General features: G+C 41.4%; 34 protein-coding genes, 1 tRNA gene and 2 pseudogenes. 10 read left to right on the top strand and 27 right to left on the bottom strand.

Annotation, left to right across the window (positions count from 1 at the left end):
- Nucleotides 1-47: 47 nt before the first annotated feature.
- The 3 genes from aroF (at nucleotide 48) to aroA (ending at nucleotide 3621) form a co-directional block, all read left to right on the top strand.
- Nucleotides 48-1073 carry a 3-deoxy-7-phosphoheptulonate synthase gene (aroF, locus tag N3I35_18190; protein MCX8132013.1) on the top strand — a complete coding sequence of 342 codons (1026 nt, stop codon included), beginning with the start codon at nucleotides 48-50 and terminating at the stop codon, nucleotides 1071-1073.
- Nucleotides 1063-2196: a prephenate dehydrogenase gene (locus N3I35_18185; protein MCX8132012.1), complete on the top strand. Its 1134-nt coding sequence runs from the start codon at nucleotides 1063-1065 to the stop codon at nucleotides 2194-2196. Before aroF ends, N3I35_18185 begins: the two co-directional genes overlap by 11 nt.
- 150 nt (nucleotides 2197-2346) lie before the next feature.
- On the top strand, nucleotides 2347-3621 hold the full coding sequence (gene aroA, locus N3I35_18180) for a 3-phosphoshikimate 1-carboxyvinyltransferase (GenBank protein ID MCX8132011.1): 1275 nt from the start codon (nucleotides 2347-2349) through the stop codon (nucleotides 3619-3621).
- A gap of 45 nt (nucleotides 3622-3666) precedes the next feature.
- On the opposite strand, the gene N3I35_18175 is transcribed toward aroA, so the two are convergent.
- Nucleotides 3667-4317, bottom strand: a complete 651-nt coding sequence (locus tag N3I35_18175) for a redox-sensing transcriptional repressor Rex (GenBank protein ID MCX8132010.1) — start codon at nucleotides 4315-4317, stop codon at nucleotides 3667-3669.
- A 354-nt stretch (nucleotides 4318-4671) separates the two neighbouring features.
- Between N3I35_18175 and abc-f the strand changes: the two genes are divergently transcribed.
- On the top strand, nucleotides 4672-6615 hold the full coding sequence (abc-f, locus tag N3I35_18170) for an ABC-F type ribosomal protection protein (protein MCX8132009.1): 1944 nt from the start codon (nucleotides 4672-4674) through the stop codon (nucleotides 6613-6615).
- 71 nt (nucleotides 6616-6686) lie between these two features.
- On the opposite strand, the gene N3I35_18165 is transcribed toward abc-f, so the two are convergent.
- The 6 genes from N3I35_18165 to N3I35_18140 all read right to left on the bottom strand — a co-directional run bounded on the left by N3I35_18165 (nucleotide 6687) and on the right by N3I35_18140 (nucleotide 11859).
- Entirely contained in the window at nucleotides 6687-8204 is a 1518-nt protein-coding gene (locus tag N3I35_18165) for a LysM peptidoglycan-binding domain-containing protein (protein ID MCX8132008.1), read from the bottom strand.
- A 146-nt stretch (nucleotides 8205-8350) separates the two neighbouring features.
- Complete coding sequence (locus tag N3I35_18160; protein ID MCX8132007.1) at nucleotides 8351-9076, bottom strand: N-acetylmuramoyl-L-alanine amidase; 726 nt, start codon at nucleotides 9074-9076, stop codon at nucleotides 8351-8353.
- Nucleotides 9077-9183: 107 nt separating this feature from the next.
- Nucleotides 9184-10029 (bottom strand): hypothetical protein, encoded by an 846-nt coding sequence (locus N3I35_18155; protein MCX8132006.1) that lies wholly within the window; start codon nucleotides 10027-10029, stop codon nucleotides 9184-9186.
- Between the two features lie 145 nt (nucleotides 10030-10174).
- Nucleotides 10175-10693: a hypothetical protein gene (locus N3I35_18150; GenBank protein MCX8132005.1), complete on the bottom strand. Its 519-nt coding sequence runs from the start codon at nucleotides 10691-10693 to the stop codon at nucleotides 10175-10177.
- A 15-nt stretch (nucleotides 10694-10708) separates the two neighbouring features.
- Nucleotides 10709-11641 (bottom strand): response regulator, encoded by a 933-nt coding sequence (locus N3I35_18145; protein ID MCX8132004.1) that lies wholly within the window; start codon nucleotides 11639-11641, stop codon nucleotides 10709-10711.
- Between the two features lie 129 nt (nucleotides 11642-11770).
- Nucleotides 11771-11859, bottom strand: a tRNA-Leu gene (locus tag N3I35_18140).
- Between the two features lie 355 nt (nucleotides 11860-12214).
- Here N3I35_18140 and N3I35_18135 point away from each other — a divergent pair.
- A complete protein-coding gene (locus tag N3I35_18135) occupies nucleotides 12215-12442 on the top strand; it encodes a hypothetical protein (protein ID MCX8132003.1) in 228 nt (75 codons plus the stop codon).
- A gap of 134 nt (nucleotides 12443-12576) precedes the next feature.
- Here N3I35_18135 and N3I35_18130 read toward each other — a convergent pair whose 3' ends face one another.
- The 3 genes from N3I35_18130 to N3I35_18120 all read right to left on the bottom strand — a co-directional run bounded on the left by N3I35_18130 (nucleotide 12577) and on the right by N3I35_18120 (nucleotide 14411).
- Nucleotides 12577-12984 (bottom strand): hypothetical protein, encoded by a 408-nt coding sequence (locus tag N3I35_18130; GenBank protein MCX8132002.1) that lies wholly within the window; start codon nucleotides 12982-12984, stop codon nucleotides 12577-12579.
- 198 nt (nucleotides 12985-13182) lie between these two features.
- The gene (locus tag N3I35_18125) at nucleotides 13183-13596 is read right to left on the bottom strand and encodes a hypothetical protein (GenBank protein MCX8132001.1); all 414 of its coding nucleotides are present in this window, start codon (nucleotides 13594-13596) and stop codon (nucleotides 13183-13185) included.
- A 299-nt stretch (nucleotides 13597-13895) separates the two neighbouring features.
- A complete protein-coding gene (locus tag N3I35_18120) occupies nucleotides 13896-14411 on the bottom strand; it encodes a DUF1295 domain-containing protein (protein ID MCX8132000.1) in 516 nt (171 codons plus the stop codon).
- Between the two features lie 272 nt (nucleotides 14412-14683).
- Between N3I35_18120 and N3I35_18115 the strand changes: the two genes are divergently transcribed.
- Complete coding sequence (locus N3I35_18115; protein ID MCX8131999.1) at nucleotides 14684-18286, top strand: AMP-binding protein; 3603 nt, start codon at nucleotides 14684-14686, stop codon at nucleotides 18284-18286.
- Between the two features lie 561 nt (nucleotides 18287-18847).
- Entirely contained in the window at nucleotides 18848-19450 is a 603-nt protein-coding gene (locus N3I35_18110) for a cupin domain-containing protein (protein MCX8131998.1), read from the top strand.
- 680 nt (nucleotides 19451-20130) lie between these two features.
- Here N3I35_18110 and N3I35_18105 read toward each other — a convergent pair.
- Nucleotides 20131-20694, bottom strand: a complete 564-nt coding sequence (locus N3I35_18105) for a TetR/AcrR family transcriptional regulator (GenBank protein MCX8131997.1) — start codon at nucleotides 20692-20694, stop codon at nucleotides 20131-20133.
- A 232-nt stretch (nucleotides 20695-20926) separates the two neighbouring features.
- Here N3I35_18105 and N3I35_18100 point away from each other — a divergent pair, with 232 nt between their 5' ends.
- The gene (locus N3I35_18100) at nucleotides 20927-22174 is read left to right on the top strand and encodes a glycosyltransferase (GenBank protein MCX8131996.1); all 1248 of its coding nucleotides are present in this window, start codon (nucleotides 20927-20929) and stop codon (nucleotides 22172-22174) included.
- Between the two features lie 115 nt (nucleotides 22175-22289).
- Nucleotides 22290-22586, top strand: coding sequence for a hypothetical protein (locus N3I35_18095; protein ID MCX8131995.1), 297 nt, complete (start codon nucleotides 22290-22292; stop codon nucleotides 22584-22586).
- On the opposite strand, the pseudogene N3I35_18090 reads toward N3I35_18095, so the two are convergent.
- From N3I35_18090 to N3I35_18060, 7 genes and pseudogenes are all read right to left on the bottom strand, one after another.
- A pseudogene (locus N3I35_18090) lies at nucleotides 22565-22687 on the bottom strand (cytochrome B5). The gene N3I35_18095 and the pseudogene N3I35_18090 sit on opposite strands and share 22 nt — an antisense overlap.
- A gap of 113 nt (nucleotides 22688-22800) precedes the next feature.
- The gene (locus N3I35_18085; GenBank protein MCX8131994.1) at nucleotides 22801-23211 is read right to left on the bottom strand and encodes a YjdF family protein; all 411 of its coding nucleotides are present in this window, start codon (nucleotides 23209-23211) and stop codon (nucleotides 22801-22803) included.
- A 157-nt stretch (nucleotides 23212-23368) separates the two neighbouring features.
- Nucleotides 23369-23833: an MGMT family protein gene (locus tag N3I35_18080; protein MCX8131993.1), complete on the bottom strand. Its 465-nt coding sequence runs from the start codon at nucleotides 23831-23833 to the stop codon at nucleotides 23369-23371.
- Nucleotides 23834-23904: 71 nt separating this feature from the next.
- Nucleotides 23905-24003 (bottom strand): annotated as a pseudogene (locus tag N3I35_18075) (VOC family protein).
- 17 nt (nucleotides 24004-24020) lie between these two features.
- On the bottom strand, nucleotides 24021-24263 hold the full coding sequence (locus N3I35_18070) for a zinc ribbon domain-containing protein (GenBank protein ID MCX8131992.1): 243 nt from the start codon (nucleotides 24261-24263) through the stop codon (nucleotides 24021-24023).
- A 16-nt stretch (nucleotides 24264-24279) separates the two neighbouring features.
- Entirely contained in the window at nucleotides 24280-24867 is a 588-nt protein-coding gene (locus N3I35_18065) for a TetR/AcrR family transcriptional regulator (GenBank protein MCX8131991.1), read from the bottom strand.
- A gap of 178 nt (nucleotides 24868-25045) precedes the next feature.
- Complete coding sequence (locus N3I35_18060) at nucleotides 25046-25534, bottom strand: pyridoxamine 5'-phosphate oxidase family protein (GenBank protein MCX8131990.1); 489 nt, start codon at nucleotides 25532-25534, stop codon at nucleotides 25046-25048.
- 316 nt (nucleotides 25535-25850) lie between these two features.
- On the opposite strand from N3I35_18060, the gene N3I35_18055 reads away from it, so the two are divergent.
- Entirely contained in the window at nucleotides 25851-27374 is a 1524-nt protein-coding gene (locus N3I35_18055) for an Ig-like domain-containing protein (GenBank protein MCX8131989.1), read from the top strand.
- 386 nt (nucleotides 27375-27760) lie between these two features.
- Here the strand turns inward: N3I35_18055 and N3I35_18050 are convergent, their stop codons facing one another.
- The 9 genes from N3I35_18050 to N3I35_18010 form a co-directional block, all read right to left on the bottom strand.
- Nucleotides 27761-30130 carry a PEP-utilizing enzyme gene (locus N3I35_18050; protein MCX8131988.1) on the bottom strand — a complete coding sequence of 790 codons (2370 nt, stop codon included), beginning with the start codon at nucleotides 30128-30130 and terminating at the stop codon, nucleotides 27761-27763.
- Nucleotides 30131-30181: 51 nt separating this feature from the next.
- Nucleotides 30182-30862, bottom strand: coding sequence for a TetR/AcrR family transcriptional regulator (locus N3I35_18045; protein MCX8131987.1), 681 nt, complete (start codon nucleotides 30860-30862; stop codon nucleotides 30182-30184).
- 623 nt (nucleotides 30863-31485) lie between these two features.
- Entirely contained in the window at nucleotides 31486-32718 is a 1233-nt protein-coding gene (locus tag N3I35_18040) for a polyketide beta-ketoacyl:ACP synthase (GenBank protein ID MCX8131986.1), read from the bottom strand.
- A complete protein-coding gene (locus N3I35_18035) occupies nucleotides 32696-32944 on the bottom strand; it encodes an acyl carrier protein (GenBank protein MCX8131985.1) in 249 nt (82 codons plus the stop codon). Before N3I35_18035 ends, N3I35_18040 begins: the two co-directional genes overlap by 23 nt.
- Nucleotides 32945-32988: 44 nt before the next feature.
- Nucleotides 32989-33753, bottom strand: a complete 765-nt coding sequence (locus tag N3I35_18030; GenBank protein ID MCX8131984.1) for a polyketide synthase — start codon at nucleotides 33751-33753, stop codon at nucleotides 32989-32991.
- Nucleotides 33754-33860: 107 nt separating this feature from the next.
- Nucleotides 33861-34625, bottom strand: coding sequence for an enoyl-CoA hydratase/isomerase (locus N3I35_18025; protein ID MCX8131983.1), 765 nt, complete (start codon nucleotides 34623-34625; stop codon nucleotides 33861-33863).
- A complete protein-coding gene (locus N3I35_18020; GenBank protein MCX8131982.1) occupies nucleotides 34622-35884 on the bottom strand; it encodes a hydroxymethylglutaryl-CoA synthase family protein in 1263 nt (420 codons plus the stop codon). The genes N3I35_18025 and N3I35_18020 overlap by 4 nt, the downstream gene beginning before the upstream one ends.
- A 115-nt stretch (nucleotides 35885-35999) precedes the next feature.
- Nucleotides 36000-40574 (bottom strand): polyketide synthase dehydratase domain-containing protein, encoded by a 4575-nt coding sequence (locus N3I35_18015; GenBank protein MCX8131981.1) that lies wholly within the window; start codon nucleotides 40572-40574, stop codon nucleotides 36000-36002.
- Nucleotides 40575-40624: 50 nt separating this feature from the next.
- Nucleotides 40625-57634: an SDR family NAD(P)-dependent oxidoreductase gene (locus N3I35_18010; protein ID MCX8131980.1), complete on the bottom strand. Its 17010-nt coding sequence runs from the start codon at nucleotides 57632-57634 to the stop codon at nucleotides 40625-40627.
- Between the last annotated feature and the right edge of the window lie 37 nt (nucleotides 57635-57671).

Below are 57671 nucleotides of genomic sequence, written 5' to 3'. Positions count from 1 at the left end.
CATCGTGCAACATAGTTGTACGTAAACGTAGAAAGGAAGGATCTGTTATGATTATTGTAATGAAGCCGGGCTCTCAGGAAAAAGAAATCGGCGAGATTTCCAAAGTACTTGAGTCATTAGGCCTTGGTGTTCATATTTCCCAAGGGACAGAAAGGACAATTATAGGTGTAATCGGAGATAAAAGAGTCTTAAGCGATGTTCCTCTCGAGCTCATGCCCGGAGTGGAAAAGCTTGTACCTATAGTAGAATCATATAAACTTGCCGGGAAGACATTCAAGCCGGAAGCCAGCATAGTAGACGTAAATGGAGTTAAGATAGGCGGAAAAGAGCTGGTCCTTATGGCTGGCCCTTGTGCTGTCGAAAGCCGTGAGCAGATTTTAGAAGCAGCTTTCGCAATCAAAAAGACAGGGGCTCAGTTCCTCAGAGGAGGGGCATTTAAACCGCGAACTTCACCTTATGCTTTTCAGGGTCTTGAAGAAGAAGGCTTAAAATTGCTGAAAGAGGCAAAGGATGCCACAGGTCTTCTGATAATAAGCGAAGTAACCAGTGAAAGGGCAGTTGAAGTTGCTGATAAATATGTAGATATGTTTCAAATAGGAGCAAGGAATGTTCAGAACTTTCATCTACTCAGAGAAGTGGGGCGTTCTAAAAAACCCGTACTATTCAAACGCGGCTCAGCAACAACTATCGATGAATGGCTGAATGCAGCCGAATACATCATGAGTGAAGGAAACTACAATGTAGTTCTGTGTGAAAGAGGTATCAGAACATTTGAAACTGCAACGAGAAATACACTGGATATCAGTGCGGTACCTGTAGTCAAAAATTCAAGCCACCTTCCTATAATAGTTGATCCAAGCCATGCAGCCGGCAAGACGCAATATATTTTACCCCTGTCTAAAGCATCTATCGCAGCCGGCGCTGACGGTCTTATAATAGAAGTACACCCAAATCCAAGATGTGCATTGTCAGATGCTGCTCAACAGCTGACTCCCCAAAACTTCGATGATTTATGCAAAGATATAAGTAAAATTGCCGAAATAGTAGGAAGAGAGTTCCATTATGCAGGATAATACTTTAAAATCTTCTAAAATATCTATCATAGGTTTGGGTCTGATCGGAGGATCCCTTGCAAAAGCCCTCCGCGAGCGCGCAGGCATAAGCCGTATTACTGCTGTAACCCGTCAAATGGATTCGATAAAGCATGCAATTCAAGACGGCACAATATCCTGCGGGTATACGGAAATAACACAGGAAGTTCTTGATTCAGATATCATCTTTATATGTACACCTGTAAGACGTACTATAAAGTATATTGACGAGATAGCGGGAAAAGTAAAACCCGATTGCATAATTACTGATGTAGGAAGCACAAAAGCAGAGATAGTTGAATATGTTAACAATATGGAAAATCCTCCTTGTTTTATAGGCGGTCATCCTATGGCCGGTTCGGAAAAGACCGGATATTCTGCAAGTTTTTCTCACTTGTTTGAAAATGCATACTATATTTTATCTCCAAGCAAATCTACCCATGGTAATCACTTGCAGCTAATGACCGATCTTATTAAAATTATGGGCGGCATACCGGTAATATTGGACTCCAAAGAACATGACAGGATAACAGCAAGCATCAGCCATGTACCTCATGTAATCGCTTCTGCGCTGGTAAATCTGGTGAAAGCGACAGACACATCTGATGGCAAAATGCAGATGCTGGCTGCAGGGGGATTTAAAGACATAACCAGAATAGCCTCCTCCAGTCCCGAGATGTGGGAAAACATAGTGTCAAGTAACAGCCAGCAGGTCTGTACAATACTCGACAGCTTTAAAGCCATGCTTGACGAATTCAAGAAAAATTTAATCAAGGAAGATAATAAAAACATATTTGATTTTTTTAAGTCTGCTAAGGATTTCAGAGATCTGTTTGTTACTTCAGGAAATGTATTAAACCCTGTCAAAGGCCTGATTACACCTATACATGAGATAATAGTTGATGTAATTGACAAACCGGGAATAATTGGAGAGATAGCCACAATACTTGGCAATAATGGTATTAATATAAAGAATATCAATGTATCAAACAGCCGTGAATTTGAACAAGGATGTCTCAGAATAACACTACCCGATTCAGAAAGTACAAATATTGCATTTGATTTATTATGCAGTAAAGGTTATAAAGTATATAAAAGCAACTAGCTTCAATAAAGGATTATAGATTTTGAACATTCGTCCAAACCTAGATACCAAACCACAAACATATAAACATTATCTGCAGCCGGTTTTTACGGAATATAGTCTATAATCCGCAATCTTTAATATAATCTATACAGGATGGGGGAACATCGTATGTTGGTTGAACAAAGAAGCTCCTTGAGAGGTGAGATAGCCGTTCCTGGAGACAAATCCATTTCTCACAGAGCCATTATGTTTGGTTCGCTGGCTAAAGGTACTACTGAGATTGACGGATTACTTATGAACGAGGATTGTTTAAGTACTATTGACTGTTTTAGAAAAATGCAGGTAGGTATTGAAATTCTCTCCGAAAAAAAAGTCAGAATCCAAGGTAAAGGTCTACATGGCCTCAAACCACCTTCTTCGGTACTAAATACCGGAAAATCCGGAACAACAATCAGGCTTCTGCTGGGTGTCCTAGCAGCTCAACCATTCAACTCTGTAGTGAGCAGGGAAGAATCATCTCAAAAGAAAGCTATGGGAAAAGTCGTAAAGCCTTTACGTCAAATGGGCGCACTTATAAACGGAAGGGACGACGGCAATTTCTGTCCCCTCACCATTGCTCCATCCAAGCTTAAGGGTATTACTTATGAATTGTCCGTTCAAGATACTTACATCAAATCTCCCATACTTATTGCAGGTCTGTATGCTAATAGTGAAACCACGGTTATAGAACCAATCAAGTCGCGAGACCATTCCGAATTGATGCTGAATTGTTTTGGTGCGGATATTAAGATAGATGGTCTTACAGTAAAAAGCCATCCTGTAGAAAATCTCTATGGGCAACATATTATTGTACCCGGCGATATTTCTATAGCATCATATTTTATAACAGCCGGACTAATTGTCCCAAACTCTGATATCGTCATAAAAAATGTGGGTATAAACCCTACAAGGACAGGTATTCTGGATGTATACAAGACAATGGGAGCAAAAATTGACATTACCAATGAACATATAGTGAATAATGAAAGGGTTGCAGATATAAGAGTATCAACTTCAAACCTGAATTCAACCACAATTGGCGGAGAGCTGATTCCCAGATTGATGGATGAAATACCCGTAATTGCTATTGCAGCAACAATGGCAAAGGGTACTACCGTAATAAAAGATCTTCAGGGCTACAAAACAAAAGAGTCCGGAAGGCTAAAAAATCTTATTGTTGAACTGTCGAAGATGGGAGCATCAGTCCGCGAGACTGATGACGGGATGGTTATTGAAGGCGGAAAACAGCTAAGAGGAACTGTCATAGATTGCTATAATGACCATGCCATAGCAATGTCCTTGTCAATAGCAGGGTTAATAGCAGAAGGTGAAACAATGATAAGAAAGTCCCAGGTTGTAGATACCGCATTCCCCGAGTTTTTCCCTACACTAAACAGTATATAGCTAGTATAGCAGACAAAGAATAAGCAGGCGGTCTAAACCGTCTGCTTATATATTTTTCTTACCTTTAAATTTTTCGTTCATGTTGTAGCCTAATACCATAAGGCTGTCACTCAGGTGAACATTTTCTATTACCACGTCATACGGAAGTTTTAAATCCATAGGTGAAAAATTCCATAACCCTTTAATTCCCAAGCGTGCTACCCTATCAGCAACAACCGGTGTCTGTTCGTATGGTACGGTAAGTATAGCAATATCAACTTGATTGGTTTTAATAAATTCATCCATACCGTCCAGGTGAAGTATATCTATACCTTTTATTTTTTTTCCTATAAGCTCCGTATCAACATCAAATATTCCAATTATTTTGAATCCTCGCCTCTCAAAGTTCTCATAGTTTGCCAGTGCTTGCCCCATATGGCCTGCACCTATTATTATTGTCTGGAACATGTTGTTTACACCAAGAATGTTACCAATCTCATTATACAAAGATTCAACGTTATAGCCATATCCCTGCTGTCCGAATCCCCCAAAGCAGTTCAAATCCTGACGTATCTGAGAAGCGGTAATTCCCATCCTTGCGCTCAGTTCCTTTGAAGAAATTCTGGTAATATCCATTTTTAGCAGATCAGCAAGATATCTGTAGTATCTGGGCAAACGTCGTACTACTGCAATTGAAACTTTCTTTTTGAGACTCATCAACTTCCTCCTCACATATCAAAAAACTTAATATGGAAAAAACACTATGTCAATTCCATAAATTATGCTGCTTTACTCATAATCAAATTTCTATTAATCAAAACCCTCTGTCGGCGAAGTTGAAACTCCATAAAAATCCCATATGACAAAGTGATTATATCATCTTTGTTATTTTATTGTCAATATTGCCAGCCTTTTGGTATACCTCATACCATTGGTAACCTGTTGCATAACCGGTTTACTATTTGTTATAATGAGCAGGACTGCTGACAGTGTTCAGAAGGATATTCCCTTCTTCAGGGAGTTGTTATTACTAAGAGCGTGTATTCACACACTTTGTTCGGGAGTATAATAATGATAGTTTTAGCTTGCAATAACGTATCATTTTCCTTTGGTACAAATAAAATATTGGAGAATATCTCATTTAATATACAAGACTCAGAAAAAGTCGGCATTGTGGGTGTAAACGGTGCTGGTAAATCAACGCTGTTTAAAATGATATGCGGTTTTCTGCAACCGGACAGTGGGGAAATTTTTATTTCTAAGGACAAAAAAATCGGATACCTGGAACAAAACTCCGGCCTTGATTCTTCAAAAACTATATGGGATGAACTTCTTACGGCTTATTCCACCCTTATTGACATGGAAAAACGTATAAAATTTCTTGAAGAAAAAATCAGCGCTATAAGTAGTAATAGCGCCTCTGTTAATGAAGTCAGCCTGTCCTCTCTTATGAAGGAATACTCTGCTCTGAGCGAAAGATTTGCCAGTCAAGGCGGATATGAGTACAACAGCAGAGTAAAAGGGGTACTGCGGGGCCTTGGTTTTAGCGATGAGCAGTTTTTAATGAAAATACAAAACCTGAGTGGCGGTCAGAAAACAAGACTCTCGCTGGCCAAACTTCTCCTTGAGGAACCTGATATGCTTCTTTTGGATGAGCCTACAAACCACCTTGATATAGCAGCACTTGAATGGCTTGAAGGTTTTTTAAAAAATTACAGGTCAAGTATCGTAATAATTTCGCATGACAGATATTTTCTTGACGCGGTAACTACTAAAACGATAGAAATCGAAAATTGCAACTGTAAAACCTATAGTGGCAATTACTCCTCATATATAAAACAGAAAGCTGTTGACAGGGAGATTCAGCAGAAACACTATGAACTCCAGCAAAAAGAGATAGCCCGGATGGAAACTTTTATAGAACAGCAGAGAAGATGGAACAGAGAAAAGAATATCATTGCTGCCGAAAGCCGTCAAAAAGCCATTGACAGGATGGAAAAAATAGACAGGCCAAAAAATCTGCCTGAAAAAGTAAAAATGAAGTTCAGGACAGGGGTTATAAGTGGAAATGATGTGCTGTTTGTAGAGAACTTAACTAAAGAATACCCAGGCAAACCACTTTTCCATGATATAAGTTTTAAACTCAGAAAAAATGAAAATGTTTTTCTCCTCGGACCAAATGGTTGTGGAAAATCTACATTATTGAAAATCCTTGTGGGAAAGCTGGAAAAAACGGCAGGAGAATTTGAATTCGGACACAATGTACTCATAGGCTATTATGACCAGGAACAGGAAAACCTCGATGAAAGAAATACAATAATCGATGAAGTATGGGATGGCAATGAAAAGCTTACGCAGACACAAATCAGAACCACTCTCGCATCTTTTTTGTTTAAAGGTGAAGATGTAACTAAACCCATCTCAATTTTGAGCGGAGGTGAAAAGAGCCGTGTCAGCCTGGTAAAGCTTATGCTTTCAGGGGCAAACCTCCTAATACTTGACGAACCGACAAACCATCTGGACATAAACTCGAGAGAAGTACTGGAAGAAGCTTTGTCAAACTTCGAAGGTACCATACTCTCAGTCTCTCACGACAGGTATTTTATAAATAAGCTCTCGACCAGAATAATAGAAATCAGCAATACTTCAATTAATGACTTTCAGGGTGAGTATTCACAATACCTTGAGTATAGAAGTAAAAACAAACATACTTCCGAAGACATACGGGAGGAAGTAAAATTATCCTCATCAAAGCTTGAACGGCTTGCAAGTAAGGAAGAAAAGGCCAGGCAGCGTAAGCTGCTGAAGCAGTTAGACGAGACAGAACAGGAAATAACCCGAATCGAGCTCAGACTTTCTCAAATAGATATGGAAATGGTATCTGAAGAGGCTTGCAGCAATCACGTACTATTGACCGGACTGCATGAAGAGCAGGAAAGCCTTAACAACAAATTAGAAAGCTTGTATGAACTGTGGGAAAACCTTTCGCAGCAGAAGGAAGAAATGGGAATCTAAGTATGACAGGTGACAATCACTTACATAATTTATCTATGTAAGTGATTGTCACCTGTTGATATACCACCGGTTTATTGCAATCCTCCTGCTATCAATACCTTTAACTGATGGACAGGGTCTAAATTATTATCCTTATGCCTCAAACCATTAAGGAAGTAGACATCAAAATGTCCATTCATACCATTGCCTGATATCCTGTCATAATTAGGTCCATAACCCCAGTTATCGCTTCTGCCACTCACATTTTGCAGATATGGTACCCCATCTACACCTGCATGAGGCATTCCTGCTACAGATACTGCAAATTTGCGGCCCTCAATTTCTAGAATGAATGATCTTCTATTCCAATTCCAGCTTCCTCCGAATATTTCTTTCATAATATCAGTATCAAGAGCACTGACAGTCTCAGTATCAGAATGGCTTGCTCCCATAGTCCTCCGCGCCATAAAGCTCTTTCCTGTTTCAACATCTATAAATTTACCGGTCTTGCCCACAGAAAATAAATACTGGGCTTCTTTAAACCAATCGAGAATTTCTCCGTATTGAGGTTCCGGAGTGCTTTTTACAGCTATGTTATACACCGGAATCATGAGTTCCTGTCCTAAATAAATAACAGATGATGAGGTCATATTATTAGCAGCTGCCAGCTCATTAACCGGTACTCCGACTTTTTCAGCAATACTCCATAGGTTGTCACCTTTTTGGACGGAATACTGTGAATATGTCACAAAATTCTTAGAAGTATCTGTTTGTATTTCCCTGCTGAAATAAGTACTATTTGCAGTGTTATCAGCTAAATCCTGAATGACAGAAAGGGTAGTATGATACAAATAACCATTTCCCTTAGGCGTTACTACCTTATACCATTCTCCACTTTTCCCAATTACGTTTATTGCCGTTTCTGCCTGCAAATAGCTTAATGCTGTAAACTCAAACCCTGCCCCGCTCCGCAATGTAGCAGTTTTTACAGTCTTAGCCTCCAAAATACTGCTGAAAGGAGTACAATTTTTTATTATAAGCTTCTGACCGATAAAAATGCTGTCACTTGTCAGATTGTTCAGCTGCTTTATTGCATTGATAGATGTTCCAAACAATTGAGATATGACCCACAAGGAATCTCCCGCCATTACCTGGTACACTATCTTCCCATCTACAGGCTGGAATACAAGCAGTATATTTTTTGAAACCTTCATATACGACTCTGCCCCAAGTTTTTCTGAGGCAAACTGTGCAGGAATCATAAACCTGTTTTCCACTATTTTCAATGGTGCAGGTGCCTGTATGTATTTACCGTTAAGCCTGGCAATACTATTGTCCAATCTGAATGCAATCTCATTTTCTCCTTGTCTTAGAATACCCGTCATTGTTGAACTGTCATAGCTGAATGTACCGCCAAGCGAATTCATATACTCTTTTGCCGGTACCAGTAGTGCTCCATTCTGGTATACATTTGCCGTCTTGCTTGACAAAGGCTGGTTGTTTATCATGATATTTGTAATACTTGATGTTTCTGCATAAGATGTACCCATGAGTGATATAGTTACAACCAAAGCTATAATAACTGCCGTAAACCTCTTTCCCGTATGCATTTTTCACCCTCCTTTAGTTTACATAATGTTTATACATTATAAACTAAAGCACCAGGTGAATTCACCAAGTAAATTTTACAAGTAAATAGACATCCTAAGATAGGTATTATATATTCAGAAGATTTTCAGCATTTAGATAGCCTGTGTCATTTCTTTTCAAAATACTTTTTTATCCCGTCAGCAATAGATTCAGCAAGCTTATCCTGATATTCCTTCGTTGCAAGCTTCTTTTCCTCCTCAGGATTAGACAAAAATCCACATTCTACTATTGCTGTGGTTGTTTTTAAATCTCTTAATATTATTATGGGCAGTTCATTAGCTTTTCCTTTTACCAAGGCAACCCGCTTGTTATTTGGATCGGCTATTTCCTTTATCGACGCTTGCAGGTAGTTTGCAAGCTTTTGACTTTCTGGTGAATTATGTGGATAGAAAACCTGAGCTCCCCAGTATTGTGTCTGTGGGAATTTGTTGAGATGTATACTTACAACCAAATTTGCCCCGGCTTCATCCATCAGCTTTTTCCTTCTGTTTAGATCCTGTTTTCTCATCTGAGTCTCGCTTGTAGTACCCTGATATTCCAGTCTATCTTCACTTCTTGTCAAAAGTATTTTATAATTTTCCTTTTCAAGTAGTTCCTTTACCTTAAACGCTATACTCAGGTTAATATCCTTTTCTTTTATTCCGCTGTATTCACTTACAGCCCCAGGGTCTTCTCCCCCATGGCCAGGATCAAGTATAATGAATCTCTGTCCTTCTGGACCATTTGTTGCGGAAATCGTATCACTTTTTAGATTCAGACTGTAAACTGCTATAGAGAGCAGGAAAATGAGTACTATCAAAGCCACATTATTCTTTCTGAGCAAAACTATCATACAGTATCAACCCCTCCTAAATATCCATTATAAGGATATTCAAGTATAGGTTGGACATATGCAGGATTGAAAAATAAAAAAGTACAGCCAGCTGACCGGCTGTACTTTCAAATCAGATCATCAATATTTCCGCCTAACCTCTTTATCGCTGCTGCTATTTCAAGATATGTCTGTCTATCAACTGATGCCCTGTTTTTTTCTAAAAAGCCTCTGAGCGCAGGTATAGCTCTTCCATCGCCATAATCGCTCAGGCACAAGGCTCCCAAAATCCTGTCATCCATCTTTGCAAATGCTTCCTTGAGACACCTGAAAATCTCATCGCTTTTATTGTCTTTACCCACCCTTACAAGAGCATTCAAAACATATTCATCTATATATCCTATTCTTTTCTGATCCATGATCCTGTCTATTATGTGATTTATCACCGGCTTTCCAATAGCAACAAGAGCATCATTTATCTCCTCTACCAGGTTTTCATTTTCCTCATTTAGCTTGTATGCCATATCTAAAAGCGGCTCAATGGCACTTTCTTTCTTTAATCTTCCGAGTGTTCTTATAGAAAGTATTGGTATAAAGTAATTTTCACTGCTGTTTATAAGTACTGTATCAACTGATAACTTTAAAAGCTCTTCAACGACACTTTCTCCAAAGTATTCCAGCCTGTCAAGAAATACTTCAGGGAGATCTTTATCACAAATCTCCGCACCCATTCTAAAAATCTCCATAGTGTGGGCAAGATCATTCAGGCTATAAAAAAACTCTTTAGGGCTTAAACCATCCAGCGACGGTATGGGAGTATGTTCCCACTCCTTTATATCGCCTTTCAAAAGACTGTTGATTTTTTCCTCCCCAAGCTTCAGTATATCGTCGCCTTTAAAACCCGATAATATTTTATCATATCCCTTTTCAATAATATGATTATAGTTCTCAAAAATCAATTTTGCCTTTTCCAAACTTTTCCCTCCACTTCCGAATACAGTTCATTTTGATTTATATGAACTAAACATACATTAATAAAAAGCGGCACTACATACCACTAGCATTAATGGCAGTAATACCGCGTATGCTCTTATTTGAATATCAACATTTGCCTTATCCCTAACTACCCTCTCTACTATCTCTTATACCTCCGCCTAAAAATTTACGGAGCTCAAAACCATAGTAGCCTGCTAAGTATCCAAACAATGAAATAACGGGTACTACCAGGTATGAAAGTAAATAAACATAAGACTTTTCATTACCAAGTTTAATTACCCAGTATAAAGGACTCAATAAAGTATTAACAGCTACATGCTTTAATCTTTGCATATCAAATGCTTCTAACTGTAACGGAATAATGGGGATAACAAGTGTTGCTATGATAACGGGTAAGAAACCCAAGACTCCGTAAATTATACCCTTTATCGGGAAATGGTTTATTTTGTACTGTGGTTTCCTTTCCTTCAATGCCAGCTTCCTCATACCTGAATACAAAAATGAAACCATTAGAAAAAAAATAACCAGTGAATAAACGAATAAATATTTATAAAATATAAGGAAGAATACGGCAAAAAACAGCATTGATATAGAATAATCACTTAATACTTTTAATGCCCCTCTTGTATAGTCCTTTAGCAATATACTCTCCACCTTCTACTGTTTTCTCTTATCCTTAATATACACACTTCCTGATATGGTTTTTGCCTTTTTCTTGACCTCTGCGGCTATTTCCGCTACCTGTATGTGACTTATTATATTTCTATTCACATTTGATACAACAGCTATAGAAATAGACATTATTGGATATTTAATTACCTGCCCTTGTCTGTTTGCAGTTATAATATACCCGTTTTCTCTGTCTTCGGTCGAATATAATCCAATTATTTTATTGTCGAAATCCTTGATTATGCCTTCACATATTGTATCGGCGCTATCCGGAACAGAAATTATTACAAAGTCGTCCCCGCCTATATGTCCGATAAAATCTCTGGGAGTTCCATACAGATGCACATTGTCAGTTATAATATCGGCTGTAAGCTTTATAGCTCTATCACCACTGGCAAACCCGTACACATCGTTATATGCTTTAAAACTGTCCAAATCTGCATATATTACAGAAAAGGGCTCCTTTTTAGCTATTCTTTGATTAAGCTCCGTTTGGATCTCAATATTTCCCTGCAAGCCTGTAAGCGGGTTTGCCCACCTGTTTCTGTCAATCCTTTTCAGTGTATTGTTTACCCTGCTTATCAGCTCCCTAGGATTAAAGGGTTTTATTATATAGTCATCTGCTCCCAGTTCAAGACCTGTTAACTTATCATCCTCTGCATCCTGAGCTGTTAACATGATAATAGGCATAAGATTATTACTTTCATCATCTCTTAGAATCTTACAGGTTTCAAAACCATCCATACCGGGCATGATAACATCAAGAATGACAAGATCGGGTTTCTCTTCTCTAACTTTTTGTATCCCTTCAATTCCGTTAGATGCAGAAACCACCTCATACCCTGCTCCCTCAAGTATATCGGTTATAAGCTTAATCATAAGCTCCGTATCATCTATTATCAAAATCTTTTTTTTAAACATTAACCTTTCCCCTATGTTAAGTAATAAAAGGCATGGTTGCAATTAGATTATATATTATAAAATTCGGCATGTAAAACAAAATTTATTCTAAAAAAAGAGCTGTGCCATACTAAAGTCACAGCTCTCTACTGGTGCCGGAGACCGGAATCGAACCGGTACGATCGGTAAAGATCGCAGGATTTTAAGTCCTGTGCGTCTGCCAGTTCCGCCACTCCGGCATGTATAAACATTTAAAGCGGCAAATATTATTAATTATGATATCATGTGTGTATGGCAAAGTCAATAAGTCCGGGGCACAGTGGCCTATGGAGAAAATTTACAGGACACAGTCATATTCAGTATGACTAAAATATATTTTTTGGGGTATAATATTAAAAATGCCTGTAATGTGATATACTTATATATAGTGCAATATTCTCAAGCAGCTACAGGTGGTAGGATAAGCAAGACTATAAGGTACATTATTGATCTTCAGGCGAATATAAGAAAATGATCGTTCTTAAGGTATTATCCTGCATACTAAAATTCTGTCTGCTTATTATAGCGCACTATACATATTAAGGAGTGATTTTTTTGGCACAATTCTGTACTTGTGGGTCAATAGTAATTAATAACCACTGTACTAACAAAAACTGCACAAACAAGACCGAATCCGGCGGAACCTCCGCCAAAACTGCAAGAGGTACAAAAAAAGATACTAAAGAAGTAAAAGCTGCAAAGACCTCTAAAACCAGAAGAGCTTCAAAATGTATTACATACAATTTGTATGATATTAAGGATGAAAATGAAAACATAAACTGATAAACAAAAAACCGGGTAGTTTGATACCCGGTTCTTTTGTTCTATCAATCAGATTTTTTACGCTATTCTCAAGCCGGAGAGCAGTTTTCCTTCCTTCTGCTACTCTGTGCACCCGTTAAATTAAGGCTGATTGCCTAAACTGCATTATGAACAAAGGAAACAATTGATGCAATAGGTATGTCTGTCACTGAGCCAACTGTATATACAGGATATCCATTCCAGCCACCAGCTGTAACCGCACCATTTATACCTGCAGGAAGTACGGGGCCTGGTCCATAACCTACATTACTGCCGCCAGTGCCTGCTCCTCCATATCCATAGCCATAGCCTACATTAAAACCTGTACACGCATTGCCCAGAGAGCATCCCGGGGGAGGCCCAATCCTGGTTATCAGGCGTACAAAGCATTCATTGACAGACAAAACTACACCTGTAAACCCTGAACCTGACTGTCCACCACTGCTTGTAAAAATTGTAACAGTTTCTCCAATGTGGTTAGACAGGAGAGCTGCAAAGCTTCCGCCACCAAATCCATCTGACATATATTTTCACCCTTTCTTTACCGATATCATATTAGGCTTTGTTACTTTATATTATGTATACTGCAATGGTTGTGTTACACCATATACCAATATCTGTGTCCCCTTCACTTGTTAATAATAAGACCGGTGTCTTATGCCAAAACAGACAGCCAAGCTTCTGCACACGTTAGAAGCAGCCTGACTGTCCGGCTCTATACACTATACGGCATTATGCACAAAGGATACAATCGCAGCAATCGGTATATCTGTTACAGAGCCTACTGTTGCTACAGGATAACCATCCCAACCGCCAGCCGTTATTGCTCCGACCTCGCTTGCCGGCAGTATAGGTCCATTCATCCCTCCGCATGATCCTCCACACGATCCACCCCAATAAGCCTCCGCATCAACGTTAAACCCTGTACAAGCGTTTCCGAGTGAGCATCCCGGTGGTGGTCCTATTCTGGTAATAAGACGTACATATGCTTCATTGACAGCCAGTATTACACCGGTAAAACCCGCACCCGACTGTCCGCCGCTTGATGTAAATACCGTTACGGTTTCTCCTATATAGTTTGCAAGAAGCGCTGCGAAATTTCCACCTGTAAATCCTCCGGCAAATCCATTAGCCATACCTTTCACACCTTTCTTTATTGTTTAAAATAATACATTCTGCTCTATATTATGTTAATATACCGGGTAGTGTTACAAACTGATTTTAGATGTCAAAGCAATACTAATTGGCTGCTGTTTTGCTAAATAAGCAAAACAGCGTTTCAAAAATTATCAATATACACGAACAAATAAACTTTCTCAAACAATAAAAAAGCCTGAATTGCTATAATAAACAATCCAAGCTTTTAAATAATATGAATTCTATAAGCTGAAACTAAGCCGACCCAGCATATAAAGCAAGTCTGGCTTAACAACTGCTAAAATTCTGCAAAATTTTGCTTCATCACCCGTTCTTCTTCGGTTATCCTTAAAACCAAGGTAATTAGATATACAGGAAATACGACAATAAATAGCATGTAAAATTTACTGATGAGGGTTATGGAAATCAACTCAGGGATAATATTCAAAAAGTAATTCGGATGCCTTATATACTTAAAGAAGAAGCTTTTGTTAATTTTATGTTTTTTTGCGATAAGAAGTTTTACAGTCCATACCTCTCTGAGTTGATAGATTACGAGTATCAGCATTATGAATGAGAACAGCCATATAAGCAAACCGACAAAAGATACGGTATCAAACTGCTGTTTATTCAGGGCAGAATATGTAATTGTCCCCAAATAAATTACCGTATGCAATACAGCCATAACTGTACTGTTTTTTTTTCCATATTCTATTGCCCCCTCATTTTTAAGCCTTCTTTCATTTTTTATAGAAAAAATAAGCGTCAAAAGTCTTAAGACAAACGCGATTGATAGTATTGCAACAATAATCATCATACACCTCCCAGGTAACATATGGTAATTTTATAATATATTTCTACAATTATCAATAGAATAGTATTTCTTTTATCCCTTTCTACATTTACATTACTCAACATCAAAAGCCTCTATAGTAAACATATATTTTATATTCTGTAAATTATTGACATGGGATATACAAGATGATACCATTCCAATATGACATTTTTTTCAATCTATCAAGTCATATCTGTACTACCGGCTTAAAGCCAGTAAAATTATCCAAATTTACGGAGGTGTATTAAGTAATGTTTTTTACCCTATCTGAGTATCTTGAAAGTCTTAAGAAAACCAATGAAAAAGGGTTGTATTTTATTGAGGATGCTGAAAAAACTATATATATTCCCTACAGCAAATTGTATGAAAAATCCCTCAAAGTTCTACATTACTTACAGCTAAGCGGAGTAAAACCAAAACAGGAGATGGTTATACGTATAGACGACAATCAAAGTTTTGTCTATATATTTTGGGCATGTATACTGGGTGGTATTATTCCGGTGCCTGTATCCGGTGGAAATATAGAGGATGTGAATTCAAGAACATTTAATATTTGGAAAGTGCTTAAAGATCCGTGTCTAATTTCAACCAGGCAAGCCTCTGAACACATTAGCTATTACATAAAAGAGAAAAATACTCGTGATAACGATATCTGCCCTGACTTTCCGGTTTTAGTACTGGAAGAAGCTTTATCAGCAAATGAGCCTGGAAAAATCGAAAAGGCTCTTCCAGATGATATAGCCCTTATTCAATTCTCGTCCGGCTCTACAGGAGAACCTAAGGGTGTAATTAACTCCCATGAAGTAATACTCACAAATTTGAGAGCATCTACATCAGCATTGGATATAACGGAAAAAGATTCTTTCCTGTACTGGTCTCCCCTTACTCATAACATGGGCTTGATATTTTTTAATATACATGGTGTAATAAACGGAATAAACCAGTACGTAATGCCAACCCAGTTATTCATTCAAAATCCGCTCTTGTGGATGAAAAAAGCTTCTGAATACCGGATAACTATGACAGGATGCCCTAATTTCGGCTTCAGCCATCTATTATCATATTATAGCGAGGATGCATTAAAGGAATGTGACCTGTCCAGTATAAGAATTATAATAAACGGTGCGGAACCAATCTCCTATGAATTATGTAAGAGATTCATGAGCATACTGGCAGTACACAAGATAAAAGACACTGTTATCGTTCCCTCCTACGGTATAGCGGAAGCTTGTGCAGCTGTTTCCTTTTCTCCATACGGCTCTGAAATCATACAATACACTCTGGACAGAAACACGACAACTACAGGAAATAAAATAAGCGATGACATACCGGAAGACAAAAGCAATTGCGTATCCTTTGTTGATGTAGGATATCCGTTGAGTTCCTGTAAAATGCGTATCTGCGATGACAATGACAAGGAGCTTGATGAAGGTTACATCGGACATATACAATTATCAGGAAGGCAGCTTTCTTTAGGGTATTACAATGACGAAGAACGGACACGGAGCGTTTTTACACCGGACGGCTGGCTGAGAACAGGAGATCTGGGTTTTATCAAAAACAACCGCCTTATTATAACCGGCAGACACAAAGATATTATTTTACTGAACGGCAAAAACTACTACCCTCATGATATCGAAGCAGTGGCAACTGAACTGGACACTATCAGCACCGGCGATATCGCAGTAGTGGGAGTATATGACAGCAGCAGGCATACTGATGAAATCATAGTATTTATGGCTGCAGGAGAAGATATTGCCGATACAAATCTGACTGCAAGCATGATTATCAGACATATAAACAAAAGAACTTCACTAGGTGTGCAAAAAATAGTCCCTATCAGCAGCATTCCAAAAACAGTAAGCGGAAAACTGAAACGTTCCAGTCTAGCGTCAAGATATCAAAACGGAGAATTCAAAGATACTGTTATAGATATTCAAAATCTTGAGGAAAAGTCTCCAACCGCATCAGACAGTGATGAGCCAGCTAATATATTTGAGAAAAAAATACTAAACTTATTCAAGAAGGTTCTTAGAATAGGCAAATTAAGCGTAAATGATAACTTTTTTGAATTAGGTGGAAATTCCGTTGCTACTCATATGCTGATTATGGAAATAGAAAAGGAATTTGATTTCAAATTATTCCTGAGTGAAATGTATGCCTACCCGACAGTTTGTGATCTCAGTAAGTATATCGAACAAAATGCAAATATTAAAAGCGGAAATAAAGATAAAATAATTCTTGAGGACATAATACCCTTACATGAAGATACAAGGAATTGCTATGAAGATTTGATCGCCTCCCTTGCTTCATGGCTTGGAAGGGATCACCAGATGCTTTACCTTAAGGATTGGGACTTTGAATTTGATGAAACTAAAGGGGATCTGTTGGGTAAGTGCCTCAGCCCAAAATCTGATTTAAGCACAAGAATAGATTTGTTACATAAATATCATGGAATAAAGCTGACCGAGCAAAATTGCAAAGACGCAAAAGAAGCTCTGAAATTAATCAGAAATGAAATTTGTGAAGGCAGACCAGTTGCCATAAATCTTGATATTTTCTGGTGTCCATGGTTTCAGGTAGCTTATCAGCAGTATCACGGTCAACATTTCTGCACAATAAACGGTATTGACAGTAATGACAATTTGTTTTGCATTGACTCATCTCCTATGAATTATGGGGATTTCTTGCCAAAGGAACATTTTTTGAATGGTTTTAATAAGTACATGCTGACCATGTCAGTGGATGAGGACACATCACACCTGACAGGTAGTTGGCAGGATATATTAAGAGAGAGAATCTCATACATGTATGAAAAAGTAAATGGATTCAACACTTTTGAACAAATGATAAATTTCTCAAAAGCCCTGGAAAACTGTAATGATATAGAACAGGAAATAAGGGAGTTCATGGACACTGATGTATTCTTCTCCCACATCTTCGTCCAGTTGCAGCAGCTATACCGCAACAGGATTCACTTCGGTGAAAGCTTAGCCTATCTTGGTAAGAAAAACAAAATAGGAATACTGGAAAAATACGCATCCGATATTAATAGAATCGGTTTTATATGGAACTCAATATATGGCTTTATTATAAAAGCATGTTTGTCTTCAGATAAAGCTTTCAAGAAAGAAGTCTCCTATGCAGCTGCAAAGAAAATCCTCGAGATTGCGGTACTTGAAGAAGAATTTGCACAAAATCTGCTCCAAGCTACATATGAATACGATAAAGATTATGTTTTTGAAAACATAGTAATTAATGGTGAGGAGTTGACTAAGGACATAAGGGAAAACCATTTGCTTGACTTGAAGGATTATTTGAACAACAGAGCATTTTCTGATTTGGGAAATACTCGTGATGCCAGCTTTGTAGAAGACCATGGAAGACATACCTATCTGGTTGCGGATGAAAAAATAATAAGCAGCGCGGTTCTAAAGTTTAATGATATTAGTTACAAGTTGCCTGAATACAAATCAGAAGCTTTTGACAACATACTCTGCCTCGGACAAAAGATCGTGTTAGACAACCCCGGCAGATATAAAAAGATCTTTATAGTAGGATGTTGTGATTTTACTTCTCATCCTACTACTATGCTATTAGAATATGAAAGCGGGCTTACTGAGAGATCGGCACTGGATTTTACAGATTATTCACTTAACAATGGCTTCTTTAATGAATCCATTGTATGGAGCGGAAGCGTAATGGAAACCGGCCCGGATCGTATAGACACCATACCCATACTAGGCAAACTGTTTGCTCAATGCTACTCTATTCCTGACAATGATAATTTACAGGAAATTACTTTGCCCTATTGCCCAAATATGCATGTATTCGCAATAACCCTGTGTAAGTGATTGGGGCAGGGAACAAAAGTGGCTAAACAGTAACAATTTACAGGTTATCGTTTAGCCACTTTCATCTTGGAGACGCTATTCAGATTTATGTTATGTATCAGTTTATTCGTTCTTCCGGCTACAATATTGATTATCTGTACTTTTCTATATATTTTGTAATTGACGCAACTGTTCCAAATGCTTACATACGGCCCAATCTTACCAACATTTGAGATATATGGCATTCCATTGGCAGATTTTTGCATTGTATGGGCTATTTTTTGAATAATTTTAAAAAAATTTTACTAAGCTTGACGGATATATTGATACAAAGGAGAAACCGAATTCACTGGCAACTACCCTTCTAATCCAGGATATCTGGGAAAATATCGACTCTCTTTTATCTAGCAGCCTGTTAAGTACAGACTTTTTTCTCTACTTTGAGCAGCTTTGCATATTTAGAAAGCAAAAGAATGTTGATGATACTGCACTGCTCTAAAGGTATCATTCCGGCAAATCAAAGCACATCTCCTTTACATAAAACATAATATATACTATACGCTTATGAAAGGAACGAGCACTATGTATAATGCCCCGAATATGTATCAATACCCAAATAATGCTAACACTCCAATGTATAACGCATATAATATGTACCAGTGTCCTTACTTTGCCAATACCCCAATGTGTAACCCGGATTTATGGAGCCAGTTACCTAATCAATATCTTCCTTATATGAATCAAGCCAAGGCAAGTACCCCAATTATATTAAAGGATTATGGGCCTAATCCGTTTGTAGTTGATATCGAGGAAGCCACCAAGCAAAACGACAACTTCCGTCTTGTCTTATGGACAGGAAACCATTTGCAGCTTACCTTGATGAGTATTAATGTTGGTGAAGACATAGGTTTGGAAATCCATCCCAATCTCGATCAATTTGTACGTATTGAAGAAGGTCAAGGACTTGTAAAAATGGGTGATACGAAAGACAGGTTGGATTTTCAGGCATATGTCAGCGATGACTATGCGTTCATTATACCTGCTGGTAAATGGCACAACTTAATCAATACAGGCAATAAGCCCCTGAAATTATATTCTATTTATGCACCACCTCAGCATCCCTTTGGTACAGTTCATAAAACTAAAGCAGATGCGAAAGCTGCTGAAGAAGGGCATGACCACTAATATCAATAAACTATTAAAAAGCTTTAGAAGATGTCAATGATCACTTCTAAAGCTTTTTGATATCATGCACCGGAATGATGTTTCCTATTTGGTCTAGTGAGATATTGGCTAATCTACTATCAAATGATTCAATGCAAACCCCTTTCCATGCACCGCTACTTTTTATATTTTCATAAACAAGGCTCCTTGGGAAAATTGGATGAATAGCAAATGTAAATTTTTGTTTTGTCCATTCACAGAAATATATCAGCAGCTTTTTGGACACCTTTAAAAAATATGGAGTAGATGCTTATATGTATATAATGAAACATGTCAATACAAATCTAAGTACGTTCAAAATTTCAGCTTTGGTTTCTTAATTGCCTTGCTTAACTATGTTTTAGTTCAATAATACTAGAAATGCCGCTATCATAGCATGTCAACAGATGTAAACCTCTTCAATTGGTGTAAAACCCTTACCTTGAAATCTGCCAGTTCCGACTTCATCACAAAGGCTGTTTCACTATATCCAATAATACCAGAAGTTTTTTCATATCTTTTTCTTAAAGCTCATCGGAAGCAAGTACAACTCCTGCCGGATTTCCACCATCAAAAGATTTTGAAAAAGAGTTCAAATCAAAAGCTGTTATCTTCATAAAAAAATGCCCTTTTATCAAAAATTTCTGTGCATTTTTCCGTTCTTACACTGGGAGCTGCTTCATTACCCCCTCCTCCATCAATCGGTATATCAATTCAAACAATTTTTCACTTGTCAGAGTCTCCGTTTGTTTAAACCAATAGCTCATAATACCAATCATAGCTGAAAGCGTATATTCCATTATATAGTCCAGTTCCATCAGATCAACATTTGACTTATCAGCAAACACTTCCATTATAGTTGGCTTGATTGAGTTTTTTAGTTTGCTTGCAAATGCAGGGTCCCCATTGTCTCCAAGCAATACAGAATAATACTTGCTATTTCTTTCATAAAGCTTTAGAAACATATCCAATGGCATTCCCATTGTTCCTGTGGGTGTTGAAAGCGGTGGAAGCTCATCAAGCGTCGGAATCAAGGAATTCTCTATGTTTTCCAGCACATCATACACATCAGTAAAGTATTCATAGAACGTTCCTCTATTGTATCCTGCTTTCTGGGTTATTTCCCTTACTGTAATCTTTTCAATCCTATTCTCACAGTAAAGAGACCAAAATGCATCAACCAGGTTTTGTCTGGTCTGTGCAGTGATTTCTGGTTGTTTCTTCATTTTTACATCTCCCTTAATCCGACATTTACTGCTTGATTGTTGGTTGATAGTTGTCTTGGGCAACAGTATACTATAATCATACAACAAGTTGTCGTATAAAACAAGATCCATAAATAACTTAAAAATAAAGAAGTCAGTCATTCTCAAACCCATTTTGAAAGGAAGGCTAAATACACAGATTGGATAAAAAAATGAATTTACACAAACAAACTCATACTGGAGGTAAAAAAATATGATTACGATTCTTTGTTCTGGTTCACGTGGCGATATTCAACCGTATATTGCTCTTGCACAGCAGCTAAAAAAGTTAGGGAAGGATATTCGCATCACCGGAAGCAAAAGCTTTGAAGGATTTATAAGGAGTTATGGAATAGATGTCTATCCAATAGAGGCAGATATTGAAACTTTGAACGTTGATCCAAAGCTTTTGAAAGCAGCCGGTTCATCTGATAATCCTTTAAAAATGCTTTTGACTTTCAATAAAATGAAGAAATATGGTGTTTACATGGTAAACGATTACTATTCAGCTTGCGAAGGAAGTGAGCTCATTATCTACCACCCAGGCTGTACTATCGGCTATTTCGCAGCACAAAAATTCGGTATTCCTTCTGTCCTGGCTTCTCCCTTCCCAATGCACAAGACTAAGGAATATTTATCTGTAGTGATGTATGGGAAAACTCAATCCAATATTCTTACAAAAAAAGTCAGCTATGCTATGATTCAAGGAATGCTCTGGATGGCCTCAAAAAACTCTGTAAAAGGCTTCTGGAAAAAGCGTTTTGGAGAAGTACCTGACAATTTTGGCTGTCCCTTTGAACGGCATACAGATAAAACACATCCTGCCATTGTCTCCTGTAGTAATTTCGTCTTTAAAAAGCCTGATGATTGGAACGAGAATATTCACCAGAATGGCTACTGGTTTGTCGAAGAGGCTATTGACTACAGTCCATCCGATGAGCTTGCAGCTTTCTTAAGTACGGGTGAAAAACCTGTATACATTGGATTTGGAAGTATGACTTCCATAGAAAAGCATGATGGACTGGCAGAAATGGCAGCGGAGGCCATTATAAAAAGCGGCAAGCGTGGTATAATCTGCGGTATGGGTAAACCGGCAAATCTTCCGAAAAACATCATTGCAATTGACAGCATTCCTCACTCATGGCTATTTGAGAGAGTTTCAGCGGTATGCCATCATGGTGGAGCAGGTACAACCGCGGCTGGATTTAAAGCAGGAATTCCCAGCATTGTTATACCTTTTTCCAATGATCAGTTTGCATGGGCTCATAGAGCTTATGATTTAGGGGTTGCTGCAAAACCCATTCCCAAAAAGGAATTGTCTGCAGATAAGCTTGCCGATGCAATCAGCTTTGCCTTAACTGATAAAATCGTTGCAAATGCTAAAGCCCTCGGCAAAAACATTGCTGCTGAAAACGGAGCTATGGAATGTGCAGAAATCATTGTAAATTGTCTTGAAAGGTAATGATATGAGACAAAATGAGAATTGGAGAAAATCTTTTTTTACAATCTATACAGGTCAGGCATTTTCACTATTAAGTCCGAGTAGCGTACAATTTTCAACCATCTGGTGAATTACCATGGAAACAGGCTCAGCTTTTGCATTGACAATAGCCAGTATTATAGGCTTGCTGCCGCAAGCTGCTATTCCCCAGCTAGTCCCTCCATCAAAACTAACAAAAGCAGATGGATTCGGTCAAATGATCAACTCAGCAACCTCTATGGTGGGGCCTATGCTTGGGGCATTTTTAATGAGTATAACAACACTTCAATACGTAATGCTTGTTGACATTTTAGGGGCTTTTTTGACAGTATCAACATTATCTTTTGTAAAAATCCGGAAACACCTGATAAATCACAGAATCCGTATAGGCTGACCTGCATGACAGGAGGCAAATTCATTGGTCAAATCCTTTCCCGCCGTGAGTCCAAAGTGTGTTTCAGCTGCCCAGGCAGCATTGTTTGTAACATCATAAACAGTTTTAAACATTGTACCTCCTTGCTTGGTCTTACAGTCCGGATTGTAATTCTATTGAAGACCCTCACACACTGTGAGAGTCAACAAAAAAACTGCAACTTTTTTGCTGCAGTTCAGTGACCTTTTTTCTTTTCCTTCTTTTTCTCCTGCCTTTTCTCAAATTTGAGCTGCTCCATTTCCTCACGCTTTTGCTTTGAAGCCTTCTTATTCTCTGATTTCCGGCTTTCCTGCTCAAGCTTTATTGCTTGCTGCGCCTTTGTACCAATTCCTGATATAGAGGTTTCTTTCCTGACTTTTCTCTGAAGTCTCTTTGGATTTATCCTTTTTTCAAACCCAACCTCAACCTTAACAGGCCTGCTGAACTTAAGCATAAAATAATTTTCAAGGATAAAAGCATAGACCTCATAATCCTTTGGCTCTGCACCAAAAACAACTCTTGAAGTTTCAAGCAAGCTTTCATCAAGCCTTTCAAACACTCCGACCCAAAAAGGATCGTCAAAAAAGACCGTCAATTTGGTATTCATTTGTGTTTCCTCCTGTAAGTTACTATCAAGAGAACGGACAACCCCAGGAGGGCAGGTTACTGACAGGATATCCTGCATCCGGACTACCAACCGGATCGTGTTTTTATCTCTCAAATATATTATAGTCAATATAAAAGTATTAATAAAGATTTCTATATTATTCTAAGATTTCATATAATTTCCCTTTATAATCCTTAACAAAATGTCTTTTGCCTTTTTGAATAATAAAGTGACCCTCCATTTCAAGGTGGAACTTTTGGGCATCAATACCGCCGGGATACTTTTCATTCAATTCCCCATCCTTTTTGAGTGTCCTCCAATAAGGTGTCTCGTCCACCCCCCTTTCCGAAGAGGCATTTGCTGCAATATTTATAAAAATTCCCGCAGTCAGCTGGCAAGTGTAATCCGCACCATGTTTTAGGGCCAGATAACTTCTGATGTAGTCCGATGTAATCACTTTACCCTTCGGTACCTTTTTCATGATTTCATCATAGGCAAGAGGAGGTGCTATAAGCATTTTTGTACCGCCAAGTTTTGCAACTGCTTTAGGATCAGTAATTTCAACGACTTCAGGCATATTTTTGCTGTCATTCAGTTTTTCATTATATGATTTCTTAGCCATATTTTCACCCCCAATCTATTAACATTCAACCCGTAATGTACTTGTCTTTGAGTAGTCTGTTATACCAAGGATGAAAAATCAAACTTCAAACCCAGCCCAAGAACACCGTTATAGTAGCTTTTTGCCTCATCAAGGTTGTTGACAGGCAAGAAAAAATTATCGTATTTCATCCTACACATCTCCTGCTCTAACTTTTATCCTTCCATGCCGGCAACTTCGCCATCATCCCCACGGCGGCTTTCCGTGCGGCCTCTTCATCCAACCCTTGGGTTTTCATAATAAACCCTGTCATCCCCTTTAGCTTTTCATCATAGGACTGCATTGTACCGTCAGGCCTTGTACAGTATTTGCAATAAGCCTTGTTTTCATCTCCCAAAGCAAAATCTTCTTTTGTTTTCATTGGCATACCACATGCAATACATGTCTTCATATTGATTAACCCCTTCCTATTTAGTAATCAGATTTATAAAGTGTTCAATTAATTGCTTACCGTATCTTTCTAAAACCGGGCTTTCTGGTGCAAATAAATCACTGTTGATTAAATAGTGATGTACCAAGCCTACCCATGTATTGAAAAGGAGAGCAACAGAAATTGGACGTATTTTACCTGCTTTAACCTCCCGCTCGGCAACCTGGCTAATGTGAAATGAAATGGCAGACTGTATCATAATCAATGAATTTCGTGAGCTTTCATTGATTAACCTAGCTTCAGAAACCAAACGGGTATAAAACCCCTCATACTCACTTAGTCCTTTTACATGAGCTTCAAGTGCTTCCTTGATCCCGCAATTCTCACTTACAAGTTCATGAAGCCGATTTGTAATCCGCATGCCAAACTCTTCAATTACAGTATCCAAAAGAATCTCGCGTGTAGGAAAATGTGCAAATACAGTGCCATGTGATACTTTTGCAGCATTTGCTATATCCGAAGTCCGCGCAGCTGTTAAGCCATCCTTGGCAAATTGTTTCAGAGCCACATCGATAATAAGCTGCCTAGTATTCTCCTTCTGTTGCTGTCTTTGCGTCTTAGACATTCCATTGACTCCTTACTCATTGAGTGCATACTCATTATATTAAATATGAGACTTTGTGTCAATACAAAATATCCATATTTGATAAAATACGTTCATAACTCAAAAACTTGACACAAGTGTGTCAAGTTTCAAATAAATCCAGATTAATTATATTATCTTATTGTTCTTGTAATAAACTTTACTCTGTATGCATGTTCGGATTCGGCTTTCTCTTGCCTACAAAGTTCGAGGATACTACCTTTAAAATACAAACACTGTTTGCTTGCATTTCTGTAAATATGAAGTCTTGATTTGTCTGATGTTTCATTAACTGTGTTAGTGCATTACATTTTTCATCAATATCCTCAATGAATTCAACATGACCGAATCCATGTACACTTTCAAAATAGTACCCCGAATTGCATGGATTTTCTACATGACCCAGTTTACCTTCATATGCCATTTCAAAACAGACTTCGTTGTTTTCTTTCAGAATATCAATTTTTCGCCCTTCCTTTGCACTGTGAAAAAACAACACCAAAGAATTATCCGCTATTTTATAGCCGAAATTAAGGGGTATTACATACGGTAAGCCTTTATCTACCATAGCAAGATGACAAACCCTACATTTTTCGATTATGCTTTTTATTTCTTCTATATTTGATACTTCCCTATCTTTTCTCCTCATCACATCCTCCTGACTCTCGGTTGATCATTTTCGCAAGTCGCCATATAAAATCCCGGATTCTGATTCATAAGCTCATAAATCTCATTTTGGATCATAGATTTTTACCCCTTTTATAGTAGTATGACAAACAGCTGTTGTTTTAAATATCGCTAAAAAGTGAACATCATAGAGTTCTTTATTAGTTGAAGCATCAATGATCTTGTAATATAATATTATTAAAGTTGGTAAAATACTATTATATATCAATAAGCTCTAGCACTACAACTATTCTTAATTAATTTTCCGTATTTATTGAATTAAAAAAGGGGGCCATTCCGTGAAAAAAGCAATATCGATTATCGTATGCGTTTGCCTTATTTTACACATAATAATGATCAGCAGTCCAACTGCAGCTGCTTCTAATCCAGCAGCATTATCCCTACTCAGTGTAAGCATAAAAAACAAACAAGAAAACGTAAGGGTAGACACTTCAGTAATACTTACCTTTAACAAAAATGTCTCTCAGGGGAGCAATTATAAAAATATTACTATCACTTCCAGCAACAAAAAAACAGTCGCGCTTAAAGTAAGCATAAGCAAAACAAAAGTAACAATCAAACCAAATACAGCACTGCAATATTTGACAGACTATATCCTCACTGTCCCTGCAAATTCCTTTATTGATGCATCCAAGAAGCCGTACGCCAAGAAAATTACAATAACTTTTAAAACAACAAAAACTCCTGTGCCGACCAAAACACCTGAACCAAATAATACAGATAACAATAGTCAAGCTGCTAACAGCGAAATTGAACAGGCTATCTCTAACTACGAAAAAGCGCCGCTCTCAACAGTAGATAATTTTATCAATATCAGCAGTCTGGAAGCAATAGCAAGGGAAAAAACTTCATCAGCAAAAAACGAGTTAGATAAAACTAATTTTGAAAACAGGATAAATACACGTAAAAAAACTGTAGATTCACTAAAAGCCAATTTTATATCAAACAATATTGTTGCCAGTTATACTGAAGATTCAGGTACAAGAATATCCTCAGGCAATTCTCCCTATGCATTGGTTCTAGATGATGGAAGAATACGGTTATATTATGGCAATGGAGGTAATATTGAGTCCGCTATTTCTTCAGACGGCATTAACTTTACTAGGGAAGATGGCATCAGGGTCAGAAATGCCGCACACCCTACTGTCGTCAAGACACCGCAGGGCAAATACAGGATGTATTATGGCTTGTTCTACAACAGTTCACAGGGTCTTAAACATAAACTTGCTTCAGCCATTTCTGACGACGGGCTGAATTTTGTCGATGAAGGAGTCCGAATTGAGCCAGAAGACCACTATGCTACTTATGATTCAGCTATGGAAGCGGTCCAATTGCCGGATGGAAGTATTAGGGTATATGTAATAACCGATAATGTATTTAATGATATAAAGTGGAAAGACAGTACTGATTATGAAGGTAAGACCGGAATCAGCTCGTTGATATCGACTGACGGATTGAAATTTACTTTTGAGAATGGAAAAAGAACTTCCTTGATTAATTTTAATGATCCTTCTATAGCTGTATTGTCAAACGGGTACTATTGGATAATAACATCCCACCCTCAAGGTCCTTTAAGTGGATATCCATATGGACTTCATGGGTTTGTCACCAAGGACGGTTTGACATTCTCCCAGCCAAAAAACATACTGCCGCAAGCATCATCTTCGGGAACTGATAACCGCTTATTTGACCCTTCTATACTTAAAGTAAGCAACGATACGTACAGGGTGTATTACGGTCAAGGACCCAGTATAAAGAGCTCAGTATTCAAAATAAATACAAGTGTTTTTGAAATCAAATAAGTAAATTCCAGCCAAGTGTCATTACACATTTAAATCATGTAATTTTTCCCGACCTCTCACACCACCGTACATACTGTCCGGTATACAGCAGCTAAAAATTGTCGGAAACCCTTGTTTCCTAATCTTTTTATTAGTTAGAACTCTTGTAAGTATAGGGCTGTTGGAGATTCTCCAGTAGCCTTTTCTTGTGTTCGCATACTCCCACGCTTTGTAATTGTCAATCCCAGGCTTGATAAGTTTGTTCTTTTTGATCCCGACTCTCTTCCAGCGTTTCCAGCAACAAATTCTTATCCTTTTTACAATCTATTCATCCAGTTTCTTTCTGTACATCAAACAGCAACGTTGCCCCTAAAAACAACAAAAACGTTTGTCATATCGCCAAAAAGTTAATTCCCTGTAGTATCAATAATTCTTACAATCCCAGTCCCTCCATCAACCCTGACCCTGTCACCTGTATTCAAGAGCATTGTAGCATTTCCACAGCCTACGACCGCAGGAATGCCTAGTTCACGTGCAACAATAGCGGCATGAGACAAGGGCGCGCCTACATCGGTCACTATGGCAGCCGCACGTGGGAATAATGGCGTCCAGCCGATATTAGTTACAGTAGTAACTAATATTTCACCAGGCTGAAGCAAATCCCCCTCTTCCACATTTTCCAACCTGCGTATAATTCCTTCAACTACTCCCGCAGCCCCTGCAAAACCTCTGATGATATCGGATGATGACTGAATATTTTTTGAATGGGAATCATACAAATCGCTTCTGCGATCCGGATCATCAGCCCATCGGAAAATATCAAAGCCCCCGTTAATCAGCATCGGATATGGCGGAAGTGAACAATATTTCTTATGTGTTTCCCGCCTTATCTCTATATAGGCTAATGAATCGCTCTTACCTGATAATAAATCAAGTATTTCTTCAACATAGAGGAAAAATATATCATCCTTAATTTTTGTCAATTCACCAGCCTTGCCAGCAAAAACACGGAGCACCCTGTATGTGCGTACGAACTCCGAACGAAGCGCTTCACGTATGCAAGCAGTATAAGAAATTTCTTCAAGTTTAGACTTTATATATTTGTATTTTTTAGGATGACGTTCCTTCAGCCTATTCATCGCCTCATCATATTCATTTTGCTGTTTTGATAATAGTAACTCTACATCCACGGGAGACTTTCTGAAGCTTTCCAACTGCTGTTCAATCCATCCGGGATTTTCATCTGCACCGGGTATGGAAGTCTCAAATTCATGTGGCCCTCTATGTCCATATTGCTTCAGATACTCTTCTCGGCTAATCTTTCCATCTGCAAGCTTTGACAAGGCTATGAGCGGCTCAATGGAAGCCAATGATGAATTGCCCCTCAGATTGGACAAGAGAATATTTGCATCCTCCAGTCCAACAAGTTTTTTTAGCTTTGGCCTCAACTTAAATACAGGTTCCTGGAATTTTTTCATAACCACTCTCAGCAGCTGGCAGCTGAGGATATAGTGAGGTTTAATATTCTCAATCCACAATGAAGCCATTTTTTCATTTGTAGTGGAATTCTGTATTGCATGGCGGGCATTTTCGCACCATCTCGGGTTTGATTCAATAAATCCGGGTAATTCTTTATAAAGACGATTCGCTTCAAATTCCCATCTGATATTATCCGGGATAGTAGCAAGGAGCTGAGTAATCTTAAAAGGTATCAGCGGCACATCTATTCCCTTGGGAACAAGACCAAATACATCAACCCATTTATTAAGTATTTTTTCTACATCTGTTCCGAAAACATGAATCATTGAAACAAGCAAGCTGAGATTTATGTAGGGATGCCCTCCAATATTGCCCACCATGGGATAATCTCCAGGTATTTTGAACGGTTGGTTTTCTACGTGCATAATCTTTATCAACGACCAAGTAAGCGGTGTCATAACATCCGGAGTCGCTTCAGTAAGATTCGCATTGGACCATAAGTAATCACCTGCGAGGCTGTCGTTCCATTCACCAGTAATCGGGTTATTGCCTTTCAAATTAGTTACAGGCCTAGATTGCAAGATATAAATCCTTCTGCCTGTGATAGCCCATTCTATATCCTGTGGAGTACCTATATTATTCTCCAGATTGAGGGCAAGTTTGTAAAGCTTTCCTGCAAAGCGCTTAAATAAAGCCGGCCCGTCAAATGTGCCTTTCGGACGTTTGAGCTTGAATGAATATGGAGTGGCTTCACCGGATACAAGTGCTTCTCCCATTCCATGCACATAGTTCCCAATCATATCTGCCCTGCTGCCGGTAATTGGGTCAACCGTAAAAAGCACCCCTGAAATATCTGCCTTCACCAAAATCTGTACTACTACAGCCATATCATGCTTCATTTCCATTTCTTTGGCCATGCTATATGCCTTTACACGCTTACTTTCACGCGAGTTATATACCGTGTATATCGCATTATAAATATCTTCTTCATTTGCGACATCAAGTACCGTTTCGAACTCACCTGCAAATGATGCTTTTTCTGAATCTTCAGATAAAGCGGAAGAACGTACTGCAAAAGAAACATTCTTGTCTTTAATTCTTAGCTTGTCAATATTTGTTTGTATTTGTGTTTTTGCAGCCTGAATCAACCGCCCGCTCTCAAAAGCAAATGGGAAAATAACAAAACCTTCTGGTACCGGATAGCCGGACTGAAGAAGTTTAGCCAGTATTCTGCCCTTTCCTCCGGCATAAACCATTATTTTTTCTTCCATTTCCTCAAAACTTTGAACAAATATCATTGACACTCACTCCTCAACAATCATCAGCTTATGACGATAAAAATCACTGTTTTAGCCCTTTGTATAGTTTAGAATTTTTAAGACAGGTTCTGCAAAATTTATTGAGCCTTTTTTAACTCCAAGAATTTTTTCAAACATCTCCTCATAAAAAGATACTTTTCTTTTTATTATTTCTATATTTTCAGGTTTTTCGTCCAAAGCCCTTATCAACATATTAATCGTGCCGTGAACAATAATAAAAAAATGGATATAAAATTCAGCTAATTCATCAGAAAAGTCAGTTGCAAAAGTGCCTTCTTTTATCCCTTGCTCAATTATCTCCCCTATTATCGGCTTGCCTAATCTCATATAATTTTCAAATACTTTCTGTTTAAGCTTCAAGTTCTCACTTTTATTCAGAATTTCAAATAGCTTGAATCTCTTCTCCTTCGTCTCAGCTCTGTATTGCTGCATATCAGATATTATTATATTTATCTTTTCCAATGAATTTTTATTGTTTTCACCCGCTGCTTTTCCAAAGACAGCAACCATTTCTTCTGCTTGCTGAAGAGCAATTGTTTCCAATATTTCATCTTTAGATTTGAAATGGTAATAAAATGAGCCTTTTGTGACACCAACCCTATTTATAACATCGTTTATTGAGGTCTTATCGTAACCAATTTCGTAAAACAACTCTAATGCTGCATCAAGTATTTCTTTTTTTCTTACTTCAGCTTCTTTTGATATCCACATAGTATCACAACTCCCGAACATTCTAACAGTATTTACATACCGCCGGTATGTTTATTATAAAACTAATGATTAGTATTGTCAATTATATTTGCAGGATTAGCGGTTTACTGACTAATTTGCGTATGAGCTAAATTCTGTGTAAATTTAAAATCTCCTTAACAAAAAAACACCTGACCCTAGTAAGATGAAAAACTTTCAAAGCCTGTTCAATACAGGCGAGCTGTTTAAAGAAAAGTATCGACAATATTTCTGCCAAATAATAACTCTCAATCATACAATTGATATAAAAATAAAAGGTGTGCATTGGCTCCATCAAATCCGAATTAAAGCTGCACTAGCAAAGAAATTTCAGCTCGTTTTTTACACTAAAAACAATAAAAACCCCTTAAAATCAAGGAATTTCCATTGTAACACATCTATCGTGATGATTTGAAGGCGTCGCCCAGATTTGAACAGAGAAATAAGGTTTGCCATTCCCTCTACCTGGATTACACCGCTTATATACAAAAAAAGCATCTGCAATGAGATGCTCAATAATGACTTATTGGTTATGTAACCATATATTCAATTAATTTCACAATCCAATTATGGAAACGCGTTATTAAAAGAGAATTATTCCCTATTCATATCATAGCGTTTTGAATGCAAATAGCTGTATTAACCCCACCGAACCCAAAGCTTAAGCTTATAGCATTTTTTACAATATGAGCTGCCGGTTCGTTTTTTACCCAGTTACAGCAATCATGTATTGGGTTCATGAGATTTCTCGACGGATGCAGGCGTGACTCCTTCATCTGTATAAGAGTTGCAATAATTTCTATAGTACCTGCTGCAGTCAGCCCATGTCCGGTTATGGATTTCGTCGCATTCATATATGCATGTGAGAGCCGTGAATCGTGAATCACTTTAAGTTCCAGCTCATCCCCTACTACCGAACCGCTACCATGGGGACTGACATAATCAATGTCACTTGCTGTCATTCCTGCTTGTTCTAACACTTTCTTTATGACCCTCATCTCCCCCTCATAGGATGGGTTGGGATTTCGGTTTCCGTCCATTGCCATAGCATATCCCAAAAGTCTTGCATAAGAACCTGCTTTCCTGGCTGATGCAAAATCTGCCCGCTCAACGACCACGGCACCGCAAGCCTCGCCATATATAAATCCATCTCTGTCCTTATCAAAAGGGCGACAGGCTTTTTCGGGTTCATCAGCGTAGCGGTCTGTCCCCATAGCTCCTAAAGACCTCAATGCCAGAAATTCTCTATAAGAAAGGTCCATCAAGGCTCCCATGGCAACACATGCATCTACCTGCTCTGTCTGAACCGCATGTATCGCTTGAATCACAGCTACCTGACCACTTGCTGAAGCTCCTCCCACAGTATAAGCCATGCCCTTGATACCGAATTGCTCTGTGCAGATTCCGCAAAGATCGCTGTCCATAAATGATACTCCATAGGTAGGCGTTATGAAATGTTCATTATCCTTATACTTCTCACAGGTCAGCATCAAATCCCTTTGCTGAAGGTTTGAACCACCTATAATCAGCCCTATCCGATGAGGATCCACTTCACCTAGCTTCGCTTCATTCCACGCTTCATCAAGTGTTACAAGTGCAGCATGTTCAGTGAATGATGCCCCCCGCAATACCCGTTTTGAAAAATGTTCAGGATATGACAGCGAATCGATTTCAGCACCAATAAAAGATGTATCCTTCTGTCTTCCCTCACGCTGCATTTTCCTGAACCGGTGGCATCCCTGCAGCAAGGCTGAAGTGAAATCCGCTTTCCCCTGCCCTATAGCAGAAGTAACACCAATCCCTGTAATGACTACCTCAGACTGACTGCAATTTTTCATAGATCACCTCAGCCAACTCACCTATATTTTTCACTCCAAACAATTCTACACGTGGGATTTTCAGCGATAAAGACTCCATTGTCATTGTCACTATTTCAGCTCTGTCTACCGAATTTGCTCCCAAATCAACCAAACGGTCGTCAAACTTAAACTCATGCCCCTCCAATTCAGGAATCACTTCACAAACGTGCTGTACAATAAGCCTAAAAATTTCTTCTTTATTCATTACTATTCCTCCACTAAGTTTATTTTTATTGTTTATTGGCGGTACTACTTTCCAAATAACGCCATAATATGTTCCCCTACTTCCGGCTGATGAAAGGTCTTCTCATGCATTAGCAGTTCTTCCTCAATAAACCTTGGAAGTTCCCGGCGGATTTCGGCAACCAGGTGATCCTTAAGGGTAATTAATGAAAGCCTTGGTTTTTCAGCAAGCTGGCGGGCAAATTGAAGCGCATGCTCCATCACTTCTGTTCTCGGCAGCACCTGAAACGGAATCCCCCGTTTCTCAAGCTCCGCTCCCCGGTAATTTCCAGCGTTCAGCAAAAGCTCCATTGCCAAACTGTGTCCCAATTTCTTGGGTACAATATAAGTCGCACCCATTCCCGGCGTAAACCCATATTTCATAAAGTTGGTTGTATAAACACTCTCCCGGCTTAAAATGACAAAGTCAGCAAACAACCCCATGACAAACCCGCCTCCGATACCATGCCCCTGCATAGCTGCAATCACCGGAATTTTACAATCCAATGCCAAACTGTATATGTTCTTTCCATTCCCGGGGCCATCGGTAAATTTTACCCTTCCCTCATGGATAGCCAACAGCCCTTCTTGGGTTCCGCCAGAAGCGAAATAGCTGTCGTACCCGGTTAAAATCACTACTTTATAATTAGAATCAGCTTGAATCTCATCAAATGCCTGAATCAGTCCAAGAGATAATTCCTCTGAGAAAGTGTTTTTATTGACCCTGTCTTCCATTGTCAACTGAACAATTCCCGGGTCGATTTCCTGTAAATTAACCACAGATTGCATCATTGTCATAACCATTCCTTTCGTAGGCTTAAGATATAAAACAGCATGAAACCGCTTCCTGCCGCTCTTGAGCTTATTTATTCCGAAACTTTTACTGGATAAGAAATATATCATTTTTCCCAGGGAAACCGCCCATTTTCAACATAGCGTATAATTCCTTCAATATTGCGAGGGTCTGAAAACATTTCTCGGTTTGCGGCTATTGCCAATGATTTGGACTTAAGAAGTGCACCATCCAGCTCACCCATATAGCGTTTATAGCGTAAAATCCCTCTTTTTGGCAATAATCTAAGACGCAGCAGATGCTTCCGCAGCAAATCATTACTTTGAGAATCGTAGGCATCAACCAAACCCAGGGTATGTGCCTGTTGGACCAGTATCGGATGAGTCATTAACGTTAAGTAATTGGCTTTCTGAAATCCTATCCGCCTTACTAAGAATGGCAGGACACATGCCGGGAAAAGCCCGAATAGTAATTCCGACAAGCTGAATTGTGCAGTCTGATCGGCAATAACAATATCACTGGCGGCTACAAACCCCATTCCACCCGCATTTGCCTTCCCCCTAACGTGTGAAACCGTTATGTAGGGTCCGGTAGCCAGTTTCAACCACAAATCATATAGTGGCTCAGGATTATTTTCAGTTTGTTGCCCGCTTGCCGATTTTTCCTGTATTCCTTTAAAATCCGCCCCAAAGCAAAAAACTTCCGGCAAGCCTTCCAAAACAATAACTGTCATCTTCTCTTCACACAGTGCCAACACCTGATGGCACTCTTCAATTAATATATCATTAATCGTATTATTTGCCTCCGGACGGTGAAACTGTATAAAGCAAACCGGCTCCTGAAAACGGACTTTAATTGTTTGATAATTCATGATACCCACCTATACTTACGATGAAATTCCCGGATCTCCTCCAGGTACAACCTGGGCTTTCCACCAGATACAACTGACGTACCAGGGATCAAATCGAAGTCCAGCTTGACATTCCGTGTGCCAAATTTCACTGCACCACTTCCCGCCAATAATGCATCGTATTCGTCCATAGATAACTGGTAACGTCCGTTTAATTGCCTCTCAATCTCAAAACGTTTTTGACGTTCCTTACCGTCAGGTGTGACCACTCCGCTATAAAACTCCGAACAGCAGCCCGAGCCATAGGAAAAACAGCCAATCCGTTTTGGAGCTTCAAACCAGCCGTTGTCAATAGTACTTGACAGCGAGAGAAACACTGTAGCGCCCATAATGTTTCCGACCCGTTGGCAATACAGCATTCCCGGCATTACACGTCGTTCAAAGTCTGCTTCGATATCCGGGGACTTAGCTTGGGTCATTTTTCGCATCATCGTGCGATGTGCTCCTTTCACCATTCCACCAAAAGGAGTATGAAAGCTAAGGTAATGAAATGTCTCCCGGTAATCTACCCCTGTTACCCTCCTTTGATACTCCCGGAACGCCTGCTCACAACAGTCCAGATATGACAGCAGGGATAAATCTGCATCCCCCGCCTCACTGTCAGGAATGGGCCGGCAAGTGTCCATCACTTCATAGCCGTAGTATCCGTTAGCACCCACATCCACTTTAAATACATATGGGATTTCACTCACCAATATCGCTACAGCTCCAGCCCCACCACTTGGTTCGGCAAAAGACCAGTCCGCTGTTAGTGCCTCACCGGGATCTGCCACCATAAACCGCGAAATATCTGTTGCAATTACAAGAGCTTTCGCACCGGGAGATGTCTGTGATAGGATGAAATTGACTGCCATCTGAAACCCGGCAGTTCCCGAATAACATGCATTTTTGAGTTCAAACAATCGGCAATTCCGGTTTAGTCCCAAGTAATGGTGAATATATGTACTCAGGGACTTCCCAAAATCAACCCCCGATTCCGTGCAGGTAATTAATAGCTCAATCCTGTCCTTTTCTCCTTCGGAAAGCGTATCCACGATTGGTTTTGCCGCATTGACTCCAAAGGTTATAGGGTCTTCATATGGCAAAGCTACGGTTTTTTCTTTCATCAAAAGATTTTCAAACCTTGCCGTGTCCAATTTCCTGTGTTTGGCCAGCTGCATCACGTCAAGATACGCTGTTCCGCCAAAAACGTTCATCGCTTCGATTCCAACAGATACCATTTACATCCTCCTCACAAAACAAAAGGTTTCTCCAGGTGTCCCTCTTAATTGCAATACATTACTGATTCTCCAATAATACATTAATTCCTTCTTTAAATTTACTTTTTCCCCACTTTTAAACATATTTTTCTAGTTGCTTACAGATTAATTCCAATAATTGTTTTTGGTCCTGTTCTTCATGGAGAAAAAGGTGATCTCCAGGCAAGATATGAAGCTTAAACGCACCTTTGGTCAATTTTTTCCACTGGCGCATTTCCGGTTCGTTGACCCTTATATCCTTTTTTCCGTGAACCGCTGATATGGGAACATCAAAAGCAGCTTCACCGATTGAGCTAAAACTATTTACCAACTGTAAATCTGCAAGCCCTATCGGTAAAAAGACCTTTATCAATTCTTCGTTTATATCTGTTTCCGGACCAGGAATACCTCCTGTGATTTCCAGAATCTTTTTTGCTTGTTCCGGTGTAGCTGAAGAAAGAATTTCCGGAGCGGGAATATCCTCATAGCCAAGCTTTTGGAATTTTTCTCTTTGAACCGCAAGAAAGGGATTTGGTAAAATAACCGGCGATGAATACCCTCCCGCAAATACATGTTTCGGCTTGTTATCAACCTCTTTCCATAATTCATAAGCCAACCGGTACGAAACCAGAGCGCCCACGCTATGTCCATAAAAGGCATAAGGCCGGTCTAGTTCAGGTAAGATCATTTCCTTCAGAGCTTTAACTGCCGTACCGATATCAACAAATGCTTTTTCCTTAATCCGGTTTTCCCTTCCGGGAAGCTGGACAGGACAGATTTCTATATGGTCAGGCAGTTTTGTCTGCCATCTTCTATATATCGAGGCACCGCCACCCCCATATGGAAAACAGAATAATTTGATCTTCGCTGAAGGGTTCGTCTTACGATGAACAATCCAGCGGCTAATATCTATTTTATTTTCCTTATGGATACTGTCAGCCTTTAAGCTGTCACTCCTTCCAGGTTCTACCGGAACAAGGGGGATAATTGATTCCCCCAGTTTCTGAATGCTCGGACCCTGAATCAGTAATTCCAGAGGCAAGAATATTCTGAATTCCTTTTCAATCTTTAGCTTGGCCTCAACACCCACCAGCGAATCCATACCTAAATCCATCAGCGATTCATTTATATCAATTTCAGATGCCTCCATTCTTAATATTGAGGCAAATAAGTGCTGTAAATAGCCGGTTATTATCTCTCCCCATTTATCAGAAGTTACGCATCTTAAATTATTCAGAGTTTCCGATTCACCTTCCGTTCCTTTTGCCGCTTCGCTTTCCATATACTTTTTAAAAGCATCCTCATGCTCCTTGCTTATTCCTTTCATAAGACCGTTGCTTATCTGTGCAATCAGTTTTCCGTCCTGGTCAAGCAATTGAAATGTCCCAGTTAAAAGGTCCGGTGCTTGCAGACTGTCTCGAAGAACTGCATGGCACCACAATTCTCGCATTTCGTCTCCAGGATTGAAGCTAAAACCCTCCCACCTGGTAACCATATATTTCATGCCTTTATCTGCACTTTGAGGCAAAGCTGCATGAAACAACTGCGCGCAGGCATCAAAGACACCCGGGTGGACTCCGGTTTCATATCCATTGGAAGTATCCGGCTTTTGTGATTGCTTGAACCGTGCCAATGCCTCTCCTTCTCTGCACCAAACATTTTCTATGCATTGAACACTTTCGCCCAAAAGAATCCCTCTCTCTTGAAGCTTCCGATAGAATTCCGTACCGGAATACTGCTCTTGACACTGGTTTATAATGTCTGCCCGAACGTCGCGATAAGTCTGTAACGCCGTACTTGTATCATCAATCAGGATCACTCCTTGCGTATGCTTGCTCCAGTTATTGCTTTCCTTACATCCGTAAAAAGAAAACTCTATTTCTCCTCGTTCCTTAGCCAGCAAAATCAACGACATATTCAGTGTGCTCTTTTCAGGAACAATCAAAGCACTCAGAAATTCAATCGATTTCAATACAAAAGATCTGTTATAGATTTTCCTGACCGCCCGGTACAGGATTTCAAAGTAGTACCCTACATGCAATACTCCATGTGTATCCTTTAAATCCGGAATCGCATCCAGGCTCAGGCTGTATTCAATCTGTTTTTCCTTAACGGGAGAATTAATAATCCTGCCATCCAGGCTGCTGCCGGCACTTTCTTCCCTTTCTATCCCCGTCATTTTCCTGAAATATTCATTAAAGGGAATGGCATCACACCAAAAATACTTTCTTTGGAACGGATATGTCGGCAATACCACCTTATGCCTGTCATAGCCCTGATCAAAACCCGACCAGTCTATATCCACTCCCGAGCAGTAAAGACTTCCCAATATATTGACTAAAGCCCTCCATGGATTCCCGCAAGAGGGGAAAGAAAAATATGAGATTGAGGAATTAATAAGAACATCCCCCTGATAGTCCGGCTCATCTACCGGCCCTATCTCCAAAAAATGCTTATACCCTTGCTGGATAAGGTATTCAATTCCTTTTCTGATCTTTGGTTCAATACTAAGGACTCTTTCCCAATAACGGCTTGAAACGGCCTCTTGCTTTTCAATAAAGCCTTCTCCGGCGGCAGATATCATACGTATCTTAAACTGGTTTAAGACTTTTTCAGCATCTGCTTGTAACGCAATACCTTGATTTTCCAAAATGAATAACAGAGCAGTTTCCATACTCATTACTCCTGCTGCGCAAGCAGCAGCAAATTGTCCATTTCCACTTCCCAAAACAGCACTAGGCTTAACACCCCAGCTCTCCCATAGTTTTAACAGACTGTATTGTAAAGAAAATGAGATTACATCCTTCATATATCCTGGGATACTATCATCCTGTTTCAAATCATTGATCAGAACACTATCCAAGAAAGATGTATCTGCAAACTGCTGCAGCCTTTCATTGCATGATAGCAAGGCTTTCCGGAAAACCGGCTGCGTATCAAACAGGGATTTGCATATCTCTATATTTGTTTTACCGTTAAATATAAAGACAAGTTTTGAATCAGCATTTTCTTTTCCCCTTACTCCATTGATTCCGGACTCCGGATTGCCTTGCAAATACTCTGCAAGCTTACTTTTCATCTGCTCCGGGTTTTCAGCAGCAAAGGAAATCCGGCGGGTAAAATGAGTCCTCCCCGTATTGGCTGTAAAGCATATATTCTCCAATTTTTCATTATTTGGGTTTTCAAAATAGCTTTTATATTTAGTTATCAATTGCATTAAAACATTTTCGCTTTTGGCTGAGAGTGCCAGGATATGCAAAGGCCTTTCACAAGCAGGCTTCAAGTCATTATTAATAGACATATCCTTAGGCGGTTCGGCAACTATTGCGTAAGCATTTGTTCCACTAAATCCAAATGAGCTGATCCCTGCCATCCTTGGTTTTCCTGCCGTTCCCCATGGAATGGTTTTTTGGGGGACAATTGCCGGAATTCTCTCCAGGTGGATTCTCGGGTTAAGTGTTTTTAAGTTTAAATTAGGCGGGATCTCTTTATTCTGCAAACATAAAATAATCTTGATCAGGCTCGCAATACCGGCCGCTGCTTCCAGGTGTCCGATATTACTTTTCAGCGATCCGATAATCAATGGTTCTGTCCGGCCTCCCGTCTTTTTGCCGAATACCTCGGTTAACGCCTGGACTTCGATAGGGTCTCCCAGTGAAGTTCCTGTCCCATGGGCTTCAAAATAACTGATTTCCTCAGGTGAGACGTTAGATTCTTCAAGTGTTTTCAAGATTAACTCTTTCTGAGCCGTCCCATTAGGAACTGTCAACCCACTGCCGGGACCGTCCTGATTAACGCCGGTCCCCCTGATCACCGCTAAAATCGGGTCCTTATCCTTTATTGCATCTGAAAGTCTTTTCAATACTACTGCTCCACAGCCTTCACCCCGCCCATAGCCATCTCCGCCGGCATCAAAGGTCTTGCACCTTCCGTCCTCAGCAATAGCATTAAAACTGCAGAGTGATATAAAAGCAGCAGGTGACAGCATTAGGCTTACTCCTCCTGCCAAAGCCAATGTGGATTCACCTCTTCGCAAGCTTTCGCAGGCAAGGTGAACAGCCACCAATGATGAAGAACAGGCTGTATCTACAGAAATAGCCGGGCCATGGGTTCCTAAAATGTATGAAATCCTTCCGGAGGCAATATTCGGTAGTGAGCCTGTAAGAAAATATGGATTCATATCCTTACGCGGCAAAGTAGAATAATCCGAACCTATAATACCGATAAAAACACCTGTTTTCGTCCCTTGAAGCTTACTTGGAGCAATACCGGCCCGTTCCAGCGCCTCCCAACTCACTTCCAGCAGCAGCCGCTGTTGGGGGTCCATTTCTACAGCCTCACGTGGAGATATTCCGAAAAAGTGAGCATCAAATTCCCCCACATTCTCGTGAAGAAAGCCGGCTTCCCTAAGATGTACCCCGGGAACATTAAGCTCGTCAATGCACCACCTATCCTTAGGTACCCCTATAACTCCGTCCCTTCCCTCCGTTAAAAACTCCCAGAACGTCTGAGGATCATGACTCCCTCCCGGAAAACGGAATCCCATGCCAATTATGGCAATCGGCTCTTTTTCTTTCCTTTGCATTTCTAATTCTGCATCTAATTTTTTAATTGTGCTTAATGACTTTTTTAGTAATAATAAATAATCCTCTTGTCCCATTTCAACAGCCATAAGATTAACCCCCTTATGATGATAATTCTGTTTCAGTATTTCTTCGAGTTTTAGTAGTCCTGGTATTTGTTCAGTAAAACTCTCAGCCCATCAGCTACTTCCTCCAAAGACATTTGATCCACTTCCTCCGACACACCCAGATTGAGAATATCTGCCCCGTTAAGAAGCAAAAAATCGTCAAGATGCCCTTCTCTATTGATATGCTGGCTTTCCAATTCACTGAAAGGTATAAGTTCCAGCAGATACCGGGATAGCTGCCTAATATTTGGATAATCAAACATAGCTGTATCGGGAATACTGAACCTTACGCATTCTTCAAGCAAAGCCCTAAATCTTTCAACCATGATCGACTCCATCCCCATGTCAAAAAAACCTTGCTCAAGTTCCGGTACATCGGGCGGTATATATGCCAGTAGCTCAGCAACTAAATTCTGGATATACTTTTCAAGTATTTCCTGGCGTTCGCCTTCCAGTGCATTGCACAGCTCCGATAGAATCGCTGAGTTTCGCGGGGTGTTCTGTTTTTTATCTTCTTTCGTCCCCGCTGCTTGTTCCATATCAATACCCGGGGCCACTTTGTGATCTTCCGGAAATTCATCGGGGTGCTCTTCGATCCAGTACCTTTCCCGCGAAAAAGGGTAGGTTGGCAGCGGCACACGGCAGGGTAAATCATTTTGGTACAGCATTTCCCAGTCAAATTCTTCCCCATTTACCCAGAGCTCCGCAATCTTACCCAATTCACGGTTTTCATACAGGCCGGCTAAAAGCTTTTCATTATCAACCAGCTTCATACTGCCTTTTCCCGGTACGGTATTCCCCGTATATACCCCGGTTTTTTCCGTAATACCAGTCCGATCCAGGAACATCTCCAGTTTAGCTATTGCCTCCCCATAGTTTCCGGCCGTAAATGCCAGCCTGACAGGCATGGGTTCCCTGCCTGTTTGCAGGGTATAAGCAATATTCTTCAGCTTAATTGCTTCCCGCTGATTTTTATTTGCATTTTTCAAATAGTTCCGTAACAGTTCAGCATAGGTACGCAAGTTTTTTTCCTTCTTTGCCGACAACACTACAATCACAGGGCTTTCATCCTTTTCTCCGTGCTCTTTTCTTCCGGAATCGCCCTGATGTTCCTCTACCACTATATGGACATTAACTCCGCCCGCCCCAAATGAACTTATTCCGGCACGGCGGGGTAAAACTTCTTCTCTTCCGTAAACCCGGATAACTGGCTGTTTCCATTCTTCCAGAGTCTGTTGAACAAAGAAGGGTGTATTCACAAAATCAATGCCAGGGTTTAGCATGTCTGAGTGAATCAAGGTCGGAGCCAGCTTCCGGTGCTTCATCTGAAGGATTACTTTAGTTAATTGGGCAATTCCGGCTGCCGCCTCCAAATGGCCGATATTTGACTTTACAGAGCCGATTGCACAATACTGCTTATGTGTGGTATAGCCTTTAAATGCATCGTTTAACCCAGTAATTTCAATGGGGTCACCAAGCTTGGTTCCGGTGCCGTGCGCTTCAACATAACTAATGGAGCGTGGGTCTAGCTTGGCTGATTCCAAAGCTTTCCTGATTACCTCAGCTTGAGCAACGGGATTTGGAACGGTATAGCCATAAGTTTTCCCATCGTGATTGACCGCTGTCCCTTTGATAACGGCATAAATATGATCGCCATCGGCAATTGCCCTATTAAGAGGCTTTAATAAAACCGCTCCCACGCCTTCCCCCGGAACATAACCATCCCCATCCTTGCCAAATGAATGGCAGCGTCCATCACTTGAGGCAAACTGCGAAACACATAACGACATATATTTGCTTGGGTGTAACGAGAGATTGACCCCCCCTGCGATAGCCATTTCGCATTCCCCTGCTTTTATGCTTTCACAGGCCAGATGAATGGCATAAAGAGAAGATGAACAGGCAGTATCAACGCTCAAGCTCGGTCCCCTCAGGTTAAAAAAGTATGATACCCGGTTGGCAATAGAATAAATTTGGGAATTGATGGGGACGAAATTTCCTCTTTCAAATTCCTTCAACAAATACAATTGAAAATTGTTAAAAGTCACACCCGCGAAAACACCCACCGAAGCCCTGCCATCTCCCGCATCGCTATCTTTTAGCAGCTTCCGGGAATAACCTGCATCTTCAAAGCATGCAGATACCGTTTGCAGGAATAGCCGTTCCTGTGGATCAGTATACCGGGCTTCAATGGGAGAAATACTAAAAAATGAAGGATCAAATTTATCCGCATCAGATAAAAATCCGCCCCATTTACAATACATGCCCCCGGATTTTCCTCCATTTCCGCTTTCCTGCCGGTAGTACTTCCTATAATCCCACCGTTCTTTAGGAATTTCGACAATGCAATCCTTGCCGGATTTCAGATTTTCCCAAAATTCATCTATATCGGCTGCCTGGGGGTATTGCCCGCTGATACCGATTATGGCTATATCACTGTCTGAGGCATCCAGATTATCTCGTCCGGTATTGGCTAAGTTTTGCTGTTTCACTTTAGAATCTACATTCTCCATCTGTTGATTTTGGCAGTTTTCCCCGGTCTGATATTGGTCATTCTCCTCCATCAGCATGAGATTACTGCTGTCATTTAATTTTTGATACATGAATTTGACTTTTTCACAATGCTCTTTTACAAAGTACTGCGCTAACTGATTTATACTTTTATATGTGAAAAACAAAGTGGCAGGAATTGATTCGAAAGCATCTTCCAACACCCTGTTTACCTGCGTAATAACGATAGAATCCATCCCATATTCGCCAAACCCCGCTTCAGGGTCAAATTTTTCCGGGCTGATTTTTAAAACACTTGATAATACATTGGTAAGATAAGATACAGTAAATAAAAGTATCGGATCAGTTTCCCTACTATCCTGACTATGCCGTTCATACAAGTCTTGGGTATGATGCAGTATAGATGGCTGGCCGGCAGTATTGGAGGCCGGGCCGGTTATGCCTCCGGTCATGGCGTAGTCTTTAGGGGCCGGAGCCCAGTAGGATTCTTTGGCAAAAGGGTATGTAGGAAGATTCACACGACAAGGCCTGCTATCACCAAAAAGCTGGCTCCATTCCATGTCATAGCCCTGGCAATACAGTTCCGCCAACGCATAAAGCGTTTCCTGGTATTTGTCCTTATCCGCCGATAAAGACAGGCTTTGCTTTATCATATCCTGTGCATACTGCCGGATGGCCTTTTGGCCGGTAAAATCTCTGGAGACCTTCCCATAAAACAGGTTTGGCAATTTTTCCTTTCCAATGGCCTGCTCCAATACATATACGGCATTCTCCATGTCCTGGACCACCGCTGCGCAACGGTGATTAAAGTGCTGCCTGCCTTCCAGCAGGGTATAGCTTACGCTTGCCAAACCCTTTTCCTGCAATTCCTTACTCCCCAGCGCGACAATCATATCCCTGATTTTTTCCTGCAGTGCTTCCTGGCTTTTAGCCGATAGTACAAGTAGGGAGTATGGTGCCCGACACCCTGGCATACTAATCTCCTCGCGGGTATACTCCTGTACTGCCATATGCACATTGGTGCCGCTCATACCAAATGCGCTTACAGCACCTGTTCTGTTTTTTCCCGGACTATTGGTCCAGGGTCTATTAACCTTATTGACATAAAACGGACTTTCCTTCCAATTTATATAGTTGTTCTCCTGCTCACAGTGCAGACTCACTGGAATTGTCCCATAACGCAAAGCCTGCACCAGACTTATCAGGCTCACCAGTCCCGAAGCTGCAAAGGTATGCCCGAAATTGGTCTTCGTTGAAGTAAGCGCACAATAGCCTTGCCTCTTTGTATATCCCTTAAAGGCTTCATACAACGCATTGACTTCAACAGGATCACCCAATTTTGTTCCTGTTCCGTGAGTGACGATATACCCAATCTCTGCCGGATTCACCTGGTACTGATCATATACCCCTTTAAGCAGCCTTGCCTGGGCTACACCGCTGGGAGCGGTAATACCGTTGGTCTTACCGTCATAGTTGATACCGCTTCCTTTGATAACGGCATATATCGGGTCTCCATCTGCTACAGCCTTTGACAATCTTTTCAGCACTACAACCGCTACCGCTTCTCCCGGTACTATCCCGTTAGCCCGTTTGTCAAAGGCATAACATTTCCCATTATCTGATAGCATTCCGGCCTGACCCATCGCCAGATAAGACCCCGGGGTGAGCAGCAGAGTGACACCGGCAGCAATCGCTGTGTCACATTCTCCGCTCCGCAAGCTTAGGCATGCCTGATGTGCAGCAACCAAACCTGATGAGCAGGCAGTATCAATAGCCATAACCGGTCCGTTCAGGTTCAGGAAGTAGGCCAGGCGCGCCGCTAAAACAGCATTATGGTTTGAGGTGACACTGCTGTTTTCTTTGACCAGGAACTGATAGTCCCCCTGTTCAGCCCCAACGAACATCCCGATTTTGCTGCTGCGGATATGTTCCGACCCATATCCCGCATCTTCCAAGGCTTTCCATGATTCCTGAAGAAGGAGCCGCTGTCTTGGATCCATAGTTTCGGCTTCCATGGGAGAAATCTCGAAAAATAATGGGTCAAATTCGCTGACACCGGGAATAGTACCACACCACTTGCAATTGGTTTTACCCGGTTCCTTTGCAGGATCACCGTAATATTGCCGCCAGTCGAAACGCTCTATTGGGATCTCAGTGACAGCCTCACGCCCCTCAACAAGGATTGTCCACATTTCACCAATATTCCGTGCCTCCGGAAATCTTCCGCTCATTCCGATAATGGCTATTGGTTCCTGTACGCTTTCAGAAGGGTTCACATCTTCAAGTGCACAGTTATTCTGCCTCTGCTCTTTAAATGCTGCCGCCGGCACCTGTTCTCTCTCGCGGACATCCTGTAGTGCAGCATCTTCACTGTAGAATTTCTCAATAGGTTCTTTATGTTCCGTGATGAAATATTGACCCAGTTTTTTAAGTGTAGGATACCCAAAGAACAGAGATGGTGTGATTTCAATTCCGTAATGCCTGGTCAACAGGGCTGCAAATTCCGCCAAGCTTATGGAATCAAACCCGTAGTCCGCCAAATTTCCTTCAGGGTCTAACCTGTCCCTTGAAATTTTAAGTAATTTGCTGACACTCTCTTTCAAATCCCACTCCAGGCATTGTTCCAGGTTTAACCCCTTCATTTCCTTACGCCTTCCCTTGCCCAAGCTGCTTGCCGCGATAGCAGCGGTCCCGGAGGATTGCTCCCGCGGAGCGATACCTAAGAAGCGTGATACACGGCTGGGCTGTCCGGCTATGACTAAATGCTGTATATTTGTTTGAACCAGTAAATCTTCAAATACCGCAACACCTTCACCAGCTTCCAGAAAGCGTTGGCCGCTGGATTTGAGATACATTTTACTGCTTTCACTCTCACCGGAACCCATGCCTCCATCCTTCCACAGAGGCCAGTTGATTATAACCTTCTTGCTTCGGGGATGCTTATTGTCCCCGTACAGGGCATAAGCCATCTGAAAACGGTTGCCGACTGAATAGGCGCAAGATCCGAAGTCTCCTATTATCGCTGACGATGAGGAAAAATAACAGATAAAGTCCAGGGCTTCCTGTTCAAACAGCTTACCCAGCTCAATGGTTCCCTTAACTTTTGGATCAAGTATCTTGTAAAAGCTTTGCATATCCTTTTCAAGGATACTCTGAACATCTTCAAGCCCTGCTGCATGTATTACCCCGTTTATCTCTCCAAAAAGCTCTTTTGCCTGCTTTACTCCCTCCCTCATAGCGGTTTCATCACAGACATCAGCCTGTACATATATGACCCGGCTTCCCGAATCTTCCAATGCTTTGATTTTGCATTGTTTTTCCTCAGTCAGCGGAGACCTGCCGGTAAGAATCAGATTTGCTGAATACTGCCTTGCCAGGTGTCCGGCAAATATTAATCCGAGCCCTCCGCAGCCCCCGGTTATGAGATAGGTACCCTTCGTCCTCAGCAGACTGTTCCCATGCTGTATCACTGTTGGCCGTATTTTGCATATATACCGTTTCCCGCCCTGATACAACACACTTTCGGTTTTATGGCACCGTAGTTCAGACCATATTCTCGGCATCCAACCTCTTATTTTTTCTTTCCGGTCTTCACAAGATACTTCCAGATAGATTCCGGCCGTTTGTGTATCCGGCATGATCAGCCCCAAGGAACGTTCGAAACCAATCCATGATTCTGCATAACAGCGGTCCAGACCATTATCAAATTGAGCTGCCAGAAGTATCCGCCCCGGCTTTAGTTTGGCAGCAGCAACCGCCTGCAAAATATATACAATACAGGAATAATCCCGGATACGTCCAGTATCCTCAAGTGCCCATAGATAGAGCACCGCATCTATTTCACCATAATCCTCCCTTATACCCTTGAAAGCATCAGTATAGCTATTTCTGTCTGTGGGTAAGATGCTGTATGCTTGTTTCGACTGTTTTTGGTAAGCAGCCCCCTGTGCTATGAAAATAATCTTAGTTTGACGGCTAAAAGCCTGTATTTCTTTTATAGCCTCTTGACGGTTTTCTTCATCTGAAAGGAAACAGACCATGGTCTTTATCTCTTCATTGGAAGCGTCCTGGAAAGCCTGCTCCTGCCAGACTTCTTCAAAGGTTGCCAGCTCATAACTCTCCTGTATTGCGGCATCCGGGTAATCCTGGTTTTCTGCTTCCAATACGGTTGTATTTGTATTACCTGCCATATTTCCAGCCTTTGTTACTGCATCAGGTATCCAATACCTCTCCCTGGCGAATGGATAAGTAGGCAGACTGATACGACAGGGCTTGCTGCCGTCATACAGCCTGTTCCAGTCGAATACCATACCTTTGACCCAAAGCTCAAGAATTTTTCCATACTTTCTGTGTTGAACCCACTTTTCTATTACTTCTCTCATCTCTTCATCTGCCGTTAAAGCAGTCAAAGTATCGTTATTACCTTTAGCTTGTCCCCTGTACAAACCTTCAGGATTACTCTCTTCTTCTATGAAAGCTTTCAGCTTTTGTTCAAGCTCACCCATAGACCCGGCTGTGACACCCAACCGTTCTTCCATGGCTTCCCGTCCGACCTGGAGCGTATATGCCACATCGGCAAGGTTTGTGTCTGTGTATTTCCGCCTCGAGATTACCGTCAACAACTGCCTTGCCTTCTCTTTGAGCCTCCCTTCATTTTTAGCCGACAACACTATTATTGCAGGGTTTTTATCATCCACCCTTATTTGATTCATTTCCCTGTCATTTGGAATGTATTCTTCAATCACCACATGGGCATTTACCCCCCCTGCTCCAAAGGACGAAACGCCGGCAATCCTCGGGTATTCCCTGGTCTCACCGTTTAGCGTTACCACAGGACGTTTCCACTCCTCCAGTTCCTGTTGAACCACAAATGGGGTGCTGATAAAATTAATATTTGGATTTAATTCTTCCGAATGCAAGCTTGGAACAAGCTTCCGGTGTTTCATCTGCAATACGACCTTGGTAACTCCCGCGACTCCCGCAGCAGCTTCCAAGTGCCCGATATTTGATTTCACAGAGCCAATTGCACAAAATCCTGCATCCCTGCTATCCTTACGGAATGCCTGGTTAAGCCCCGTAATTTCAATGGGATCTCCGAGCTCAGTCCCAGTACCATGGGCTTCAATATAGCTCACTGTCCGTGCATTTACGCCTGCTTTGTCAAGGGTTTCCCTGATCAGCTCACCCTGGGCCGTAGGATTCGGGACAGTATATCCATTTGTTTTTCCACCGTGGTTAATACCTGATCCCCGAATCACAGCATAAATATTGTCCTGATCATCTATAGCTCTGGATAAGGGTTTCAGCAGTATGACACCCACTCCTTCACCTGCCACAAAGCCATTCCCTCCATACCCGAAGCTCTTACACTGCCCGTCTTTGGATAGCATCCGCTGCGCACAGAGTCCAATATAGGTGGAAGGGTGAAGGTACAGGTTTACCCCGCCTGCAATTGCCATTTCACATTCTCCACGGTGCAGATGTTCACATGCCTCATGAATTGCAGTTAACGACGAAGAGCACATAGTATCCACCGGGATACTGGGCCCCTTCAAATCCAGAAGGTAGGAAATCCTGTTGGCTACTGAACCAAAAGATGTGTAGGGGTAGAATTGCTCCCCCTGTTCCCATAATTTGGGCCCATATAAAGCAAACCCTGTTTTGGTAATTCCCGCAAAGACACCTACCCGACCGTTATACCGCTTTGAAAGCTGTTCCTTTGTATATCCCCCATCTTCCAAAGCTGCCCAGCACGACTCTATAAACAACCGTTCCTGAGGATCAATGTTCATTACTTCCCTGGGTGAAATATTGAAGAACAGGGGATCAAAATCCGCAAAGCCTTCAATAAATCCACCCCACTTACTATAGCTTTTGCCTTGTGCTGCAGCTTCCACCTGATCAGGGCAGTAGAACCCGTCCAAAGGCCAGCGTTCTTCAGGAATTTCTACTATGCAATCCCGCCCTGCTTTTAAATTGTCCCAATACTCTTCCAGATTTTTTGCACTTGGATAGCGGCCGCTCATACCAACTATGGCTATAGGCTCCCTATTCATATGGCTTGAGTTGGCGGAACTGAAGTTTACCGGCACCATATTTCCCTTTTTCGGTGATGTCAGTATAGGTAATCCGCTATTTAAACCTGCCGTGGGTGAAGGCCTTTCTTCCTGTTTTGATTGAACCTGTTCTCCAATCCCTGTCCATTCCATACACTTTTGCGGATGGTTTTCAACAAAGTATTCTGCCAGCTCATTTAGCGTCCTGTATTCAAATAACAGAGTTTTTGACAACTCCCCGAAAATACTGTCAAACTTCTGATTCATCCGGATAATCATAACAGAATCAATCCCGTAGCTTTCCAGGGGCTCATCGGCTTCAATCTTCTCTATACCTAGATTAGTGATTTCTTTTATGAATGCTTTTAGCCTATGCAAAGCTTTGTCTTTAAGTAATGCCCGGTCCGCTTCTTTAACGGATGCTTTAGGGGAATCCGCCCGGGCTTTTAATGCCTTGCCGGACAACTGTCCCCGTATCTTTGCGGTACAGCCTTCCATTACCATAACCTGATCCCTGCCGGACGCCAACCCCTGATACAACGCCCTGATACCGGCCGCAGTCTCCATGGCAGCCATACCTGTGCTTTGCATCATCTTTACAGTTTCCTTATCCACCTGCATCCCACCCTCTTTCCACAAAGGCCAATTAAGGGATACAGTTCTGCCCTTGCGTTGTCCGGATAAAACCAGTGAATTGCGGTATCCGGCATAGGCATCCATAAAGGCGTTGGCGGCAGAGTAATCCGCCTGACCTGGGTTACCCATAGCCCCAGCCGCCGAAGAGAACAGGATAAAGAAATCGAGGGACATATCCCGGCTTGCCTCGTCAAGGTTTACCAGCCCTGCTGTTTTGGGCGCCATTACCTCTCTTACTTCTTCACCGGTCTTCTTTATTATATAGTTGTCCTTGATTATTCCCGCACTATGGATTATGCCGTCAAGACTGCCATAATCCTCCTGTATACTCTTTATCAAGCCGTTGACGGCTTCCCTTTCGGAAACATCTGCCTGCTTGTATTCTACCCTGGCCCCCAGGCCTTGCAGTTCTGTAAGCCGCATTTGCTTTTCCCCGTCCAAACCTGACCTGCCTGTAAGGATCAGTGTTGTTCCGGATGCCTTTTGCGCAATTTCCCGTGCAAAAATCAATCCTAATCCGCCCATTCCCCCCGTGATCAGGTATATGCCCCTGTCTTTCCACGGAACACTTGCTTCGTTTTGGGAGACATCAACTTCCTCACACGTGGAGACATACCTTTTTCCACCTTGATAACGTATACGGCTATCCATTGGGGATACCCTGTTATCTATCAATTTCTCTATGATTCCTCCGGTATCTTCACCTGCTTCAGCCTCAATCAACTGCCCTATAAGTTTTGGATTCTCCAGCCCGGCAGTTTTCAGTATTCCATCAAGTCCGGTAAGGAGCTGCCCCTCACCCTGGAACGGAACCACCACCTGTACAAATACTTTACCATCAGATTTACCCTTGAGGATGCCCTGGATTACTTCAAAGACCTTTACTGCATAGGCCTCAAAACGCTCCCTTATTTCTCCACGGTCAGACCGCAGTATGATACAGCTTATGCCTTCCATCATACTTTCAATATTATCCTTTGAAATGCCATCCATTTCACAAAGCATTACTATATGCTGTGCATATCCGGATACCCCGGTTTCCTTCGCAACGTTTTGTTCCTTCCATACAGGCTCAAACATCAGTGTATCCGTTGTCTCAGATGGCCCTGTGAAGGTTGGACTGAACCGCAGTTCTGAAAGATCCGACGTATTCTGTTGTGATAAAGGATGGATCATATCAGCAATATCAGAATTTTTCACTGCTATGCCGACGAAGCCGGCAGTAGCCCCGGATACCCAGTACCGCTCCCTGGCGAACGGGTATGTTGGCAGACTGATGCGCTGCGGCTTTACATCCCCATAAAACAACTCCCAATCTATTGCAAAACCTTGAGTCCATAGTTCAGCAACTTTCTTCATCTTGCCTTTGGCAATCCATTTTTCAACAGTTTCCTGCATATCTTCATCTGAAGTAAAAAGACGGAATATGTTTTTGCCCTGTTTGACTTGTCCCTCCCAGCAATTGTCGATTTCCTTATTGCCTTCTAAGAAAGCTGCAAGTTTTGCCATCAATTCAGGGATATCTTTTACCAGAAAAGCTACCCGTTCTTCCATTGCTTCACGTCCTATTTGAAGTGTATAGCTTATTCCCTCCAGATTGAGCGTCGGATTACTGACATCACTGCTTGTTTTTCCAGCTTTCTGAGATACCGGGCTGTCCTCGCCGGCAGAATCCTTTAAGAACTCCAGAAGCTTACCCGCATAGTCCTTTAACCTCTCCTTGCTCTTTGCGGAAAGAGGAATAATCACAGCATTTTCTTTATTAAGAAGCTTCAAAGTGTTGGAATATGTCATATCGGGAACATATTCCTGGACAACAAGGTGAACGTTGGTTCCACCATGTCCAAAAGAATTTAAAGCTGCCATCAGCGGTCCACCATCTTCCGGCCGCCATTCCACCGGTTCCGCACTCACATAAAAAGCCGAGCCGTTAAGATTGATGAAAGGATTTAGTTTATTAAAATTGATTAATCCCGGGAGCTTATGATGTTGTAATGATAATAAAATCTTAATCAAACCGGTAACACCGGCAACAGCTCCCGTATGTCCAATACAGGATTTGGCGCTCCCTATGGCACAATACCGTTCTTTGCCGGTAAACTGTTTAAATGCACGAACAAGCGCATTTGCCTCTATTGGGTCACCTAACTTTGTTCCTGTTCCGTGAGCTTCGACGTAGGTTATTTTTTCCGGATTGATCCGGTATTGTTTATAGACATCTGAAATCAGCTCTTCCTGGGCTACACCGTTTGGAGCGGTAATTCCATTGCTGGCACCGTCCTGGTTTATTCCTGAGCCCCGTATTATCCCATAGATGTGATCCCCGTCAGTAATTGCATTTCTTAAACTTTTCAGCACTACAACGGCTACACCTTCGGATAAAACCGTACCATCAGCCGATTCATCAAATGTTTTACACCTTCCGGTAGGAGAAAGCATTTCAATCTCCGATAGCTTGATTAAAGTACCCTGATCAAGGTTCGCAAAAACACCTCCTGCAATCGCTACCGAGGACTCTCCCCTTCTTAAGCTTTCACAGGCCAGATGAATGGCTACACCTGAAGAAGAACAACCTGTATTGACAACAAAGGCAGGACCTTTCAAATCCAAATAGTAAGATAAGCGGGACGCGATAATTGCATCCGAAGAACCTGTAAATGATTCATAGGAGTATTCTGTATGTTCTGCGCCAATAAACATTCCGACCTTGGAATTCGCTAATGTTTTCGGGTTATAGCCGGCATCCTCCAACGCTTTCCACCCCTCCTGAAGGATTAAGCGCTGATGAGGGTTCATGTACTGTGCTTCCCATGGAGATATATTAAAAAACAAGGGGTCAAAACAGTCCCTTTCTTCTAAAATGCCTCCCCACTTGCAATAGGTCTTCCCGGCCTGTTTTTCACTTCTGTAGTACCGGTTCTGATCCAAATATTGAGAAGGTAGTTCATGGACCGAATCCCTCCCCTGGATTAAGTTCTGCCAAAAGGCATTTACATCCTTAGCGCCGGGGAACTGCCCCGACATACCAACAACTGCTATGGAATTTTGAACCGGGTCTTCAGTACTCTCTTCCTTTTCCCTCATTTCAAATTCCCTTAATAGCCTTCTTCCTGCAAATCGTTTGGAATATGGATAAGCAGGTTGCTTCTCTTCAAGGTTGTTACCTAATTTATTTTCCGAATTTTCCTGCTTAATGCTTTGTCCCAATGTTTTGACAATTGTATCCTTATATTTTGATACAATATATGTTGCCAGTTGGCCTACGGAGCTGTAATCAAACAGGCTTGTGGTATCCAGTTCTATACATAAAACCTGGTTTATGACCTGCACCAATTTAACGCTAATAATAGAATCCAACCCGTAATCTGCAAATGGTACCTCTGCATCAATTTTATCCGGATTCAATTTTAATGATTCTGATAATTTTGAGATAATTGTCTCTTTAACAAAATCCTTGGCTGCCTGGTCGGTTGTGTCAATACCTCTTTGTATTTTGCCGGTTTCAGGTAAAGTATGAGACTGGCTGCTTACCCCAGGTAGTTGTGAAGCCTTATAACCTGCTGGCCGGCCTGTACTGGTATCAGCTCCCTGCTTCACAAGCGCTGGGCTCTGTTTTTGCCTGACAATTCCATCACTCTCAGCGACAATAATTTGCTGTCCCAGTTCATAGGCCTCCCGCGCAGGGAAAATGACCGACCGGAATCCTTCAACTTCCAGGACCTCCTGCCAGGTTTCAGGAGTTAATCCGGGGCAGCCGGGAATGCGCAGTGCTTGATCTTCATATAGCCACCATCCCTCAAGAAGGCCAAAAGTCAGGTGAGATAATAAATTCTTATCACACAACTCATTTAATATAATTAAGCCGTTTGTCCTTAAGACCGCCTTGGCGTTGCATAGTGTCTGGCGGATATCTTTGGTAGCATGCAGTACATTGGCCGCAATCACTATATCATAGCCACCGGACTCAATGCCTTGTACCGCAGCCGGCTCTTCGACATTAAATATTTTATAGGTCAGGTAAGGGTTCTGAGGTCCATATTCTTTTTCCGCATGCAACAGAAAAGCTTTGGAGATATCGGTAAAGCAATATTCTCCAATATGTTGCCGGTAAGGCTCCAGTCTGGAGAATACTTTGATACTGGTTCCTCCGGTACCTGCACCAATTTCAATGATGCTGATCCGCGCGGACGGGTCTTGCTTTAACCTCTCTTGCAAATATGAAATGACTGCATCGGCAAGTACTTCATTAAAGTAATCTGCAATCAGGTTATTTTTGTAAATTCCTTCAACTAACTCCATAGAGGAGTTTGGAAACATGATATCTGTGGCGGGAACTTTTCCAGTCAATATTTCCGGCAAGGCCCGCAGCATTACCTCCACCAAAGCCACCTGAGCTTTCAAATTGACATCTTGCAGCCATGGACCTTTCTGTCCATCCCATTTTTCCCATACTTCATCCACCTTCACCGGTGCATTATCGGCCAAGGTATAGGCGGTTCCATCGTGCTTAAGATAATTATTCCTTACCAAAACCGCTATACTTTCTTCAAGCCATTTATCATTTAAATTGTTCAACGCGGTTTTCGTTTTGAAATTAAGTTTCACTTGATTATCCTGTGTAAATAGCCCGACAGACTGCAATTGGCCCAGCAGCAATTTACAGAGAAGACTGTTTATCTCTTTTATCTGCAAATTTTCTTCTGGTTTGATATCTTGAACCGGTGGGCGGCGTTCCGGAATATTTTTCTGCATATTTTGTATTTCTGAGGGAAGATGTCTCGGGTGTGCCGTTATCAATTCCGCTGCCGGTTTAATTCCCTCAAAACCGGAAGGTTTGGTAGGTTTCATCAAGGCAATCTGATCCATTGGCCCAGCCAGTAGTACGTTTAACGCATCCATGGCTTCCACTGGCTCAATAGAGCCTATGCCTTTCCTTTCCATCCAAATATGAAAATCGTCAGAACCGGCAGCAGCCCCGACACTGCCCCAATATCCCCAGTTCATCACTTTTACGGCACAAGGCCATTCTCTTGAGAGCTGGCGGGCAAACGCATCCTTGAAGGTACACCCTGAAGCATAGTTGCTTTGCCCATATGCTTTCAGATATGAATTGATGGAGGAGAAAAACATTACGAAATCCAAGGATTCCTTTCCAAAAACCTGCGCTATGCGGACACTCACATCAACCTTGGACGAGAGTACGGCCTGGAACCGTTCCTCTTCCATGTCCGCCAGAACCTGTCCAGAAAATACCACAACAGAATGAACCACCCCGTTAATCTTTGAATACCTCTTTATAATCTCTTCATAGGCTTGTTCAAGAGCCTCCTTTTCAGCAGCATCAGCAGCAATGTAATGAGGAGCAGGTCCCAAGGCGGCGAGCCTATCCAGTTTAGCTTGGATTATTTTATCCTTTTCACGACGGCCGACCCAGATAATCTGGGCTTTACAGGTACGTATCATATATTCACTCCAAGCTTCTCCAATTCCGCCGCTGCCGCCAATCACCACATACACTCCGCCAGTTTTGTATAGTTGCTGATCTAGTAAAGAGGGGCAATGGAATGGAACCAGTTTTTGACGGTACCACTCCTTTCTCCGGTAAACCCAGGGCTCTCCCCGTGGATCCGGGGGCATAGTGACAATATCTTCAACCGGCCAATTACAGCCGGCCTCCAGATCAATGAGCCGGATTTTCCAGTTTTGGCATTCCTTCACCAGTGAACCGACCAATCCTTGAATACCCGCATGAACCGGATTTACCAAATCATTTTTGTGGATTGACAGGGACTGTGTAGTAATAAGGCTCCAGCCTAGATCTCTATCAGCATAGCCCAAACTAAGCAGGGCTTTAATAATGCGGAACACTTGAAGAACACCCTGGTTTTGTCCTTCGATTAATGCATCATCATCTAAGGATTTTAAGGGATTATAAGGGGCTATCCACAGAATATGGTCAATAGACCCGCAAACTTCCAGTTTTCTTGCTATTTCATCCATAGTATCTTTTGGAGCAATCTCCAATACGCACGCTTTCGGATAACACTGTCCTATAATGCTCCTATTTTCTTCATTCCCCCCTATAACCACAATCTGGTCCGTTAAGTATGGAAAGATTTGACTCTTCTCAATTGACTCTACATCCCATACCGGAACCAGCATTATGGTTCCAGCTAAGTCCTCACTGTAAGCCCCGGAATAAACCTTGTCCGGCACAGCACTGTTTTGACCCATTCCTTCCTGTGTTCTTGATGAAACGCCCCTCATCCGTACACAGATTTTCCCCTGTTCATCACATATATCAATATCAAATTTCTGCGTTTTACCATCTGATCTGCCGCCTTCGCTCAGTCGAATCAAAGCCCACATTGTGGGGGTGCAACTGCTGAGGATTTCAAGCTCCTGTATAGCAAAGAGCAGGGCAATATTCAAATTCATTGCCTTACCTTCTCCAGAGCCTACCATTAAACCTATTGATGCCTGTAAGGCTGAATCCATCAGGCTGGGATGCAGAATGAATTGATTTTGAGTGTCAAAAACGGAAGAAGGCAAAGATAATTTGGCCAATGCCTGGCCCTGGCCGATGTACTCTTCCTGAATACCCTGGTATCCATAACCATAGGCAATACCCGCTTCCTTAAACGCTTCATATAATTGGCTGCCGGAAAGGATTTTTCCGGTACACTGGGCTTGCACGGACTCTAAGTCCCGGACCGGATCTTCTTCATCCGCTCTCAGTACTACCTTCCCTGTGCTATGTACCATACGCTCCGAGCCGGCTACACCTGGCTCACTGTATATCTCAAAAGCTATCTCGCCGGTGTCTTCGGGAATAAGTCCGGTATGCACCTGGACCGGCTGCTCTTTCACTGTTATGGGATGAGTCCAAACTACGTTCTTTAACCTAAGCCCTATATTGCCTTCCATCAGACTCCCCGCTGCCTGTTCCACTGCTGCCCGGGCCATTTCCAGATAAGCTACCCCTGGCAATACCTTCTGCCCGTTTATTACATGATCTGAAAGGAAAAACTCCTCTCCCGTAAAGGTTGAACTGAACCGCTGCTCAAATAAATCCGATGTGTTCCGATGCAGCAGCGGATGAATGAAGGCTGCAGTGGAGAGGTTTGCCGTCGTACTGCCGGCAGGTTTTGTTTTACTGTCCGGTATCCAGTACCGCTCCCTGGCAAACGGATAAGTGGGCAGGCTGATACGGTGGGGCTTACTGACTCCGTACAGCTTTTTCCAGTCCAATGCCGCCCCCCTGACCCAAAGCTCTAGCATCCTTCCATACTTTCTGCGCTGAATCCATTTCTCTATTGTTTCCTGCATTTCTTCATCTGCCGTTAAAGCGGTCAAAGTATCCTTATGGCCTTTTGCCTGCCCCCTGAACAGGCCTTCCGTATCATTTTTCCCTTCAATAAAATCCTTCAGCTTTTGTACAAGCTCATCAATTGATACAACCATCACAGCCAGACGTTCTTCCATAGCTTCCCGCCCGACCTGAAGAGTATATGCCACATCGGCAAGGTCTGCACCGGAATATCTCTGCTCCCCGATTACAGTGAGCAACTGCCGCGCCCGCTCTTTGAGCCTCTCTTCATTTTTAGCCGACAACACGATTATCGCAGGGTTTTTATCATCAACTCTTATCTGATACCCTTCCATGCCCTTTGGTATATATTCCTCTATCACCACATGAGCATTTGCCCCTCCTGCTCCAAAAGATGAAATACCGGCGATCCTCGGGTATTCACTGACCTCGCCGTTCAGCTCAACCACCGGCCGTTTCCATTCGGTAAGTGTCTGCTGCACTATAAACGGGGTATTGATAAAATCAATGTTCGGATTTAGAACCTCGGAATTCAGTGACGGAACT

The sequence above is a fragment of the Clostridia bacterium genome, from assembly GCA_026414765.1.
GTDB lineage: Bacteria > Bacillota > Clostridia > Acetivibrionales > DSM-27016 > SKW86.
Note: the sequence above shows the minus strand (reverse complement) of the source record. Positions and strands in the feature narration are given on the sequence as shown.

Excerpts from the sequence above, each read along its gene's own strand:
- aroF (MCX8132013.1), top strand. The coding sequence starts at position 48 with ATGATTATTGTAATGAAGCCGGGCTCTCAGGAAAAAGAAATCGGCGAG.
- N3I35_18185 (MCX8132012.1), top strand. The coding sequence starts at position 1,063 with ATGCAGGATAATACTTTAAAATCTTCTAAAATATCTATCATAGGTTTG.
- aroA (MCX8132011.1), top strand. The coding sequence starts at position 2,347 with ATGTTGGTTGAACAAAGAAGCTCCTTGAGAGGTGAGATAGCCGTTCCT.
- N3I35_18175 (MCX8132010.1), bottom strand. The coding sequence starts at position 4,317 with ATGAGTCTCAAAAAGAAAGTTTCAATTGCAGTAGTACGACGTTTGCCC.
- abc-f (MCX8132009.1), top strand. The coding sequence starts at position 4,672 with ATGATAGTTTTAGCTTGCAATAACGTATCATTTTCCTTTGGTACAAAT.
- N3I35_18165 (MCX8132008.1), bottom strand. The coding sequence starts at position 8,204 with ATGCATACGGGAAAGAGGTTTACGGCAGTTATTATAGCTTTGGTTGTA.
- N3I35_18160 (MCX8132007.1), bottom strand. The coding sequence starts at position 9,076 with ATGATAGTTTTGCTCAGAAAGAATAATGTGGCTTTGATAGTACTCATT.
- N3I35_18145 (MCX8132004.1), bottom strand. The coding sequence starts at position 11,641 with ATGTTTAAAAAAAAGATTTTGATAATAGATGATACGGAGCTTATGATT.
- N3I35_18130 (MCX8132002.1), bottom strand. The coding sequence starts at position 12,984 with ATGTCAGATGGATTTGGTGGCGGAAGCTTTGCAGCTCTCCTGTCTAAC.
- N3I35_18125 (MCX8132001.1), bottom strand. The coding sequence starts at position 13,596 with ATGGCTAATGGATTTGCCGGAGGATTTACAGGTGGAAATTTCGCAGCG.
- N3I35_18120 (MCX8132000.1), bottom strand. The coding sequence starts at position 14,411 with ATGATTATTGTTGCAATACTATCAATCGCGTTTGTCTTAAGACTTTTG.
- N3I35_18115 (MCX8131999.1), top strand. The coding sequence starts at position 14,684 with ATGTTTTTTACCCTATCTGAGTATCTTGAAAGTCTTAAGAAAACCAAT.
- N3I35_18110 (MCX8131998.1), top strand. The coding sequence starts at position 18,848 with ATGTATAATGCCCCGAATATGTATCAATACCCAAATAATGCTAACACT.
- N3I35_18105 (MCX8131997.1), bottom strand. The coding sequence starts at position 20,694 with ATGAAGAAACAACCAGAAATCACTGCACAGACCAGACAAAACCTGGTT.
- N3I35_18100 (MCX8131996.1), top strand. The coding sequence starts at position 20,927 with ATGATTACGATTCTTTGTTCTGGTTCACGTGGCGATATTCAACCGTAT.
- N3I35_18095 (MCX8131995.1), top strand. The coding sequence starts at position 22,290 with ATGGAAACAGGCTCAGCTTTTGCATTGACAATAGCCAGTATTATAGGC.
- N3I35_18085 (MCX8131994.1), bottom strand. The coding sequence starts at position 23,211 with ATGAATACCAAATTGACGGTCTTTTTTGACGATCCTTTTTGGGTCGGA.
- N3I35_18080 (MCX8131993.1), bottom strand. The coding sequence starts at position 23,833 with ATGGCTAAGAAATCATATAATGAAAAACTGAATGACAGCAAAAATATG.
- N3I35_18070 (MCX8131992.1), bottom strand. The coding sequence starts at position 24,263 with ATGAAGACATGTATTGCATGTGGTATGCCAATGAAAACAAAAGAAGAT.
- N3I35_18065 (MCX8131991.1), bottom strand. The coding sequence starts at position 24,867 with ATGTCTAAGACGCAAAGACAGCAACAGAAGGAGAATACTAGGCAGCTT.
- N3I35_18060 (MCX8131990.1), bottom strand. The coding sequence starts at position 25,534 with ATGAGGAGAAAAGATAGGGAAGTATCAAATATAGAAGAAATAAAAAGC.
- N3I35_18050 (MCX8131988.1), bottom strand. The coding sequence starts at position 30,130 with ATGATATTTGTTCAAAGTTTTGAGGAAATGGAAGAAAAAATAATGGTT.
- N3I35_18045 (MCX8131987.1), bottom strand. The coding sequence starts at position 30,862 with ATGTGGATATCAAAAGAAGCTGAAGTAAGAAAAAAAGAAATACTTGAT.
- N3I35_18040 (MCX8131986.1), bottom strand. The coding sequence starts at position 32,718 with ATGAAAAATTGCAGTCAGTCTGAGGTAGTCATTACAGGGATTGGTGTT.
- N3I35_18035 (MCX8131985.1), bottom strand. The coding sequence starts at position 32,944 with ATGAATAAAGAAGAAATTTTTAGGCTTATTGTACAGCACGTTTGTGAA.
- N3I35_18030 (MCX8131984.1), bottom strand. The coding sequence starts at position 33,753 with ATGATGCAATCTGTGGTTAATTTACAGGAAATCGACCCGGGAATTGTT.
- N3I35_18025 (MCX8131983.1), bottom strand. The coding sequence starts at position 34,625 with ATGAATTATCAAACAATTAAAGTCCGTTTTCAGGAGCCGGTTTGCTTT.
- N3I35_18020 (MCX8131982.1), bottom strand. The coding sequence starts at position 35,884 with ATGGTATCTGTTGGAATCGAAGCGATGAACGTTTTTGGCGGAACAGCG.
- N3I35_18015 (MCX8131981.1), bottom strand. The coding sequence starts at position 40,574 with ATGGCTGTTGAAATGGGACAAGAGGATTATTTATTATTACTAAAAAAG.